Origin of the sequence: Micromonospora sp. WMMD735, assembly GCF_049178995.1 — a bacterium.
Classification (GTDB): Bacteria; Actinomycetota; Actinomycetes; order Mycobacteriales; family Micromonosporaceae; genus Micromonospora; species Micromonospora wenchangensis.
Genome location: NZ_JBMHMJ010000002.1, coordinates 355,687 through 412,630, shown reverse-complemented (window position 1 = coordinate 412,630; position 56,944 = coordinate 355,687). Strand labels below are relative to the sequence as shown.

At 71.4% G+C, this 56,944-nt stretch carries 50 protein-coding genes (2 of these 50 running past the window's edge); 25 read left to right on the top strand and 25 right to left on the bottom strand.

Features of this window, described 5'->3' with window-relative positions; genetic code table 11:
• A protein-coding gene (locus tag ACN268_RS01980; protein WP_421481423.1) for a hypothetical protein crosses the window boundary here: on the top strand, positions 1-1,253 show its 3' portion. The gene continues 250 nt to the left of window position 1, outside the view; only the last 1,253 of its 1,503 coding nucleotides appear in the window; its start codon lies beyond the left edge, outside the window; it ends in the stop codon at positions 1,251-1,253.
• Positions 1,254-1,691: 438 nt separating this feature from the next.
• Here ACN268_RS01980 and ACN268_RS01975 read toward each other — a convergent pair whose 3' ends face one another.
• A complete protein-coding gene (locus ACN268_RS01975) occupies positions 1,692-2,312 on the bottom strand; it encodes a TetR/AcrR family transcriptional regulator (RefSeq protein ID WP_421481422.1) in 621 nt (206 codons plus the stop codon).
• A 119-nt stretch (positions 2,313-2,431) separates the two neighbouring features.
• Here ACN268_RS01975 and ACN268_RS01970 point away from each other — a divergent pair, with 119 nt between their 5' ends.
• From ACN268_RS01970 to ACN268_RS01955, 4 genes are all read left to right on the top strand, one after another.
• Positions 2,432-3,217, top strand: a complete 786-nt coding sequence (locus ACN268_RS01970) for a glucose 1-dehydrogenase (RefSeq protein ID WP_421481421.1) — start codon at positions 2,432-2,434, stop codon at positions 3,215-3,217.
• Positions 3,218-3,331: 114 nt separating this feature from the next.
• Positions 3,332-3,766 carry a MarR family winged helix-turn-helix transcriptional regulator gene (locus ACN268_RS01965; RefSeq protein ID WP_421481420.1) on the top strand — a complete coding sequence of 145 codons (435 nt, stop codon included), beginning with the start codon at positions 3,332-3,334 and terminating at the stop codon, positions 3,764-3,766.
• A gap of 83 nt (positions 3,767-3,849) precedes the next feature.
• Positions 3,850-4,740 (top strand): NmrA/HSCARG family protein, encoded by an 891-nt coding sequence (locus ACN268_RS01960; RefSeq protein ID WP_421481419.1) that lies wholly within the window; start codon positions 3,850-3,852, stop codon positions 4,738-4,740.
• Between the two features lie 162 nt (positions 4,741-4,902).
• Positions 4,903-5,430: a DUF6244 family protein gene (locus ACN268_RS01955; protein ID WP_421481418.1), complete on the top strand. Its 528-nt coding sequence runs from the start codon at positions 4,903-4,905 to the stop codon at positions 5,428-5,430.
• A 32-nt stretch (positions 5,431-5,462) separates the two neighbouring features.
• Here ACN268_RS01955 and ACN268_RS01950 read toward each other — a convergent pair whose 3' ends face one another.
• A complete protein-coding gene (locus ACN268_RS01950) occupies positions 5,463-6,113 on the bottom strand; it encodes a TetR/AcrR family transcriptional regulator (protein WP_421481417.1) in 651 nt (216 codons plus the stop codon).
• Positions 6,114-6,209: 96 nt separating this feature from the next.
• Between ACN268_RS01950 and ACN268_RS01945 the strand changes: the two genes are divergently transcribed.
• Together ACN268_RS01945 and ACN268_RS01940 are read left to right on the top strand one after the other, a co-directional pair.
• Positions 6,210-6,578 (top strand): hypothetical protein, encoded by a 369-nt coding sequence (locus tag ACN268_RS01945; RefSeq protein ID WP_421481416.1) that lies wholly within the window; start codon positions 6,210-6,212, stop codon positions 6,576-6,578.
• Positions 6,575-7,480, top strand: coding sequence for a virginiamycin B lyase family protein (locus tag ACN268_RS01940; RefSeq protein WP_421481415.1), 906 nt, complete (start codon positions 6,575-6,577; stop codon positions 7,478-7,480). The genes ACN268_RS01945 and ACN268_RS01940 overlap by 4 nt, the downstream gene beginning before the upstream one ends.
• Before the next feature lie 19 nt (positions 7,481-7,499).
• Here the strand turns inward: ACN268_RS01940 and ACN268_RS01935 are convergent, their stop codons facing one another.
• A complete protein-coding gene (locus ACN268_RS01935) occupies positions 7,500-8,294 on the bottom strand; it encodes an NAD(P)H-dependent oxidoreductase (protein ID WP_421481414.1) in 795 nt (264 codons plus the stop codon).
• A gap of 145 nt (positions 8,295-8,439) precedes the next feature.
• Here ACN268_RS01935 and ACN268_RS01930 point away from each other — a divergent pair, with 145 nt between their 5' ends.
• Positions 8,440-9,288 carry a helix-turn-helix transcriptional regulator gene (locus tag ACN268_RS01930; RefSeq protein ID WP_421481413.1) on the top strand — a complete coding sequence of 283 codons (849 nt, stop codon included), beginning with the start codon at positions 8,440-8,442 and terminating at the stop codon, positions 9,286-9,288.
• A 376-nt stretch (positions 9,289-9,664) separates the two neighbouring features.
• Here the strand turns inward: ACN268_RS01930 and ACN268_RS01925 are convergent, their stop codons facing one another.
• Positions 9,665-9,919: a hypothetical protein gene (locus ACN268_RS01925; protein ID WP_421481412.1), complete on the bottom strand. Its 255-nt coding sequence runs from the start codon at positions 9,917-9,919 to the stop codon at positions 9,665-9,667.
• Between the two features lie 220 nt (positions 9,920-10,139).
• Complete coding sequence (locus tag ACN268_RS01920; RefSeq protein ID WP_421481411.1) at positions 10,140-11,063, bottom strand: AEC family transporter; 924 nt, start codon at positions 11,061-11,063, stop codon at positions 10,140-10,142.
• Between the two features lie 405 nt (positions 11,064-11,468).
• On the opposite strand from ACN268_RS01920, the gene ACN268_RS01915 reads away from it, so the two are divergent.
• Positions 11,469-12,026, top strand: coding sequence for a dihydrofolate reductase family protein (locus ACN268_RS01915; RefSeq protein WP_421481410.1), 558 nt, complete (start codon positions 11,469-11,471; stop codon positions 12,024-12,026).
• Between the two features lie 49 nt (positions 12,027-12,075).
• On the opposite strand, the gene ACN268_RS01910 is transcribed toward ACN268_RS01915, so the two are convergent.
• From ACN268_RS01910 to ACN268_RS01895, 4 genes are all read right to left on the bottom strand, one after another.
• Entirely contained in the window at positions 12,076-12,774 is a 699-nt protein-coding gene (locus tag ACN268_RS01910; protein ID WP_421481409.1) for an alpha/beta fold hydrolase, read from the bottom strand.
• Positions 12,775-12,846: 72 nt separating this feature from the next.
• Positions 12,847-13,284 (bottom strand): hypothetical protein, encoded by a 438-nt coding sequence (locus tag ACN268_RS01905; protein ID WP_421481408.1) that lies wholly within the window; start codon positions 13,282-13,284, stop codon positions 12,847-12,849.
• Between the two features lie 63 nt (positions 13,285-13,347).
• Positions 13,348-14,505, bottom strand: a complete 1,158-nt coding sequence (locus ACN268_RS01900; RefSeq protein WP_421481407.1) for a Cmx/CmrA family chloramphenicol efflux MFS transporter — start codon at positions 14,503-14,505, stop codon at positions 13,348-13,350.
• A 425-nt stretch (positions 14,506-14,930) separates the two neighbouring features.
• Entirely contained in the window at positions 14,931-15,869 is a 939-nt protein-coding gene (locus tag ACN268_RS01895; protein ID WP_421481406.1) for an alpha/beta fold hydrolase, read from the bottom strand.
• 63 nt (positions 15,870-15,932) lie between these two features.
• Between ACN268_RS01895 and ACN268_RS01890 the strand changes: the two genes are divergently transcribed.
• Together ACN268_RS01890 and xylB are read left to right on the top strand one after the other, a co-directional pair.
• Positions 15,933-16,913, top strand: a complete 981-nt coding sequence (locus ACN268_RS01890; protein ID WP_421481405.1) for a helix-turn-helix transcriptional regulator — start codon at positions 15,933-15,935, stop codon at positions 16,911-16,913.
• 123 nt (positions 16,914-17,036) lie between these two features.
• On the top strand, positions 17,037-18,434 hold the full coding sequence (xylB, locus tag ACN268_RS01885; protein WP_421481404.1) for a xylulokinase: 1,398 nt from the start codon (positions 17,037-17,039) through the stop codon (positions 18,432-18,434).
• 124 nt (positions 18,435-18,558) lie between these two features.
• Here the strand turns inward: xylB and ACN268_RS01880 are convergent, their stop codons facing one another.
• Both ACN268_RS01880 and ACN268_RS01875 read right to left on the bottom strand, forming a co-directional pair.
• A complete protein-coding gene (locus tag ACN268_RS01880; RefSeq protein ID WP_421481403.1) occupies positions 18,559-19,758 on the bottom strand; it encodes a pectate lyase in 1,200 nt (399 codons plus the stop codon).
• Positions 19,759-20,476: 718 nt separating this feature from the next.
• Positions 20,477-21,445, bottom strand: coding sequence for a hypothetical protein (locus ACN268_RS01875; RefSeq protein WP_421481402.1), 969 nt, complete (start codon positions 21,443-21,445; stop codon positions 20,477-20,479).
• Positions 21,446-21,587: 142 nt separating this feature from the next.
• Between ACN268_RS01875 and ACN268_RS01870 the strand changes: the two genes are divergently transcribed.
• A complete protein-coding gene (locus ACN268_RS01870) occupies positions 21,588-24,725 on the top strand; it encodes a BTAD domain-containing putative transcriptional regulator (protein WP_421481401.1) in 3,138 nt (1,045 codons plus the stop codon).
• Between the two features lie 102 nt (positions 24,726-24,827).
• Positions 24,828-27,518, top strand: coding sequence for an ATP-binding protein (locus tag ACN268_RS01865; protein WP_421481400.1), 2,691 nt, complete (start codon positions 24,828-24,830; stop codon positions 27,516-27,518).
• 226 nt (positions 27,519-27,744) lie between these two features.
• Here the strand turns inward: ACN268_RS01865 and ACN268_RS01860 are convergent, their stop codons facing one another.
• The gene (locus ACN268_RS01860; RefSeq protein ID WP_421481399.1) at positions 27,745-28,683 is read right to left on the bottom strand and encodes an NmrA family NAD(P)-binding protein; all 939 of its coding nucleotides are present in this window, start codon (positions 28,681-28,683) and stop codon (positions 27,745-27,747) included.
• A 62-nt stretch (positions 28,684-28,745) separates the two neighbouring features.
• On the opposite strand from ACN268_RS01860, the gene ACN268_RS01855 reads away from it, so the two are divergent.
• Positions 28,746-29,360: a TetR/AcrR family transcriptional regulator gene (locus ACN268_RS01855; protein ID WP_421481398.1), complete on the top strand. Its 615-nt coding sequence runs from the start codon at positions 28,746-28,748 to the stop codon at positions 29,358-29,360.
• Between the two features lie 16 nt (positions 29,361-29,376).
• Here the strand turns inward: ACN268_RS01855 and ACN268_RS01850 are convergent, their stop codons facing one another.
• The 3 genes from ACN268_RS01850 to ACN268_RS01840 all read right to left on the bottom strand — a co-directional run bounded on the left by ACN268_RS01850 (position 29,377) and on the right by ACN268_RS01840 (position 32,828).
• Positions 29,377-30,870, bottom strand: a complete 1,494-nt coding sequence (locus ACN268_RS01850; protein WP_421481397.1) for a serine hydrolase domain-containing protein — start codon at positions 30,868-30,870, stop codon at positions 29,377-29,379.
• A 78-nt stretch (positions 30,871-30,948) separates the two neighbouring features.
• On the bottom strand, positions 30,949-31,611 hold the full coding sequence (locus tag ACN268_RS01845; protein WP_421481396.1) for a response regulator: 663 nt from the start codon (positions 31,609-31,611) through the stop codon (positions 30,949-30,951).
• Positions 31,608-32,828 carry a sensor histidine kinase gene (locus ACN268_RS01840; protein WP_421481395.1) on the bottom strand — a complete coding sequence of 407 codons (1,221 nt, stop codon included), beginning with the start codon at positions 32,826-32,828 and terminating at the stop codon, positions 31,608-31,610. Before ACN268_RS01840 ends, ACN268_RS01845 begins: the two co-directional genes overlap by 4 nt.
• 331 nt (positions 32,829-33,159) lie before the next feature.
• Between ACN268_RS01840 and ACN268_RS01835 the strand changes: the two genes are divergently transcribed.
• Positions 33,160-36,021, top strand: coding sequence for a S8 family serine peptidase (locus ACN268_RS01835; protein WP_421481394.1), 2,862 nt, complete (start codon positions 33,160-33,162; stop codon positions 36,019-36,021).
• A 63-nt stretch (positions 36,022-36,084) separates the two neighbouring features.
• Entirely contained in the window at positions 36,085-36,537 is a 453-nt protein-coding gene (locus ACN268_RS01830; RefSeq protein ID WP_421481393.1) for a hypothetical protein, read from the top strand.
• 146 nt (positions 36,538-36,683) lie between these two features.
• On the opposite strand, the gene ACN268_RS01825 is transcribed toward ACN268_RS01830, so the two are convergent.
• From ACN268_RS01825 to ACN268_RS01815, 3 genes are all read right to left on the bottom strand, one after another.
• Positions 36,684-37,604, bottom strand: a complete 921-nt coding sequence (locus ACN268_RS01825; RefSeq protein ID WP_421481392.1) for a MerR family transcriptional regulator — start codon at positions 37,602-37,604, stop codon at positions 36,684-36,686.
• A 234-nt stretch (positions 37,605-37,838) separates the two neighbouring features.
• Positions 37,839-39,626, bottom strand: coding sequence for an ABC transporter ATP-binding protein (locus ACN268_RS01820; RefSeq protein WP_302742559.1), 1,788 nt, complete (start codon positions 39,624-39,626; stop codon positions 37,839-37,841).
• Positions 39,623-41,548 (bottom strand): ABC transporter ATP-binding protein, encoded by a 1,926-nt coding sequence (locus tag ACN268_RS01815; RefSeq protein ID WP_421481391.1) that lies wholly within the window; start codon positions 41,546-41,548, stop codon positions 39,623-39,625. The genes ACN268_RS01820 and ACN268_RS01815 overlap by 4 nt, the downstream gene beginning before the upstream one ends.
• 628 nt (positions 41,549-42,176) lie before the next feature.
• Between ACN268_RS01815 and ACN268_RS01810 the strand changes: the two genes are divergently transcribed.
• The 8 genes from ACN268_RS01810 (at position 42,177) to ACN268_RS01775 (ending at position 49,583) form a co-directional block, all read left to right on the top strand.
• Positions 42,177-43,586, top strand: coding sequence for a condensation domain-containing protein (locus tag ACN268_RS01810; protein WP_302742557.1), 1,410 nt, complete (start codon positions 42,177-42,179; stop codon positions 43,584-43,586).
• Positions 43,583-44,467, top strand: a complete 885-nt coding sequence (locus ACN268_RS01805) for a diiron oxygenase (RefSeq protein WP_302742555.1) — start codon at positions 43,583-43,585, stop codon at positions 44,465-44,467. Before ACN268_RS01810 ends, ACN268_RS01805 begins: the two co-directional genes overlap by 4 nt.
• A 50-nt stretch (positions 44,468-44,517) precedes the next feature.
• On the top strand, positions 44,518-45,375 hold the full coding sequence (locus ACN268_RS01800) for an aminoacyl--tRNA ligase-related protein (protein WP_421481390.1): 858 nt from the start codon (positions 44,518-44,520) through the stop codon (positions 45,373-45,375).
• A complete protein-coding gene (locus ACN268_RS01795; RefSeq protein ID WP_368052532.1) occupies positions 45,359-46,426 on the top strand; it encodes an NAD(P)H-dependent flavin oxidoreductase in 1,068 nt (355 codons plus the stop codon). Before ACN268_RS01800 ends, ACN268_RS01795 begins: the two co-directional genes overlap by 17 nt.
• 368 nt (positions 46,427-46,794) lie before the next feature.
• Positions 46,795-47,037 (top strand): hypothetical protein, encoded by a 243-nt coding sequence (locus ACN268_RS01790; protein WP_421481389.1) that lies wholly within the window; start codon positions 46,795-46,797, stop codon positions 47,035-47,037.
• 125 nt (positions 47,038-47,162) lie between these two features.
• Positions 47,163-48,221: a hypothetical protein gene (locus ACN268_RS01785; RefSeq protein ID WP_421481388.1), complete on the top strand. Its 1,059-nt coding sequence runs from the start codon at positions 47,163-47,165 to the stop codon at positions 48,219-48,221.
• A gap of 50 nt (positions 48,222-48,271) precedes the next feature.
• Positions 48,272-49,012, top strand: a complete 741-nt coding sequence (locus ACN268_RS01780; RefSeq protein WP_302742548.1) for a class I SAM-dependent methyltransferase — start codon at positions 48,272-48,274, stop codon at positions 49,010-49,012.
• Positions 49,013-49,226: 214 nt separating this feature from the next.
• Positions 49,227-49,583, top strand: coding sequence for a hypothetical protein (locus tag ACN268_RS01775; protein ID WP_421481387.1), 357 nt, complete (start codon positions 49,227-49,229; stop codon positions 49,581-49,583).
• A 39-nt stretch (positions 49,584-49,622) separates the two neighbouring features.
• Here the strand turns inward: ACN268_RS01775 and ACN268_RS01770 are convergent, their stop codons facing one another.
• The gene (locus ACN268_RS01770) at positions 49,623-50,531 is read right to left on the bottom strand and encodes a hydroxymethylglutaryl-CoA lyase (protein WP_302742545.1); all 909 of its coding nucleotides are present in this window, start codon (positions 50,529-50,531) and stop codon (positions 49,623-49,625) included.
• A 75-nt stretch (positions 50,532-50,606) separates the two neighbouring features.
• On the opposite strand from ACN268_RS01770, the gene ACN268_RS01765 reads away from it, so the two are divergent.
• Entirely contained in the window at positions 50,607-51,263 is a 657-nt protein-coding gene (locus ACN268_RS01765) for a GntR family transcriptional regulator (RefSeq protein WP_145919069.1), read from the top strand.
• Between the two features lie 33 nt (positions 51,264-51,296).
• Here ACN268_RS01765 and ACN268_RS01760 read toward each other — a convergent pair whose 3' ends face one another.
• The 6 genes in view from ACN268_RS01760 to ACN268_RS01735 are tightly spaced (at most 11 nt apart) and all read right to left on the bottom strand, a layout consistent with a single transcriptional unit that may run on beyond the window.
• Positions 51,297-52,256, bottom strand: a complete 960-nt coding sequence (locus tag ACN268_RS01760; RefSeq protein ID WP_302742544.1) for an ABC transporter ATP-binding protein — start codon at positions 52,254-52,256, stop codon at positions 51,297-51,299.
• Positions 52,253-53,293 carry an ABC transporter ATP-binding protein gene (locus ACN268_RS01755; RefSeq protein WP_302742543.1) on the bottom strand — a complete coding sequence of 347 codons (1,041 nt, stop codon included), beginning with the start codon at positions 53,291-53,293 and terminating at the stop codon, positions 52,253-52,255. Before ACN268_RS01755 ends, ACN268_RS01760 begins: the two co-directional genes overlap by 4 nt.
• Entirely contained in the window at positions 53,290-54,156 is an 867-nt protein-coding gene (locus ACN268_RS01750; RefSeq protein WP_302742542.1) for an ABC transporter permease, read from the bottom strand. The genes ACN268_RS01755 and ACN268_RS01750 overlap by 4 nt, the downstream gene beginning before the upstream one ends.
• Positions 54,149-55,162: an ABC transporter permease gene (locus ACN268_RS01745; RefSeq protein WP_302742540.1), complete on the bottom strand. Its 1,014-nt coding sequence runs from the start codon at positions 55,160-55,162 to the stop codon at positions 54,149-54,151. Before ACN268_RS01745 ends, ACN268_RS01750 begins: the two co-directional genes overlap by 8 nt.
• On the bottom strand, positions 55,162-55,800 hold the full coding sequence (locus ACN268_RS01740) for an isochorismatase family protein (protein ID WP_302742538.1): 639 nt from the start codon (positions 55,798-55,800) through the stop codon (positions 55,162-55,164). Before ACN268_RS01740 ends, ACN268_RS01745 begins: the two co-directional genes overlap by 1 nt.
• A gap of 11 nt (positions 55,801-55,811) precedes the next feature.
• A protein-coding gene (locus ACN268_RS01735) for a CaiB/BaiF CoA transferase family protein (protein WP_302742537.1) crosses the window boundary here: on the bottom strand, positions 55,812-56,944 show its 3' portion. Its footprint extends 40 nt past the window's final position; the window shows 1,133 of its 1,173 coding nt (coding positions 41-1,173); its start codon lies beyond the right edge, outside the window; the stop codon is at positions 55,812-55,814.

Here is a 56,944-nt window from a genome sequence, read left to right as displayed (position 1 = left end):
GTGGCCGGTTGTCGGTGGTCGGCCTGATGAGCGGTCCCGCGGAGAACCTCGACGACGTCGCCGTGCCGCGCGGGCTGATCCGCGTACGGGTGCACGCCCGCCGCCGCCTGCACGAGGGGGTACGCACCGACGACGACCCTCCCGAGCAACACGAGCTGCACGTGTGGGCGGTGAGCGAGCAGACGCCGTACCGCACGGTACTGGCCGACCCGACGGCACGCCGTTGGGAGCAGAAGCCGGCGAGGGCGGCCGAGTGGGCGATGCTGTCCCTGGTGCCGCGCCCGTCCACGCGGCCGGCGGGGATGCCGCCACGTCCACCCGACCCGGACGAGGACGACACCGGACTCGCCCGGGTGACGGTGGTCCGTCACCGGCCCGCACCGGTGACCCTGCCGGTGGGCGTGCTGCCCGTCGGTGACCTGGAGGTGCGCCTGGACCGGGTCGACGCGGAAACCCTCCGCTGGTCGTGGGCGACCGCCGAGTCACCGATCTTCCCCGACCCGCTGACCACCCTGCCGGACGACGAGCCCAGCACGGTACGGCTGACCACCGGGCCCGACGGCGTCACGCTGCGCCATGAGGGGGTACGGGGGCGGCACGCCGTCGCCCTCGGCCTGATCTGGGACCACCTGCTCGACGGCACCGCGCCCCTCCCGTGGACGGAGACCCTGCGCGGACAGGCCGCCGAGGCGACCGCGCAGGCCGAGAAGCTCCGGCGGCTCCGGGCCGAGCGGGAGGCCGAACGCTGGGGAGGCACTCCCCCGTCGGATCGTGTCCGCAGGCTCCTCGGACACGCGCAGTCCCTGGCCCGGATCGACCGCCGGTTGCTCGACCGGATCGAGGCGCTGCCCGCCGATCGCCAGCGGGAGGTCGCCTGCTGGGCGGCCCGCCGCGCGATGCGGGTGGCCGGGCTGGAGCAGATCGGCTGGATCGCCGATGCTCTCGCTGCCGCCGAGGCCGGTCGTCCGCTGCCCCGCGCCTTCACCGAGCAGCACGGTGCCGCCGCGTCCCGCCGCCTGTTGTCGGACCCCGAGGTGCCCCGTACCGTCATTCCCCTCGCGCCGAACCCGGCGGCGTACGGCACACTGCGCGTCACCGGGATGCTCCAACAGGCTGTCGCATTCCCCGCCCTGGTCGCGTTGGCCGAGCACGACCCGCTGGCCGCCGCGATCGACGCCGTCCGCGACGCGGCGCTCGCCCACGGCGGCGACCTCGACCGCTTCCTCACCGAGGCCCACGCCGCGCTGTCCTGAAGCGGAACGACATGACGAACGATCGGGAATCCACCGCGCCCACCAGGTTGGGCGGATGCTGACGGCGGGAATCGATCTCGCAGCGGAGGACACCGATACCACCGTGGCCCGGGCGCCGCACCCGGAGTCGACCCGGGCCGAACGGGTCGTTGCGAGCGACCTGCGCGGCCGAGGCCCAGCCCGGCCCTGTTCCGTCACTGGCGGGCGAGCACCTACGGCGTCGGCGCCGCTGCGCCACTCCCCCTAAAGCATCCTAGGATATTGCGTTCACGGCAGCGCTTCCGACCTCGGCCGGGTTGAGGGTTCCGCCCCCCTACCGGTGGGCTGCACGCGAGCGGTGACCGCTGGGCGCTGACGGCAGCGGGGTGCTCTCGGTGCGGCCGTCGCGGGGCGAGGAGTTGCGTCGTGGATGACCAGGTGGGATGAGGCCCGGCCCGGTCAGGTCCGATACCGGGCGCACATGGTGTTGACCGCTTCCCGCACCGCGTGCTCGATCGCGGTCCGCTGCGGCGCCCAGTCGGTGAGCAGGAGCGTGGGCCAGAAGACGAAGTTGGAGATCATCCCCAGGAACTGGGTCGCGGCGAGATCAGGGTCGTCGACCTTCGCGGAGCCGGCGCTGTCGGCGGCGGCGAGGTAGCGGCTGACCGACTCGAAGTAGGGCATCTTTCCGCGACTGAACTGCGCCTCGCCGAGTTCGGGGAAGCGCGGCAGCTCCGCGATGACGATGCGGAACAGCGCGGTCATCCCCGGGCGGGTGAGCAGTTCGACGTACCGGTGACCGATCGTGGTCAGGCCGACCGTCAGGTCCTCGGCCGACGGCTCCGGTGCGTCGGCGTCCTCGACCTGCCAGGACTCGGCCACGATCGCATCGAAAAGCGTCGCTTTCGTGGGGAACTGCTTGAAGAGCGTGGCCTTGGAGACCCCGGCCACCTCCGCGATCTTGGCGAGGGAGGTTCCGTCATAGCCGGAGGCCAGAAACAGGCAGGTGGCGGCCGTGAGGATGGCCGCGCGCTTCTCCTCGGCGACGCGCCTGTGGTACGCCGACGGCTCGGTGCTCATGGAGCCCAGTATGCCCGACGGCGAGGTGAGTCACTTGACTCACCTGTTCGCCGGGCCGTAGTGTCGGGCGGCGAGGCGAGCCGGTCAGCTCACCAACATCACCCCTCGAAGGACACGCCATGTCACGTTTCACCAACCAGACCGCACTGGTCACCGGCGGCACCGGAGGACTCGGCGAGAGCCACGTCCGGACCTACCACGCCGAGGGCGCGAACGTCGTCATCGGCAGCACGGCCGCAAGCCTGGGCAGGGCCACGAAACTCGCCGCGGAACTGGGCGAACGGGCCCTCGCGGTCCACCTGGACGTCGCCCGTGAAGACGACTGGACAACCGCCGTCGCGGTGGCCGAGCGCACCTTCGGGACGCTGACGATCCTGGTGAACAACGCGGGCATCCAGAACGCCGCCACCACGATCGAGTCCACCGACCGCGCCCGCTGGGACCGCACCTTCGCGATCAACGTGACCGGGCAGTACCTCGGCATCAAGGCCGTCACCCCGGCGATGCGACGAGCCGGCGGCGGCGTGATCGTGAACATCGGCTCGACGATGGCGTACGGCGGCACCGCCCGCTACGCCTCCTACGTCGCGAGCAAGTGGGCGGTCCGGGGCCTGACCATGAGCGCCGCACTCGAACTGGGTCGGGACAACATCCGGGTGAACGTCATCCACCCCGGAGTCGTCTCGACCAACCTCATCCACGAACCAGCCGCGCCCGGCGAACGGCCGATCTCCGACTTCTACGACCCGGGGCCCTTCGCGATCCCCCGCCTCGGCGACCCCGCCGACGTCAGCGCAGCGCTGCTCTACCTCACCTCACCGGACGCGTCGTTCGCGACCGGGACCGAACTGGTACTCGACGGCGGCCTGCTGCTGGGTCCCGCCCTCCCGATCGACGTGGCCTGACCACGAACATCACCCAGTGGCTGCGGAGCGCCTGGTTCATCTCCTGGTGAGCGGCGTGGCCTGCCGGCCCGCGACAGGTACGCTGATCGTTCGTCATCGGACGGGGAGGCCGGCATGGGCTACGGCGACAAGCTCTTCTGGCTCTCGGTGGTGATTCAACGCAAGTACGCGCAGATCTGCGCCGAGTTCGACCTGACCCCCTCGCAGGCCACGCTGCTCTGCGCAGTCAGGAACGAGCCGCGCCAGATGGCCGACCTCGCCGCGTCGTTGGGGATGACCAAGAACGCGTTGAGTCAGCTGGTCGATCGCACCGCGCGGCGCGAGCTGGTCGGCCGGGCAGGCTCGGCGCAGGACCGACGGGTCGTCATGCTCAGTGCGACGCCCACGGGGAAGGTGCTCGCCGAGGCCTTCTACGCCGAGGTCACCAAGCGCCTGCCCGAGATCGCGAAGAACCTCGACGCCGCCGACCAGCACGACTTCGAGCGGGTGGCCACCGCCATCGTGGACACCTCGGACCTCTCGTCGCCCACCCCGCCCGCCACACCGTGAGGTCCCGCCACACCCACCCCTTGACGACGTTCATGCCGTGAACTAGTTTCGTTCACGACATGAACTAGTGAGGGGCGGCAGCGATGAGCACACCGACGACCGGCACCATCGCCATTTTCGGCGCGACGGGACAACAGGGCGGGGCGGTGGTCGACGCGCTGCTGGACCACCGGGCGCGGGTGCGGGCGCTGGTCCGCAACCCGGAGTCCGACCGGGCCCGGGCGCTGGCCGCCCGCGGTGTCGAACTGGCGGCCGTCCGGGCCGACGACCCGGCGTCGCTGGTCGCCGCGCTGGCGAGGGTCGAGGGGTTCTCCTTCATGACCCCGGAGTCGAACAGCCTCGAAGAGGTCGAGGCGGAGGTCCGCATCGGTGAGGTGCTCGTTGACGCGGCGGTCGAGGCGGGCGTCCCGCACGTCGTGTTCAACTCGGTCTTCGGAGCGGACCGGGAGTCGGGCGTGCCGCACCACGACTCGAAGCACCGGATCGAGGAGCACCTGAGGACGTCCGGACTGCGGGCCTCGATGGTTCGCCCGACGGCCTTCATGGAGAACTTCGCGAGCGTGATGGCACCGACCCTGGAGCAAGGGGAGATCGTGCTGAGACTGCCGCTGCCGGAGGACGTCGCCCTGAAGATGATCGCGATCAGGGACATCGGCCGGGTCGCCGCCGCGCTCCTGCTCGACAGGGCGCAGGCGTCCGGCGGAGCCGTCGAGCTCGTCGGCGACGAGCTGACGGGCCCCCAGATCGCCGCGGCGTTCGGCGGGTGTGCCGGGCTCCCGGCACGGTACGAGGCCCTCCCGTTGAGTGTGCTTCCCAACGAACTCGACCGGGCGATGTTCCGCCAGTTCGCGGAGGCGGCGGAACACGCCTCGGATCTCGCGGTGGTGCGCTCGATCGAGCCGACCACCCTGGACCTGGCCGGGTGGATCCGAGCCACCGGCTGGACCGTACCCACGAACGTGGCGGGTTCCTGAGTCTCCGGCCGCGACGAGCGTCCCGCGATCGCGCCCACGGTCCCGGCGCTGGGGGCACGGCAGCACGGGTCGGGCTCCTGCTGCCGTCTCTGGTGGCCGCGCAGTGCCTTCGGTAGCGTCGGGTGCACCCGTTCGCCGTTCTCGATTGGGGATGCCGCTTCGATGTCAGCCGTTGAGAAGATCACTGGTGAGCTGCGGGCCCTGATGGCCGGCGTCGAGCGGGCTCAGGGACTGACCGCCGCCGCCGACCGGCAGGCGCAGGAGGTGGCGCTGCGTGCCGCAGGTGCCGGCTTCCTCGCCGTCGCCGCAGGAGTGGCCCGGGTACGAAGCGCCCTCACCGATGTCCAGGGCGGTCTGGGGAGGATCGGGGATTCGATCGGTGAGGCGACGAAGGCCGTCGCCGCCGTACCCGAGCAGGCCACCCCGCAGGAGACGATCGCCGCGCTGACGCCCGTGCAGAGCGCCGTCGGCACCGCCCGCGACGCAGCCGGCGGTGCCCTCACCCGGACCGGTGAGACCCAGCAGCTCGTCACCATGGTCCTGCAGGGCGGCCAACCCGGACCGCTGCTGCAGGCCCTGGACGGCATCAGGCAGGTCCTGATGCAGGTCGTCGCCCGCACCAGCGGCGCACGGCAGGCCGTCGAGGAGGCGATCGCCGAGGCGCAACGGGTGGGATCAGCGGGTAACTGATCGCCCCGGCACCGGCCGGCATGGTCGAACCACTACGGCGTGGTCGACCTCTTCGGGCTGCTGAAGGCACCCGCGCGGGCGGCGGTGGCCGCGCTGCGGGCGACGCGGTCGGGAAGGTCCGCGTCCGTCGTCGCCCGCAGGAGCAGAAGCTCGTGGTACAGCGGGGCGGTGGTGGCGATGAGCAGCTGGCGTGCATCGGTGTCCGGCGGAATCTCACCCCGTTCGACGGCGCGGCGGGTGATGCCGGCGCAGCGGTCGTACCGGCCGGCCCAGAAGGTGCTCAGGGCCCGGGCGGCCCGCTCGGACCGGAACGACGCGGCGATCAACGCGACGGTCACCGGGTCGGTGGTCAGTGCGGTGTGGACCTCGTGGTTGACCGCGACCAGGTCACCGTCGAGCGATCCCGTGTCGGGCGGACGCCAGGCGTCGGCACCCGCCTCGTCGAGGACGTCGGCCAGCAGGCCACCGACGTCCCGCCAGCGCCGGTAGACCGTCGTGCGATGGACACCGGAGCGTTCGGCGACCACCTCGATGCTCAGGGAGTCGTAGCCGTGCTGCACCAACTGGGCGAGCGCGGCGTCGAGGACGCGGCGACGGACCGCCGCGCTGCGCCCGCCGGGTCGACGCGTGGGGGCGGTCACCGTCTCGTCGGGATGATCGCTTGTCGGTGGGGGCGACGCCATGCCACGATGCTATCGCTACATCCGTAGCCTTAACGAGCGAGGTTCCCCGTGACGCCTGACCCGACGGCCCTGCACCCCGTGGCGGCACATCCCCGTGTGGTGTTCCCCAAGCCGCTGGTCACCTCCCCCGGGATCGCCGTCGGGGACTACACCCACTACGACGATCCCGACGATCCGACCGGCTTCGAGCAGCGCAACGTGCTCTACCACCACGGGCCGGAACAGCTGGTCATCGGCAGGTTCTGCGCGATCGCGGCGGGGACCCGGTTCCTGATGGCCGGCGGCGACCACCCGGTCGTCGGCGGGAATCCGGCACGACCGATCCGGCGACGCTTCAGCGACGACGACGTCCACCGGCTGCGGCCCGCCGACCTGATCACCCGGCACTGCCGCACCCTGATGACCGGCACGCCCGCCGAGATCGAACGCACCGCCATCGGGTACGGACTGGAGCGGACCCCGTGACCCGCGTCGTCATCGAGGAACATCCCGTGACCGACGCCGGCAGCGGCCTGTACGGCGTCACCACCGGACCCGACGGCGCCCTGTGGTTCACCCTCGCCCACAGCGGCCGGATCGGACGGATGGTCCCGGGCGAGCCGGCAACCACCTACCTCGTCGATCCCGCCGGGCAGCCCACGATCATCGTCACCGGGCCCGACGGCGCGCTGTGGTTCACCGAGTCGCGGGCCCACCGGATCAGCCGGATCACCACCGACGGCGAGACCACCAGGTTCCCCGCGCCCAGCCGTGACGGCGGACCGTACGGGATCGCCCCCGGGCCCGACGGTGCCCTGTGGTTCACCGAGATGAACGCCGACCGCATCGGCCGGATCACCACCGACGGCGCGGCCAGCGAGTTCCCGCTCCCGGTCACCGGCGCCTACCCGTCGGCCATCACGGCCGGCGCCGACGGCGGCATGTGGTTCACGATGAACCGGGCGAACGCGATCGGCCGGATCGACACGGCCGGCACCGTCACCGTGCATCCACTGCCCACCGACGCCGCCGCCCCGGTGGGGATCACCGCCGGCCCGGACGGAGCCGTCTGGTTCGTCGAGATCGCTGCCGGCCAGATCGGCCGGATCACCCCCGACGGCACGATCGTCGAGTTCCCGCTACCGGACCGCACCGCCCGCCCCCACGCCATCACCACCGGCGGCAGCGGCGACCTGTGGTTCACCGAGTGGGCGGGCAACCGGGTCGGCTCCATCACCACCGGCGGGACGATCGAAGTCCACGATCTGCCCACCCCGCGCTCCGAACCGCACGGCATCGCCCTCGGGCCCGACGGGGCCCTGTGGACGGCCCTGGAGAACGGCACCCTGGCCCGGATCGGCCCCGCAGGTCGTTCCCGCGCGGGGTGACGTCATCGACGGTTACTGCTCATCGACCCGGTGGCTGGTCGCGCACATGCAGGCTGAAACCGCTGCGGCCAGCCGCCTCCAGGCCCTCCTTCAACCGCAGTGACGGGACCTCGTAGTCACCGGAGTTCTGCCGCCGGAACGCGATGGGTGCGGTGGTCTCCAGCGTCAGCAGTCGTTCCCTCCACCGTGTCGCGGCGTCCGCGAACGTGTCGTCGGACATCCTGTCGGCGCGGTACAGCACGAACGGCGGCAGCACCTCCAGGCCGGGGTAGTAGAGGATCCCGTGGTGGATCGGGAACAACAGGTCCTCGATCGGGCCGTTGATCCCGCGATCGGTGTAGTGCGACTCCGGGCCGCCGATGGTCACCGAGAGGATCGCCCGCCGACCGGCCAGCGTCCCCTCACCGTAACGTTCGCCGTGGCGGGTCTCGTCGTGCACGCCCACGCCGTAGGCGAAGTGGAAGGAGAACACCCGGTCCACCCAGCCCTTGAGGATGGCCGGCATCGTGTACCACCACAGCGGGAACTGGAAGATCACCGTGTCGGCCCAGAGCAGTTTCTCCTGCTCGGCCAGCACGTCGGGGGTGAGCGCGCCGGCGTCGTACGCCCCACCCGAACTCGGCACCACCCGCAGCGGGCTGGTGGCGTACCCGCCGAAGTCGGCCGCGTCCACGACGGCCTTCCAGTTCATCGCGTACAGGTCACTCACCCGCACCTCGTGACCGGCGGCCGCGAGGGTGGACACCGCGACATCCTTCAGCGCACCGTTCAGCGAACGCGGCTCCGGATGGGCGTACACGACGAGGGTCTTCACAGCTGGTCCTTTCGACGACCGGGTGTCGCCACCCATGCTCGACGGCCGGACCCGCGCCGTTCAGGGACGCGTGTTCCGTCGGACCGGACTTCCTGGTACTGGCAGGACCACCCGCACGCCCGTCGCCGCAGCGATACTGGAGGTCATGGACGATCTCGCGGGCTTCCTGCGTACCCGGCGCTCCCGGGTCGACCCGTCGGTCGCCGGCATCCCGACCGACGGCCGACGCCGCGTCGAGGGGTTGCGTCGCGAAGAGGTCGCCCACCTGTCCGGGGTGAGCGTCGACTACTACGTACGTCTGGAGCAGGGCCGCGCCACCCAACCGTCGGAACAGGTCCTCGACGCGCTCGCCCGGGTCCTCGGACTCGACGAGACCGAACGCGACCACCTGCACCGGCTGGCCCGGCAACGCCGCCGCCGCGACAGGTCACCCAGCGGTCGCCCCCGGGCGGAGCTGCTGCGGGTACTCGACCTGATCATCGACGCGCCGGCCCTGATCATGGATCACCGGATGGACGTGGTGGCCGGTAACCGCCTCGCCGGACTTCTCTACGGTCGCACCCCGACGGGCCTGAACACCGCCCGGCACATCTTCCTCGAGGAAGCCGAGCGCGGCCTCTACGCGGACTGGGAGACGTGCACCCTCGACGTGGTCGGGCACCTTCGGCTGGCCGCCGGCAAGCACCCCGACGATCCTCGCCTGGCCTCGCTCATCGGCGAACTGTCCATGGGCAGCGAACGCTTCCGCCGGCTCTGGGCCCGTGCGGACGTGCGCGCCCGCAGCCATGGACGCAAGGCCTTCCGGCACCCGCTGGTCGGACTGCTGGAGCTGCACCAGGAGAACTTCGCCCTGCCGGACGGATCGGGCACGGAACTGATAGTCCTGTCGGCGCCGCCGGAAAGCCCTGCCGAGGACGGGCTGCGCCTGCTGGCCGCACTCAACGACGGCGGAGACCCCCGGGGGAAGGGACTGCGGGTCACCAACCCGACGTGAACCGCGCGCCCCTCTGCCGCCGCGGACCGCTCGTCGGGCAGATGTCGCCCGAGCCTCGACAACCAGAGTCGCACCCGTTGCACTGCGGGCTCAGCCCAGACGGTGTCGGCGGTACCGCGGGAAAGGACCGCCCTCCTCAATCCCGTTCTCGTCCAGCGCGTTGTAGACCGTCAGCCAGCCGCTCCCGAATCGCAGGCCCAACGCCACGGCACCGTCCGCCAGGTCACCCCCGGCCCACCGGCCCGGCTCGCACTCGGGTATCCGGCTCTGCCGCATGTCGCACGCCGCCGAAGGTCCCCGCCTTCTCCGCTGCACCCAGCGGCCGACGTCGTCTGCGCTTGAAGACCAGGACCACGGTGCATCCCCGACAGGGGCGTCAGTCGTCGGCGACGTGCCCGGTGCCGGGGTCGACCATGCCCAGGAAGCCACGGATGTTCCTGACGTGTTCGTCGGGCGACAGGTCAGCCGTCGGGCTCACACCGAAGCCGTAGCCGGGATCCGGCCCGCTGAGCCAGGTGTAGTCGGTGCCGCCGAACCCGTTGGCGCGGAGGGCGAAGGTCTCCCCGTCGACCTCGACCGTGCGGGACGTGCCGTCGGCGGAACCTTCGGTTCCGGGGTGCAGACCGGGCACGGCCGCAGGGTCCGCCGCTCGACCGCCGTCATCGTCAGGGTAGATCGCCTTCACACCGTCATCATGGCGGGTCCACTGCCCCGACGTACGCATTCACGCCGCAAAGCCGCGCCCCGACCGGGCTGCGGGACCGCCCGCCCGGGGATGCTCGGCAGGTCCGGCCGTCGACACACGGTCGGGGGTGACTCACCACGGTTTGCGGGTTTCTGCGCAGGTTGACCTATCCGAGCACGGCCGCCGCCGCTGCCAGGGTGACCAGCGACAGGGTCGTGGTCAGCAACACCGCCCGGCTGGTCACCGCCTCGCCGACGCCGTACTCCTGGCCGAAGATGAACGTGTTCTGCGCCGTGGGCAGGCCCGCGCACACCACCACGGCGAGCAGCTGCGGCGCGGGCAGGTGCAGGGCCAGTCCCGCGACGTACGCGACGACCGGCTGCCCGACGAGCTTCAGCGCGGCGATCACGGCCAGCTCGGCCGGCGCGGCCCGCTCGTCCCGCGACGGCGTACGGCGGTGTAACGACGCGCCGAGCGCGACCAGAGCGGCCGGAGCTGCGGCGCCCGACAGCAGGGTGAGCGTCGCGTCGGCCGTCGCCGGCAGCCGCAGGCCGGCAGCCGAGCAGGCGACACCGAGCAGGGACGCCAGGATCACCGGGTTACGTACCGGCAGGGAGGCGATCCGGTGCATCCGTACCCGCCCGGCGGGGTCGCGGTGCCGGTCCAGGGCGACCAGGATCACGGGTGCCACCACCAGCACCTGCAGCAGCACCACCTGCGCCAGGAACGCCACGTCACCGAGCACCTGGGTGGCGATGGGGATGCCGAGGTTCGCCGAGTTGACGTACCCGGCGGCCATGCCCCAGACGGGTCGTTCCCCGGGCGCGCGACCGAACAGCCGGCTCGCACCGAACCACCCGAACCCGACCACGGCAGCCGTGCTCACCGCGAAGGCGAGCAGGGGGCGGCCGGCGAACCCGGACAGCGGCATCCGGGACAGTGCCAGAAACAGGGCGGCCGGCATCGCCAGCTGGAACACGAACCGGCCGAGTACCGCCGCCCCGGCCTCGCCCAACAGGCCCCACCGACAGGCCGCGTAGCCGACCACGGTGAGGATCCAGATCGGCACGAACGCCGATACCAGACTCATCCGGGTGTCACCGACGGCCGGACGAGGGGGCACCGCGCCCGGTGGCCGGCGTCCCCGGGTACCCCGTCATCAGTATCGCCTCGATCCGCGTCACCCCGGGACGATCACCCCGGCGGCCCTGCCACCGGCCGGCTTGCGTCTCGTCTCCCGCTACCGTACGGACGTGGCGCGGGTACTGGTGACCGGCATGTCGGGCGCGGGAAAGACGACGGTCCTCGACGAGCCTCACCGGCGGGGTTTGCGCACTGTCGACACGGACCACGGCGGCTGGGAACTGACGTGGAGCCACCGTCGCACTCGACCGACCTGGCGGACACCATCGAAGTGCTGCTCGGGGAGGAGCGCTGATCGTCGACTGCATGTCGTGCTCGGGCCGTGGCCCCACCGGTACTAGACTCGCCGGCCATGGGCCTGCTCACCTTCAGCCTCAACGTCACCCTGGACGGTTGCGTCGACCACCAGGAGGGGATCGTCGACGACGACACGCACGCTTTCTTCACCCGGCTCATGGACGAGAGCGGGGCGATGCTGTGGGGTCGCGTCACCTACGAGATGATGGAGAGTGCCTGGCCGGCCGTCGCTTGCGGCGACCAGGAGGCACCGCCTGCCATGCGGGAATGGGCGGCCAAGCTGGAAGCCAAGCCCAAGTACGTGGTGTCGACGACGCGCACGGACTTCCCGTGGACCAACAGCCACCACATCGCCGGTGACCTGCGCGAGGGTGTACAGAAGCTCAAGGACGCGACCCCGGCCGGGGTCCTGCTCGGCAGCGGCAACCTCGCGACCGAGCTGGACCGGCTGGACCTGATCGACGAGTACCGGATGCTCCTGCACCCCCGGATCGCCGGTCACGGCCCGACCCTGCACCAGGGTGGGCTGCCCAGCACCCGCCGACTCGAACTGGTCTCGGCGAAGCCGTTCCGCAACGGCGCGCTGGCCCTGCACTACCGCCGCGCCGACTGATCACCGGAGTCCGACGTGGAGCTCCCGGAGTCCGGCCGCCGCGCGCGGATCACGGACCGGTGCAGGCGTTGGTGATGGTCGAGGTCCACACCTCGGGGTGGGTGAACCAGAAGTCGTGCGGTACGTCCGCAACGGTGGAGAACCGTCCGTGTGGCACGAGTGCGGCGAGCTGCGCCAGGGGCCAGGACGGGCGGATGTCGTCGCCGGCGGCGATGAAGTGCATCGGTACGCCGCAGGTGGCGAGCCCGCGCCACAGGTCGGCCCGGTGGGTCCATTCGGTGAACGAGTCGCCGAGTGCCGCGTGGACCTCGGGTACGTGGTCGATGTCTACCACCGGCTGGGTCGCCCTGCCGGCCTTGTACGCCTCGGTCCAGGTCTGGTCGCGTTGCGGTCCCCTACCGGCGATGCTGACCACCGCGGCCACCGCCTCCGGATGGTCGACGGCGTAGCGCACCGCGAGATCGCCACCCCAGGAGTGACCGGCGACGATCCAGGTGACGACACCGACTGCGGCCCGGATGGCTTCGAGGTCGGCGACGGCTTGTTCCATGGTGTGCGGGCCACCGGTCGAGCGGCCGACGCCGCGCGGCTCGGGGTACCAGGCACGGTGGCCCCGTGGCGCGAGTTCGTCGTGTTCCAGGTACTGCACGCATCCCGGGCCGCCACTCAGGACGACGACGTCGGGCCCTTGACCGGTGACTCCCACGTGCAGGGTGGCGGTTCCCACCTGAACCGTCCGGGATTCCATGTCCGGGGAAGCTATCAGCCGAGTTCGTAGCGAGCAGCGGGATGCCGCCGGCCGGCCGTGGTCACCCTGTTCTCACAGCTCGACCAGGGCCAGCGTCCACTGGCCGTGAGCGTCCTCCCAGAGGGTGACGATCTCGCCGACCGGGACCGAGTTGTACTCGTGCCGCTCGTCTTCCTCGTAGTAGTCGCCGTCCTCCTCGGCCGCCGCGACGATACGCAGGGCGTCCTCGCGGGTGCCGTCGGTGGCTGCGCGGATGCGGGAGACCCGCCACGGCACACCGCTGAGGTCGCGGCCGACGAGCGCACTGCCGGGCACGAGGTTCTTGTCGTCGTCATCGATCGCGAAGAGGGTGCCGGGTCCGTCGACCAGCAGCGTGTCGGTGTCGCCGATCATCAGGCCGTCGTCGACGACCTGTCGTTCGCCGCGGAGCACCGCCGGGTCGAGCCAGGCCGGCCGCCGGTCGAGTCCGACCTCCCTGATGAAGTTTCCCCAGGCGTAGAGCGCATACATGCGCGCATGCTATCGAGCGGCAGGATCCTCGCCTGTTCGGGAGGAGCAGCACCCCGGTGGGCCTCATGCCTGCCGGTGCGCAGCTCGACAGGTCGACCAGACGGCGACGGCGAGAGCCACCAGCACGGCGCTGACGATGACCGGGCCGTGCACGCCGAGGGCCTCGATGGCGAGACCGCCGACGACGGGTCCGGTGACGGCACCGATGTTCAACGCGACGGTCGCGAAGGAGCCACCCATCGTGGGTGCGTCGCGCACGGTGGCGATGATCCGGGCGATGAGCATGCTGCCCAAGGCGAAGGACAACCCGCCCTGGGTCAGGGCGAGGATCCACAGCGCCACGGGGCTGGCGACGGTGAACGCCAGCAGCACCCAGCCCGCCGTGAGCAGCGGCCCGGTGACAGTGATCAGCGGTCGCCAGTGCCGGTCACCGAACCGTCCGGCCACGGTGACACCGAGGAACGCGCCGGTGCCGAAGACGGCGAGCAGCAACGGCACGGTGCGTTCGGTGATCCCGGCCGGCCCGGTGGCGATCGCCGAAAGGTAGGTGAAGGTGGCGAACGTCGCGGCGTTGACCAGCACGGCCAGCACGATGTTCCCCTGTGCCGGACGCCGACGCAGACTCGCCAACTCACGGCCGATGGCGCTCCCGGCGTCCGCTGCGGCGCTCTGCCGGGGGTGGGTCGGCGTGGCCGCCAGAACCGCGACCAGCGCGGGCAGGCAGAGCAACGCGATCGCCCACAGGGTGGCGCGCCAGCCCAGCACGTCGCCGATGAGGGCACCGGCGGGCACTCCGACGATCAGCGCCAGCGTGGTGCCGCCGAGGATGACTGCCAGCGCGCGGGTGTGCCGCTCGGCCGGCACGATGCGCGTCACGGTCGACAGTGCGACGGCGAGGAACCCGGCGTTCGCCAACGCGGCCCCGATCCGTGAGGCCAGCAGGATGGCGAAGCTGTCGGTGACCGCGCCGATGACGTGCGCGGCGATGAACAGGGTCAGGAAGCCGGCCAGGGTCCAGCGGGGTGGGAGCCGGCGGGCAGCGGCGGCCATCGCCGGCGCGCCGATGACCATTCCCAGGGCGAAGCCGGCGGTGAGTAGCCCGGCCCGGCCGAGCGGAACCGCCAGGTCGGTGGCGATGCCGGGAAGGATGCCGGCGAGGACGAACTCCGAGGTTCCCTGGGCGAACACCGCGACGGCGAGCAGATAGAGGAGGACGGGCATGCGTGAGCCTTCCGAAGCAGGGACGTGATGGGTGGCAGGCGGGTGGCACTGCCGGTGCTCCGGACGCGCAGGAACTCACGCGACGTCGCCGCCGACCGGGTCGGCGCGGCTCGTCAGCGCAGGGGCGGGGGCATCTGGGGCTACCGGGAGGCCGGCAGCCCTGACCGGTCCGCTTGGGGAGAACTCACCTCGCGAGGCTACCAAACGGGCCCGTTGTCGCTGGTGGGCGCGCGACGACGACGCTCGCGGGTCGTCTCGACCCGGTGGGCGTGGTGGCGGGGCTGACCCGGGCGACAGGTCAGAGCTTCGGCCGACAGCAGCAGGGTGGGTTGGTGGCGAGGCCACCAACCCACCGCGCCGGGGACACGACCAGCAGCGAGCACCGGCGATCCCCCGGATCGGGAAACGCCTGTCCGGCGGAGGTGCTAGGCGGTTCCGCGCCGGCCCAGCCACGTCAGGATCGCCCCGGTCGTCTCCTGCGGCTTCTCCTGCTGGATCCAGTGACCGCAGTCCAGACTGACCACCTCCACGTTCGGCACGAATGCCGTCAGCCGTTCCGCCTTCGCGACCGGGTCGCGGTCGCCGTAGATCATGAGGGCGGGCTGTCGGATGATCGGGTCCACGTCGGCCAGCAGACGCCAGTTGCGGTCCAGGTTCCGGTACCAGTTGATGCCGCCCGTGAACCCTGCCGACTCGAAGGCGGAGACGAAGACGGCCAGGTCGCTGTCACTCATGACGGGCTCCCCGGGCGGGGTTTGCGCCCTGGCGAGGTTGATCAGCGCATTGCCCGGCTGGGGCGCTGCGGGGGGTACGTTCCTGCGGTACAGGTTCCGCAGGAACCGGGACGTGTCCTGCTCGAACACGGCGTCCGCGACGCCCGGCTGCCGGTTGAAGTGCACGAAGTAGAAGTCGTCGCCGAGGGCGGCCGCCATGGCCTCGATCCAGGGCGTCTCGCCGCGCTCCTGGTAGGGCACGCTCAGCGCCACCACGCCGTTGACCCGGTCCGGGTGCAGCAGGGTCAGGCCCCAGACGACGAACGCGCCCCAGTCGTGGCCGACGAAGGTGGCGTCGGCGTAGCCGTAGTGGTCGAGGAGGGCGACGAGGTCGCCCGACAGGTGTGCGATGTCGTACTCCGTCACGTCGGTGGGCCGGGACGAGGTGCCGTAACCCCGCTGGTTCGGGACGATGACGTGGTAGCCCGCCGCAGCGAGGGCCGGCACCTGGTAGCGCCAGGAGTACGCGTGCTCCGGCCAGCCGTGGCAGAGCACGACGGGGTTGCCCACGTTCTGCCGGCCGGCTTCGAAGACTTCGAGGTGCACGCCGTTGACCGGAATGTGGGTGGGCTCGGGAAAGTCGATGGTCATGCCGGCATCCTGCGGACCGATACCGGTCACCTCCTGACCGGTTTTCGTGGCAGTGTCGTCCGGGTGCGAGCCGACCGGTTGATGGCCCTGCTCCTGCTGCTGCAACAGCGCGGCCAGGTGACCGCGGCGGAGGTCGCCCGGGAGTTGGAGGTCTCCGAGCGCACCGCCCGCCGCGACCTCGACGCCCTGGGCATGGCCGGCGTGCCGGTGTACTCCGTGCAGGGCCGGGGCGGCGGCTGGCGCCTCGTGGGCGGTGCCCGTACCGACCTGTCCGGGTTGACCGCGGGTGAGGCCCGCGCCCTGTTCCTGGTCGCCGGCCCGGCCTCGTCCGTCACGCCCGTCGCGAAAGCGGCGCTGCGCAAGCTCGTCCGTGCGCTACCGGAGCCGTTCCGGGAGCAGGCCGAATCGGCGGCGACGGCGCTCGTCACGGACCCGCGAGGCTGGGGGGCGAGCCAGGTCGAACGCCGACCGCCGCGGTTCGTCGACGAACTCCAGGACGCGGTGATCCGCGGCGTCCAGGTCCGGCTCGGGTACGTCGACCGCGACGGCACCGCTACCGGGCGGACGGTCCACCCGCTGGGCATCGTCACCAAAGGCCCGGCGTGGTATCTCGTCGCGGGCACCGAGGCCGGCCGGCGGACCTTCCGGATCGACCGGGTGTCGTCCGTCGATCCGACCGCCGATCCCGTGCACCGGCCGGAGGACTTCGACCTGGCCGGGAGCTGGCGCGAGATCGCCGACGAGGTCGAACGCAGGCGAACGCCCGTCGAGGCGCACGCGATGTGCGCGCCCCACGGGATCGGCGTGCTCCGGATGGGGTTCGGTGCCCGCCTCGACGTGGGAGGTGTCACGGTTGACGGCCGTGTCGAGGTCGTGATCCGGGGCAACCACGAACGCAAGCTCGCCGGTGAGCTTGCCGGACTGGTCGACTACCTGGAGGTGACCGGCCCCACGGGGGTGCTGGACCATCTGGCCGCGATCGGCACCGTGCTCGTCGATCGATACGGCCCACAGCGGCAGGGAGCCCTTACGGCAGAACGGTGATCGAGGTCGGCGCTGGCGCTGCACGGTCGGGGCCGCTACCGCGACGGCAATTTTGTCAAGCCATTGAACTAATCCGGTTGCCGGACGTAGGGTCGGGTCCCGCCGAGCTACGGAGGAACCGCCATGGGTGGCGCGAGGACTCTCGTCGCCGGGGTCGACTCGTCGACCCAGTCGACCAAGGTCGTGGTCTGCGACGCCGAGACCGGCGAGGTGCTCCGGGCGGGCCGCGCCCCGCACCCCGACGGCACCGAGGTCGACCCGAGGGCCTGGTGGGCCGCGTACGAGCAGGCCAGCGCCGGCCTGCTGGACGGTGTGGCCGCGATCGGCGTGGCCGGACAGCAGCAGGGCATGATCTGCCTCGACGAGGCCGGCGAGGTGCTGCGTCCCGCCATCCTCTGGAACGACACCCGCTCGGCGCGCGCCGCCGCCGACCTGACCGCCGAGTTCGGCGGCCCGACGGCGTGGGCCGACGCCGTCGGGCTGGTGCCGGTGGCCAGCTTCACCGTCACCAAGCTGCGCTGGTTCTCCCGCGCCGAGCCCGAACTCGCGGACCGCACCAGCACGGTGCTGCTGCCGCACGACTGGCTCACCCACCGGCTGCGCGCGGACGGCGGCGAGCCGACGACCGACCGGGGCGAGGCGTCCGGCACCGGATACTGGTCACCGGTGGCCGGCGCGTACCGGCAGGATCTGGTGCGGCTCGCCTTCGGCCGGGACGTGGCACTCCCCCGGGTCGCCGGGCCGGCCGAGGTGGTCGGGGAGACCGCCTCCGGCGCGCTGCTGTCGGCCGGCACCGGTGACACGATGGGCGGGGCACTCGGCGTCGGCCTGCGACCGGGTGACGTGGTGGTCTCGCTGGGTACCTCGGGGTGCGTCTACGGGCTCAGCGACGGGCCGACCGCCGACGCGAGCGGCCTGGTGGCCGGGTACGCCGACGCGACCGGCCGGTTCCTGCCGCTGGTGTGCACGCTCAACGCGGCCCGGGTGCTCGTCGCGGTCGCCGACCTGCTCGGCCGGTCACTGGCCGAGTTGGACGACCTGGCGCTCGCGGCACGACCCGGCGCGGGCGGGTTGACGCTGCTGCCGTACCTGGACGGGGAACGCACCCCCGATCTGCCCGACGCGCGCGGTCTGCTCGCCGGCCTGACCCGGGCGAACGCGTCGGCGGCGAACCTGGCGCGGGCCGCGGTGGAGGGCATGCTCGGCGGCATCGCCGACGCCCTGCACGCGCTGCGCGCCCAGCACGTCCCGGTCGACCGGGTGTTGCTGATCGGCGGTGCGGCCCGGTCCCGCGCGGTGCGGGCGGTCGCGCCGGCGTTGTTCGGCGCACCGGTGAGTGTGCCGCGCCCGGTGGAGTACGTGGCGCTCGGCGCGGCGCGGCAGGCGGCCTGGGCGCTGTCCGGAAACCCCGGGCCACCGCCGTGGCCGGTGGAGACCGAGGAGGTCACCGCCGCCGGCACCCCCGAGGTGTACGAGCGCTACGTCGACGTCCGCCAGCGGGCGTTACCGCTGCTGACGTGACACCGGCAGCGTCCGGGGTCCTCCTGTTCGGTCCTGCTGGTGGCGTCGGAGGGGTTGCGTCTCGCCCGGTGCGGCGCAGTGGGGCACCCGCCCGGTGGCGGGTGCCCCACTCGTCCGGGGTGGGCTACCGGAAGGTGACGTCGCTCCTGTTGACCTTGCAGTTGGCGTCGTTCCAGCCCTCACCGAGGTAGCTGGGTTCGCTGCCCTTGGGCACACCCTTGTACTTGCCGCAGATGGTGGCCGAGCCGATCACGACCACGCGGGTGATCGTCGCGGTGTCGTTCCAGTTGCTGTTGATGCCGGCGAGCATGTCGATGTCGTCGACCAGGACGTTGTCGATGCGCACGTGCCGGGTGTACGAGGTGGTGCAGTTGCCGCAGCCGCGGTACAGCTTGCCGGACCCCTTCAGGTAGAAGCCGGAGATGTTGACCGTGCCGTTGCCGTTGTGCTGGAAGGTCTTGTCGCTGCCGCTGCGCGCGCCGCCACCGATGACGTACGAGGTGCCGCCGTTGGTCTGCTTGAAGGTGGCGGCGTCCTCACCGATGTCGTTCCACCACACGTTGCGCAGGGTGCAGGTACCTTCGCAGTGCACGCCGTCGCCGGCGGGCGAACCGAGGATGACGTTCTGCAGGGTGCCCCCGTTGGCGATCTTGAACATCGGGTCCTGCGACTCGCTCTGCCCGCCGTCACCGATGCAGCAGTAGGTCTTCATGCCGCCGTCGAAGGTGCCGGAGACGTTGACCGTGCCGGAGATGCCGACCGAGCCGGCCGACGACGGCCACGCGCCGGTCGGCGTGCCCGGGTTGCTGGTCGGGCCGGACGTCGGACCGCTGGTGGGGCCGGCGGTCGGGGTGGACCCGCCGCCGGAGTACGTCTCGAACTCGGCGATCCGCGGGGTGCCGGACGCGCTGGTGATGACGAAGGAGATCTTCTTCAGCGACGTCGAGGAGAAGGTGATGGTGCTCGGGGCACTGCTGCCGCTGGCCAGGACCGCGCTCGTGTCGTTGTTCCTGAGCTGCCAGCCGCTGATCGACCCGCCACCCGGGGCCTGCACGATGACGGCCGAGGACACCGTGGTGGCACTGCCCCACTTGACCGAGATCGTGCCGGTCGAGCCGCTCGGCGACCAGTAGGTGCCGGTGTTGCCGTCGACGACGTTGCCGTAGCTGGTGCCGCTGGCCTTGCTGGAGCCGTCGGCACCGGCGCCGAGGCTCAGGTTCGTGGCGGCGGAGGCGCTGGGAATCTGCAGTGCCAGCGCGACGACGGCACCTGCGACCACAGTGACACCGCCGGCCAGCCACCGCGAGGTGACGTTGCGTCTCATCTGGATCCAACCTTTCGAGCATGAGCGCCGGGACGGGAAAGCGCTTTCCATCCAACGATAGGGATCGGTCGATGATGAGGCAAGGGTCACACCGTGTTCATCTGCCGAGACGCCGGCGCTGCTGCGCGCAGGAGCGGTGAGCACACCTGTCGGTCTGCTCGGACCACCTCCGGTCGACCTGCCGGGCGCCCCGGGGATCGCCGGTCGGGCGGACCCGCTCGACAGGCTGATCGGGCTGCGGTCGCACTGCCGGGGGTCCTTCGACGACCAGCTCCACAGCGTTCCGGGCGGGAAGGGCCCGGCTCGTTCTGCATTCCCTGCGGATCGCCGCCGACCAGATCAGAGCGCTTCATCTCACCCCGGCACACTTCCGCCCGACATCGAGGTGGGTGACGTCTATCGATGCAGTGCGCGAGCGCCGTACGCCTGGATCATGGCCGCACCGCGGCCCTCTCCCTCCGGCCCGTCCGACGCCCGGCGTTCACCGGCCGGGGCGACCGCCCGGCTCGCGCCGGCCGGGGCCGGTCGTCCCGGCTCAGGACCGGCGGGCCCGCAGCGCTGCCGTCCCCGCAGGCGAGTCCCCGGGTGGCGCACCGCCTTCCGACGGTCGTTCCACCACCGACGGCGGAACCAGGGAGAAGACCGGTGGCGAAAGGGGGCGCGGCCACCGCCCGACAACGGTGGTTGCCGAGCGATGACCGCGGGGACGGGTGCGGGATCAGGCCGCGATGGTCTGCAGGTAGACGGTCCCTCCACAGGAGAGCGTGCTGAGGTTCTTGAACCACATCGCGAGCTGACGCTGCGATGATCCGTCACTGTTGATGCGCTGGACGTAGACCACGCGCGTGACCTCGAACTGGCAGTAGGTGGGGAAACTGCCCTGGGGTGACGGGCCGATCACGTAGGCCGAGGTGACGGGATTCGCGTTGTTCCAGGTCGTGGACCAGGTGCTGCCGGGGCCGACGGTTGCCATGGAGAACTGCGATCCGATGGTGGTGGAGCCGAGCCGGATGTCGGTCTGGCAGGTGATGGTCCCCACGTTCTTGACCTCCACCCAGATCTGCCGGAGGGAGCTGCCCGGCTGCACGGTCCAGATGCGGGTCACCTGGAACTGGCAGGCCGCCGAGCTCGTGGCCCCGTTCGGGTTGAGACCGGCCACCCAGATGGTGTTCCAGGGGACGTTCCACAGGTGCGTCTGGGTGCCACCGGGGCTGACGCCGCCGGTCGACACCAGGGACGTGCTGGTCACCGCCGTGAGTTGCACCGTCGCACCACAGGCGATCGAGCCGACGTTCTTGACGGTGAACTGGTACTGCCGCTCCCCACTGGGCAGTTGGACGTACCGGCTGTTGATCGTCTCGAACTGGCAGGTGGCCGAGGTGGTGGCACCGGCCGGGTTGTAGCCGACCACGTAGGCGGCGTCGGCCGGGGCATTGGTCCAGGTCCAGCCCTGGGTGCCGCCGGCCGAGACGGTGCCGGTGAACCACGCCGCGGCGGTGCCGATCCCGCCCTTCGCGGCCGGGCCCAGTCCGTTCGACGCCGCTGCGGCGGCCCGCGCGTCGCGCAGCGACGACGGCGATGGCTGCGGCGGCTGCGGAGACGCGCCGGCCTGCGCGACCCCGGACGATGCGACGACCATGCTGAGCGCCGTCACCGCGAGGAGAACCGCGCGGATTCTTCGTCCCATTGAAGCTCCCTTATCTCGGATTCCGGGCCGTCCGCCCGGCTCCATCAGGCTGCGCGGTGCCGCTTGCCATCGGCTAGCCATCCGATAGCCGCCCTGGCAGCTACGCATAGAATCGTCATCGATACATCGACGTGGGGGCTGGATGACATGGCGCTTGCTCGGCCCGGTCGAGGCCGTGGTGCGGGGCGAGCGAGTGCCGCTGGGGCGACCCCAACAACGCGCGGTGCTGGCGTATCTGTTGCTCAATCCCAACGTGGTGGTGTCGGCGGAACAGTTGGCCGAGGCGCTGTGGGGCGGTGCTCTCCCCACCCGTGCACGGGCACAGGTCCAGGTCTGCGTCTCCCGCTTGCGGCAACTGACCCGGGCGGCCGGTATACCCGAGACGATCCATTCGGATTCCGGCGGATACCGCCTCGAGTTGGCCGGCGACGACCTGGATGTGGCGGTCTTCTCCGGGCTGACCGACGCCGCACGCCGGCACGCCGACTCCGGCCGGCACGAGCGGGCCGCGACCCTGTTGCGGCAGGCGTTGGCGTTGTGGCGGGGACCGGCACTCGCCGGCGCGTCCGCCGCGTTCGTACCGGCGGCCGCCGCCGGCCTGCACGACAAGCGGCTCGCCGCGTCCGAGGACCTGTCCGACGCCGAGTTCGCGCTCGGCCGACACGCCGCCGCGGTGGCGCCGTTGCGCGAGCTGGTCACCGCCAACCCGTGGCACGAGGGACTCGCCGCGCGGCTGATGACGGCGTTGGCCGGATCGGGGCACCAGGCCGAGGCGCTGCGGGTGTTCGAGCGGATCCGCCGCCTCCTGGCCGACGAGCTGGGCATCGAGCCGGGCCCGCGCCTCGCGGAGGCCCACGTGCGGGTGCTGCGGCAACAGTTCCCGCCGGGCGGGCCCGCGCCGTCGGTCCCACAGACCGGTCTGCGTCCCGCCCAACTGCCCGCCGGGCTGGCCACCTTCACCGGCCGCGGTGACGCACTCGCCGCGTTGGACACGATGCTGAGCCGGGCGCGGGAGAACGGCGCGCTGGCGGTCGTCGCGATCGTCGGGACGGCCGGGGTGGGCAAGACGGCGCTGGCGATCCGTTGGGCCCACCGGGTACGGCCACTGTTCGACGACGGGCAGCTGTTCCTGGACCTGCGCGGTTACTCCCCCGGCGCGGCGACAGCGCCACTGGACGCGTTGTCGCGCTGCCTGCGCGCGCTCGGTGTGCCGCCCACCCGGGTGCCGGACGACGTCGACGAGGCGACGGACCTCTACCGCAGCGTGCTCGCCGACCGGCGGGTGCTGATCCTGCTCGACAACGCCCGCGACACCGCGCACGTACGGCCGCTGTTGCCCGGCGGCGCCGGCTGCCTGGTGATCGTGACCAGCCGGGACGGCCTCGGTGGGCTGGCCGCCGGGCACGACGCGCAGCGGCTGTCGTTGGACGTGCTCGCGTCGCAGGAGGCCACCGAGCTGTTGACCCGCGTCATCGGCGCGCAACGGGTCGCCGGGCAGCGGGAGGTTCTCGCGGAACTGGCCCGTGACTGCGCGCACCTGCCGCTGGCCCTGCGGATCGCCGCGGCGGACCTGCACGGCCGGCCGCGCGAGACGGTCGGTGCGTATCTGGCGCGGCTTCGGGCGGGCGACCCGCTGACCGTGCTGACCGTCCGTGACGACGAACAGGTCGCGGTGCGTACGGCGTTCGCCGCTTCGTACCAGACCCTGCCACCGCGACTCCAGCGGCTCTTCCGGCTGTTCGGCCTGGTGCCCGGCTGCGACGTGACGGCGGAGTCGGCCGCCGCGATGCTCCGCTGCGACGCCGGCGAGGCGGCGGACATGCTCGCCCGGATCGCCGACGCGCACCTGGCCCAGGAGCGGACGCCTGGTCATTTCGGCACCCACGACCTGCTCGGCCGGTACGTGACCGAACTGGCGGCGGTGGAGGACAACCGGGAGACACTCGTCGATCTGCTGTCGTGGTACCTCCACAGCGTGTACGCCGCAGCCGACCGGCTGTATCCACAGGTGCTGCGCGTGCCCACGCGGCCACCCGCGCCCGCCGGGCCACCGATGCGGTTCGCCGCCCACGTCGACGCCCTCGCCTGGCTCGACGCGAACCGGCACAACCTCGTCGCCGTGACCCGCCACGCGGCGCACCAGGAACTGCACGCCTTCGCCTGGTCGCTGGCGGATGCGCTACGCGGATACCTGTGGCTGGGAATGCACACCACGCAGTGGTCCGAGGTCGCGGGGATCGGTCTCGCCGCGGCCCTGGCCGACCGGCACGGGCAGGCCGAGGCGGCGGCCCGGCTGAGTCTCGCCGCACTGCACTGGCGGCTGGAACGGTTCCCGGAGGCGATCGAGGACTATCAGCTGGCGTTGCGCTGCGCGAACCGCTCGGGATGGCACGACGGCGAGGCGGCCGCGCTGGGCAACCTGGGTCCGGTGTTCCGGATGACCGGCCAGCCGGGTGAGGCCCTGCGGGTCATGGAGCAGGCGCTGGAGTTCAACACGCGCAACGGCCGGACCGCGGGCGTCGCCGTCAACCACAACAATCTCGGACTGGTCTGCGCCGACCTCGGGCGGCTCCGGGACGCCGCGGACCATCACCACGCGGCGCTGACCCTGGCGCACCAGGGCGGGGCGACCTCCAGCCGGGCGCTGATCCTGAGCAACCTGGGGGTCGTCCACCACCTTCTCGGCCGGTCCGACGATGCGTTACGGACGCTGAGCGAGGCGCTGGAACTGCATGAACAGACGGGCAGCCGGGGTCGTGCCACGACGCTGTGTGCGCTGGCCCGGGTCCACGGCGACCGGGGCGACCACCAGCAGGCGGCCCGCCTGGCCCGGCAGGCGCTCGACATGGCGCGCGCGCCGGTCGAGCCCCGGGTCGAAGCACTCGCTCTGCACGTCCTGGGCGTCGTCGAGGGCAGGACCGGCACCCTGTTGGACGCCCTGCGGACCGCGCGCTCGACCGCCGACCGGTACCTCGAGGCCGATGTCACCGTCAGCCTCGCCGAGATCGACGAGCCTGCGGCTCCGTCCTGGTGTCATGCGGCGCTGTCCATCACCCGGCAGTGCGGCTACCTGCTGCTCGAAGGCCGGGCGCTCGCCGCCCGCGCCGCGGCCGAGTACCGGGCCGGTGACGTGGCCGCCGCCCGGCGCAGCGCGCGACTGGCGGCCCGGTCGCACGCCCTGACCGGCCACCAGCCGGGCACGGAACGGATCGAGAAGCTACTCGCCCTCCTCGCCGCGGAGTCCTCGCCGGACACCGCCTGCGGGCTCGGTCAGCAGTGAGACGAGTCCGTCGGCGACGAGGGTCGGCCCGCGTCGGGCACGTCGAGGACGAACGCGGCCTCGGGCGGCCGGGGTCCGGGCCCGCACGGCTAACCTGCCTGGGTGCGAACCACAGCTGCGCCTCGCGGCCCGCTGGTCGGCAGGGAGAACGAACTCGGGCTCCTCGACGAGCTGACCGACGCCGCACGGTCGGGCCGGGGCGGGGCGCTGGTGCTGCGCGGCGAACCGGGCATCGGCAAGAGCGCGCTACTGGATCACGCCCGGGGGGCGGCGTCGGAGTGGCGGGTGCTCCTGGCGTCCGGGGCGGAGTTCGAGCGGGAGTTGCCCTTCGCCGCCCTGCACCAGCTGTGCGTGCCGGTGCTGGGCCATCTCGCCGACCTGCCCGTCCGGCACGCCGACGCCCTGCGGACCGCCTTCGGGCTGACCGCGGGCACACCGGACCTGTTCCGCATCGGTCTGGCGACCCTGGAGATGCTGGCTTCCGCGGCCCGGGACCGCCCATTGCTGTGTGTGGTCGACGATGCCCACTGGCTGGATGCGGCGTCGGCGTCGGCGCTGAGCTTCGTGGGCCGGCGGGTGTCCGCCGAGCCCGTCGCCATGCTGTTCGCGCTCCGGACGCCGACCCCGGGCGGACTCGACGAACTGCCGGTCCTCGATGTCGGCGGGCTGAGTGACGTCGACGCGCGGGCGCTGCTCGCGGCGCAGAGCCACCTGCTGATCGACGAGCAGGTGCTCGGCCGGCTCGTCGCCGAGGCGCGGGGGAACCCGTTGGCGTTGCTCGAACTGCCGAGGTCGGGTGGCTACGGCCCACCGGACACGTCGTCGGTGCCCGCCCGGATCGAGCGCGGGTTCCAGGCCCGGCTGGCGCACCTGTCCGACGAGGTCCGTCTCCTGCTGACTGTCGCGAGCGCCGATCCGACGGGCGACCCCGGCCTGTTGTGGCCCGCCGCAGGGAGGCTGGGCGTCGACGTGCCCACGGCCAGCGTGGCCGCGGCCGCCACGGGACTGATCGAGTTCTCCACCCGCATCCGCTTCTGCCATCCGCTGGCCCGGTCGGCGGTCTACCGGGCCGCGCGGGCCGGCGAGCGGTACACGGCCCACCGCGTGCTGGCCGAGGTCACCAGCGCGGTCTCGGACCCGGACCGGCGCGCGTGGCACCGCGCCCAGGCCACCGCCGGTCCCGACGACGACGTGGCCGCCGAACTCGCCCGCTCGGCCCAGCGTGCCCGGGCGCGGGGCGGCGTGGTCGCCGCAGCGGCCTTCCTCGAACGTGCGGGAGAGCTGTCGCAGGACGCCACCGGACGGGTCCAGCGGACGCTCGAGGCGGCACAGGCCAGGCTCGGCGCGGGTGACCCCCGGCGGGCCGCCGCGCTGCTCGGCGCCGTCGAGAACGCGGTGCTCGACGAGTCGCAGCACGCGTACGCCGATCTGCTGCGGGGGCAGGTGGCCTTCCAGAGCCACCACGACCACAACGGACCGGCGTTCATGATCCGTGCCGCGCGCCGTCTCGCGGACCTGGACCCGGACCGGTCCCGCAGGTGCCTCCTCGACGCACTCGAGATGAGCCTGCTCGTCGGCCGGGCCAGCGGCGTGATGGAGACGGTCCTGGCCGCGGCCCGGTCCTCGGTGTCGACGCCGCGCCCACCCGATGCCCTGGATCTGCTGATCCTGCTGAAGGAGGAGGGGCACCGGGTCGCCGTTCCGCTGATCCGGCAGGTCCTCGACGGACCCGACAATCCGCTGTGGATCGAACGACCCGCGCTCGCCCTCATGCTCGCGGGTGAGATGTGGGACCCGCACCTGCACGCGACGATCACCGGGTGGCTGACGAGGACCGGCCGCGAGTCCGGCTCGCCGCTGCTTCTGCGACTCGGTCTCGCCCACACCGGCTCGCACGGCGTGTTCGCCGGCGACCTCGGCTCGGCGATGGTGGCGATCGCCGAGGAGGAGGCGATCGCCGAGGTGATCGGCGGCCCACCGCTGCCGTTCCACCGGATTCAGATGGCCGCGATGCGCGGCCGCCGGAAGGAGGCCCTGCAACTCTTCGAGAGTTCCATGATCGCGGCGACGGCGAAGGGCAGCGGCCTCCTGGTCGCCAACATCCACTGGGCGGCGGCGGTACTGCACAACGGCCTCGCCGACCACCCGGCCGCCCTGGACGCCGCCCGGCAGGCCGTCGCCGCAGGCGACCTCTTCCTGGCCAGCTTCGCACTGCCCGAACTGGTGGAGGCCGCGGTCCGTTGCGGCGAGACCGACGTCGCCGCAACCGCCCTGCAATCGCTGACCGAACGCGCCGAAGCCAGCGGCACCGCCACGGGCCTGGGCGTCGCGGCGCTGGCCCGGGGGCTGGTGACCGGGTCCGAGGAGCAGTACCGCAACGCCGTCGAACATCTCCAGCGGAGCCCGCTGCTGCCCTACCGGGCCAGAGCCCATCTGCTGTACGGACAGTGGCTGCGGCGCGAGGGCCGCAGGCGGGAGTGCCGCCCGTACCTGCGCACCGCGCACGGCCTGCTGTCCGGGGCGGGGCTCGAAGCCTTCGCCCAGCGGGCCGCCGACGAGTTGCGGGCCACCGGCGAGCGGCCGCGCAGCCGGTCCGGTCACACGTACGACCAGCTCACCATGCAGGAGGTGCACATCGCGCGGCTGGTCGCCGCCGGTGCCACGTCGAACGAGGTCGCCGCCCGGCTGTTCATCAGCCCCCGCACCGTCGACGCCCACCTACGCAGTGTCTTCCGTAAGCTCGGCGTCACCTCCCGCCGGCAGCTCAGGGATCAGCCCGGCCTGGGGGCGTGACCCGTCCGCCGAGCGGTTCCACCGCCTCAGGCCCGGCCGTGTCGCTTCCCGCCCTGACGCTGTCGGGGAGCGGCGGGTCGGGAGCCCGGCACGGTGGACGGACCGGTGTTGTCCTAAACCCGTTGTTCGCGGCGACCTGGGGTCCGGCAGAACCGCACTCCGGTTCCGCGAACTGTGGACGGGCCCGACGCCCGCGGCACACTGCGCCTGTTGGCCTCCATCGGTGTCATGGACCGGACGTAGGGTCCACGGTGAACGCCGCGGCGTGGTCGGTGACCCACTGTCGGAACGTTCGTGGGGGCGTTCCGAGGATGTCGGCCACTGCGGAGGTGCGGTACGCCGGCTGTCCCAGCGCGGCGTTCCACGCGTTCAGGAGCATGTCCACCGCCGGTCGTGCGGCCTGCGGGGTCCCGCGCCGGAACTCGTCGGGTGACAGTTCCTCGAACGCGACCGGGCGGCCGAGGACGTCACCGATGATGCCCACCTGCTCGGCCTGGCTGAGGGACTCGGGGCCGGTCAGGACGTGGTCGCCACCGACGTGTCCCTCCTCGATGAGCATTCGCGCGACGACCGCCGCCACGTCGCGGTCGTCGACGGGTGCCGTCTCGGCCGCCCCGTACGGCCACCGGACCGGGCTGCCCGCGCGGATCGCGGTGGCCCACCAGAGCAGGGCGTTCGACGCGAACATTCCCGGTCGGACGACCGTCAGGCCGAGTCCGGTGCCGGTGATGAGCCGCTCGATCTCGGCGTGCAGCGCCGCCATCGGGTTCGGTTGCTGGAAGAACGGGTGCGGGGTGCGGTGCGGCGCGGACAGGTGGACGATCCGCTGTGCGCTGGCGGCCAGCCGGTCGACGACGGCCGCCGCGCTCTGCGGTGGGGCGGTCCAGACCAGGAAGACCGTGCTGACGGCGTGCAGCGCGGTGTCGAGGGATGCGGGCGCGGTGAGGTCGCCGGTGACGACCTCGACGGTGGCGGGCAGCGTCGCCGCCGACTCGGAGCGGCGCACGAGGGCACGGACCGGCACGCCCGCGTCGGTCAGCAGGTCGATCACGCATCGTCCGACCCGGCCGGTCGCCCCGGTGACGAGCACCGGCGGCCTGTCGCCGGGTGCATTGGCGACCACGCCGTCGGCGGTGGGGGTGCGGGGGTTGTCTGCCTGCCTCATGACCCCATCGAAACGTTACCGAGTTAAAAATGCAACCCGGTAACGAATGTTACCCTGACCGCATGATCGAACGGACCGGGCTGCGGGCACGCAAGAAGGCACGGACCCGGGACGCGATCGCCGACGTGGCGATCTCGCTGTTCCTGACGCACGGTTTCGACCGGGTGTCGGTGTCCGACATCGCCGCGACGGCCGAGGTGTCGAAGCCGACCCTGTTCCGCTACTTCGCGACGAAGGAAGACCTGATCCTGCACCGGTTCGCCGACCACCAGGGCGAGGCCGCACGGGTGGTCCGCGACCGGCGGCCCGACGTGACGCCGATGGCGGCGTTGCACCGGCACTTCCGGGCCGGCCTCGACCGCTTCGAGCCGGTCACCGGCCTCAACGACCAACCCGAGGTGGTGGCGTTCCACCGGCTGGTGTTCAGCACACCGAGCCTGGCGGGACGACTCGTGCAGTACACGCTCGACGACGAGGACGCGCTGGCCGACGTCCTCGACCGGGGCATCGAGGGCCGACTCCAGGCCGCCCAGGTGATCGCGGTCCACCGCGTACTGGCCCGGACCAACTGGCGCAAGATCGCCGATGGGCGGACCGCACGCGACGTCCAACCCGAGGCGGTGGCCGACGCGGACCGGGCCTTCAGTCAACTGCGCCACGGAACGGACGACCCATAGCCCCCGCTCGGGGCCGTCACGCCGTCGTCCGCCCGGCCGCCGCAGGACTGTCCCCGGCGGGGACCGCCTGACCTGCGTGGCGCAGGCACCAGAGCCGACGGGCGAGCGCGACCGCCCCCAGCACACAGCTGACGAGGGACAGCAGTGGCAGCAGTGGCAGCAGCCAGGCGAAGACGATCCAGTACCCGAGGTCGAAGGTCGCGCCGAAGAGCAGGATCGGCAGCACCGCGGGCAGCGTCGCACCCAGCACCGTCGCCAGGGTCAGGGGCACGAGCCGCAGGATCGACAGCGGTCGTCGCGTCGTACGGCGTCGGACGGCCCAGCGGCGCGCCCGGACGGCCGCGGTGACCAGCAGCGCCGCCAGCACCACCGTGAGCCCGAGCAGGACCGCGTTCACGGTGTCGAGCGGATTGCTCATCGGCCGTGTCGGGGTCCCGAGCCGTTCCGCGAGCAGGTTGGCCGACAGCTCGCCGGGCGCGCCGACACTGTTGGTCAGGACGACGGCGGCCCTGCCCGTCGTGGGCGAGAAGACCATGTCCCCGGTCCACGTCGCCAGGGTCCCGCCGTGGCCGATCATCGGCGGGGCACCGGCGGCGGCCGGGCGGGCCTGCCAGCCCAGGGCGTAGTCGCCGGCCTTGGGCTGCACGGTGTGCAGCTCGGTCCGGGCGGCGGCGCTGAGCAGGCCGGCGCCGGGGCCGCCCTGGTTGAACCGCAGCCACCGCACCATGTCGTCCAGGGTCGAGATCACCCCGCCGTTGCCGGCGCACGTCCCCGGCATCTCCGGCACCGCGACGGCGAACCCGAGCACGACCCCGTACCCGGACGGCAGACCTTCGGCGCGATCGGAACACCCAGGCGTCGAGCGGGTGTGGGTCATCCCCAGCGGGGTGAACAGCTCGGCACGCAGGAACTCGTCGAAGGGCTGACCCGACACCACCTCGACGATCCTCGCGGCGATCGTGAAGTTGGTGTTGTGGTAGACCGGTCGGCTGCCCGGTTCGGCGGCCAGGGTCTCGTCGGCCAGCCGGGCCACGGCCTGCCGCGCGTCGCGCGGAGGCGGAAACACGTACTCGTCGTTCGTGCTGGCCGACAGGCCCGAGGTGTGGCTGAGGAGGTGCCGCACGGTGATCGCGGTGAAGCGCGGATCGGCCATCCGGAAGTCGGGAAGGACCGTGACGACCGGGTCGTCCAGCGCGACACGGCCCCGGTCGACCAGCAGCATGACCGCTGTCGCCGTCATCGACTTGCTCATCGAGGCGATCCGGAACGGCGTCCCCGCCGTCACCGCGTCGCCGTCACCGTCCCGGCCGCGGACGGTCGTCTCGACCGACGAGCCGTCGATCACGGCCGCCGCGACCCCCGGCGTCGCGTAGGCGGAACGGTAGTCGTCGACCAGCCCCCTGCCGGTGGCGTGGGCCGGCGTCGCCGAGGCGAGCGGTACGGCGACGAGCACAGCGGCGACGGCGGACAGGGAGGTCATCCGGGAAGAACGCAGACGGTGGAGAGGCACGACGTCGAACCTAGGCAGGCCGTCACCGACGGTCATCACACCACGGGGTGAGCCGGCACCACCCGGCAGAGTGAAATCTCAGCCGGGCAGATCGTGCCGGCCGACCAGCCCGTTCTCGTACGCGTGGATCACCACGTGTACGCGGTCGCGCAGGTCCAGCTTCTGCAGCACGGCCCGGACATGCGACTTCACCGTGTTCTCGCTCAGCACCAGGTCCGCGCAGATCTCGCCGTTGGACCTGCCCCGGGCGAGCAGCCCGTAGATCTCGACCTCGCGCGGGGTGAGCCCGTCCAGCGCCCCCGTCCGGCGCGTCGGCACCTGCCGGACGAGATCGAGGACCGTCGCCGCCACCCCCGGGGCCAGCGCCGACGTCCCGCAGGCCACGTCACACACGGCCTGCGCCAGGACGGCGGGCCGGACGTCCTTGGTCAGGTAGCCGCTCGCGCCGGCCCGGATGGCGGCCACGACCAGGTCGTCGTCATCGAACGTCGTCAGCATGAGCACCCGGGTCGCCGGTGCGATCCGGACGATCTCCGCCGTGGCGGCCACCCCGTCCATGCGCGGCATGCGGATGTCCATCAGCACCACGTCGAGACGGTGCCGCCGGACGACCTCGACCGCGTCCCGGCCGTTCGCGACGTCGTGGGTGACCTCGATGCGTTCGTCGGCCGACAGGACCGTACGCAACGAGGTCCGCAACAGTTCCTGATCGTCGACGAGCATCACCCGGATCCTGGTCATGCCCCCTCCTTCGTGGGCAGCAGCGCTCGCAGCACCCATCCGTCGTCCCCCTCCGTCACCGACAGGGTGCCCCCGGCGGCGCGCACACGTTCCCCGACGCCCAACAGGCCGGTGCCACGGCCGCCGACGGCACGGCGCGCCGAGCTGCCGGGGGCGCGGAGCGCCGAGCTGCCGGGGGCGCGGAGCGCCGAGCCTCCGTCGTCGCGTACCTCCACCTCCAGCTCGGCCGGACCCCACCGGAGCTGAACGGTCACCTCGACCGGCGGTTCGAGGTGACGCAGCGCGTTGGTGACGCCCTCCTGCACGGTACGGAACGCCGCCACCTCGGCGCTCAGGCTCAGCGGCCGCCGCGGGCCCACCTCCGCGAACGTCACCGCGTGCAGCGGGCTGGCCGCCGAGGCCACCATGTCGGCGAGGGCGTCCAGCGAGATCGGCACCTGGTCGCGCCGGGCACCGGCGCGCGGTGCCGTGGTGGTCGGCCCCAGGGTGGCCAGCATCGCCCGCAGACCCTGGTGGGCGTCCCGGCCCGCCTCGGCGATGTCGCCGAGTTCGCGGCGGGTCGCCGGATCCGTCGTCGTCACCGCGGCGGCCTCGATCCGCGCGACCATGACGGTGACCGTGTGGGCGATCACGTCGTGCAGGTCACGACGGATGCTGGCCCGCTCGTCCGCGACGGCCGCAGCCAGCCGTCCGCTCTCGGCCCGCCGGCCCGCCTCGCGCCGCCGACGCACCAGCAGGGCGGCAGCCCACACCCCGCCGACCACGAGCGTCAGCAGCCCACCCTCGACCAGGAGGGTCCATCCGGGGATCCCGGGGGGCAGCCGGTCCCAGGCCACCAGCTCGGCGAGGACGATCCCGAGCACGGCAACCGCCAGCGCGACCACCGAGGACCTGACCGGGACGAGGCCCGTCAGCCACCACAACGTGACGGGGAACCACAGGGCCGACGGCAGCAGGATCGCCGACCAGCTCGGAAAGGAGATCGTCGCCAGGACGAGCATGCCCAGCGCGGCGGTCGCGTACCCCGGCCACGGCCGGCGGCGGGACACCACGGCGGCCCCGTGGAGCAGGACGGCGGCACCTGCCGCGGCGGCGACCTGCCACCCGTCCGCGCCGTAGTACCGGTTGCCCACCAGGGTGAGCACCGTCAGCACCGCCAGGACCCCGTGCGCCGTCACCGTCGCCGGCCGGGCGTCCTGGCGTGGGGTGGCTGTCACGGTGGTCGCCTTCTGGTGGGTTCCTGGTACGAGCCGAGCCCGTCACGACGTGCCACAGGATAGCCAGGCAGGTGGTGCCCCGCGCCGGTTCCCGCACACTCGTGGCACCCGACGAGCCGACCTCGGCGGCGGAGCATCGACCCCCGGGGATGCCGCCCGACAGCTCGCCCGGGGCCACCGGACGCCGGTGACAGCGGGAAGGAGGCTCACCGGTCGTCGAGTGATCCGGGCGACACCATTGCGCCGCACCCGCAGCGGACCGTCCTAACAGGAATCTGAAGAGTGCTGCGGATCCTTCTCGTACGTCCTGATGGTCTGATCTGGAGGTTCGATGAGGAGACTCACACGGATCGGTGCGGCCGCACTGGCCGCCGCCGTGGTGCTGGGGTGGGGACAACCCGTCTGGCCCGCGCCGAACGCCGCGCCCGACGGTGGCGCAACCGGCCGGGGTGGCGGGGTGCCGCCGGTGGGGGTCGGCGCCCAGCCGGCGACGGTCACGCTGATCACGGGCGACCGGATCACCGTCGACCGCGGCGGTCGGGTGACGATCCGCCCGGCGAAGGACCGGGCGGGCATCCGCTTCCGGTCCCACCAGATCGACGGTGAGCTGCACGTGGTACCCGCCGACGCGGTGCCGCTGATCGCGTCCGGTGTGCTGGACCGTCGCCTGTTCAACGTCACCAGGCTGATCGGGTACGGCTACCACGACGCGGCCCGCGACCGGCTGCCGATGATCGTGGCGTACGCGGACCGGGCGACCGCCCGACGGGCTGGCTCGCCGCTGCCCGGTGGCGAACTACGGGTCGACCGGCCGCTACCGGCGATCGAGGGGGCCGCGGTCAGCGCGGACAAGGCCGACCTGGTCGACGTCTGGACGACGCTGACCGGGGCCGCGCCGAGGGCCGCCGGCCGCGTCGCCGGCATCGAACGGATCTGGCTCGACGGGAAACGTCGACTGGCGGTGGACCGGGGGGTACGGCAGATCGGGGCGCCCGCGGCGTACCAGGCCGGCTTCACCGGCGCCGGGGTGACCGTGGCGGTCATCGACAGCGGCGTCGACCTGACCCATCCCGACCTGGCCGGCGCGGTGACCGAGGCGGTCACCTTCCTGCCGGACACCGACCCGGTCGACCGGTTCGGGCACGGCACCCACGTGGCCTCGATCATCGCCGGCCGGGGCACCGCCTCGGACGAGAAGTACCGGGGGGTGGCCCCGGGTGCCTCCCTGGTCTCCGCGAAGGTCTGCGAGCGGTGGTGCGACGACTCGGCGATCCTCGCCGCGATGCACTGGGCGGCGGTGGACAAGAAGGCAGCGGTCATCAACATGAGCCTCGGTGACCGCGACGGGCCCGAGGTCGACCCGTTCGAGGAGGCGGTGAACACGCTGACCGCGCAGACCGGGGCCCTCTTCGTGGTCTCCGCCGGCAACGAGGGCCCGGCCGGGCGGACGGTCGGCTCGCCCGGTAGCGCGGACGCCGCGCTGACCGTCGGCGCGGTCGACCGCGACGGGTCCCTCGCGCCCTTCTCCAGTCGGGGCGCGCGGGTCGGCGACGACGCCGTGAAACCGGACATCACCGCGCCGGGCGTCGGCATCGTCGCCGCCCGGGCCGCCGAGGGCGAGATGGGCGTACCGGTCGACAAGTACCACGTCGCCGAGTCCGGGACCTCGATGGCCGCACCGCACGTGGCGGGCGCGGCGGCGCTGCTCGCCCAGCAGCACCCCGGCTGGCAGGCGACCCGCCTCAAGGCCACCCTGATGGGTTCGGCCAACCCGCACCCGGGTGACACCGCGTACCAGCAGGGCGCGGGCCTGGTCGACGTGGCGCGGGCCATCGGGCAGTCGGTGACCGCCGAACCGCAGAGCGTGTCGTACGGTCGCACGCGGTGGCCCCACCGCGACGACGACCCGATCACCCGGACGGTCACCTTCCGCAACGACGGTACGGAGGCGCTCACCCTCGACCTGGCCTGGCAGATCACCGGGCCCGACGGCAAACCGGCCCCGGCCGGCATGTTCCGCACCGCGTCGCCGCAGGTCACCGTGCCGGCGGGCGGCACCGCCCAGGTGGCGGCCACCGTGGACACCAGCGTCGACGGCGCGGACGGCTACTACAGCGGGCACCTGGTCGCCAGCACCGGGAAACTCCGCACCGTCGTTCCGGTCGGCGTGCACCGCGAGGTGGAGAGCTACGACCTGACGGTCCAGCACCTCGACTCGACGGGCGTGGCGGCGGACACCTACTGGAGTCTGGTCAGCGGGATCGACGTACCGGCGATCGAACCGCTCGACAGGATCTCCGGGGGCCCCGTCACCGTCCGGATGCCCACCGGCCGCTACGCGGTGACCGGCGTCGTCGAGGAGTCCGGTGCGCGGGAGCGCAGCAGCCTGCTGATCCGACCCGAGATCACGCTGACCCGGGACACGACTGTCACCCTGGACGCGCGGCAGGCGAAGCCGATCACGGCGAGCGTGCCGGAGCGCACCGCCCGCCCGGTGCTGGTGCAGACCGGGGTGCTGGTGGACCTGTTCGGCAGCTCCCCGGCGATCATCGACATCGGGGCCACCGGGTTCGCCGGCCTCTACTCGGCCCAACTCGGTGACCGGGCCAGCCACGGGCACGTCGCCGGCTACGTCGCGCACCAGTGGGCCCGGCCGGACGGCGACGGCGGTTTCGCCGGGAGCCCGTACATCTACCACCTGGGTGAGGGCTTCCCCGGCCGGCTGCCCACCGGGTACCGCAGGGACGTGCGGCGCTCGGAGCTGGCCACCATGCGCCACGAACTGCGCGGCGAGCGGCTCGGCGACCAGGTCGAACGGAACATGTCGGCGGAGTTCGACGGCGTGTACGGCTGGACCCTGAGCGCGGGGGTGCCGGTCGGCGACACCTGGACCGAGTACTACAGCACGAAGGCCGTCGCCTGGTCGGGCGGCATCACCATCGGGCAGAGCGTCGACGGGGACACGGAGTTCCGCACGTCGCTCTACAGCCCGCTGCGGCGCTACCGGGCCGGTCGCAGCTACCAGGAGGTGTGGAACACCTCACCTGTCGGACCGACCCTGATCGCGACCGGGAGCCCGTTCAGCAGCGCCGGGCGGATCGAGGACGTGATCCGGGTCGACATCCCGCTGCACGGGGACGCGGCCGGGCACGGCGGTTGGTCCGCCGGTGACACCGGTCGCACGGCGCTCTAACGGGGCGACGAGCTGGTCGCGGAGTACACCGAACCCGCCGACGCCGGTTTCGGCTTCTTCGAGGTGCCGGCGGAGGCGGCCGCGTACCGGCTGGAGGCCTCCTCCCGGCGCAGCTTCACCGAGCTGTCCACCGAGGTCGCCCTGACCTGGCGTTTCCGTTCCGCCCGGCCGGCCTCCGCGGACTGGGCCCGGCTGCCGGTCATGGTGGTGCGGTACGACCCGCCGCTCGACCGCAACGCGTCGGCACCGGCCGGAAAGCGTTTCGAGGTCCCGCTGCGGATCCTCGGCAACGAGGGGGTCACGGTGGCCCCGAAGCAGGTCACCGTGCAGGTCTCCTACGACGACGGCAGGACCTGGCAGCCGGCCACGGTCCGGGCCGCCGGCGCGAACTGGACCGCGACCCTCCAGCACCCCCGCACCGGCGGGTACGTGTCGCTGCGCACCTCGGTCACCGACCGGCAGGGCGACAGCGTCGACCAGACGGTCATCCGGGCGTACCGGCTGCGCAACCGGTGACCCTCGGCTGACCTCGCACAACCGGGAACAGGCCCGAGCCGCGTCTCCGCGGCTCGGGCCTGTTCCGGTGCCGTCCACGCCGTCGACCCGGACCGCCGGGAGGCACGCCGACCTCGTGCCGCTCCGGGGCCGGGCCGCACACCTGGTCAGGGCAGCGCGGCGACGGCCGCGTACAGCCAGGTGGACGCCGGGGCCCGCACGACGGGCTGCGGTGTGCCGTTGATGGTGGCGGTCAGCGCGTGGTACCTGCCGAGCAGCGCGACATGCCGGGCCACCTGCGGCCCGGGGTCGGCGGCGACGATCTGCCGCCGCACCTCGGTCAGATCCCGCTCACCGCAGCGGCTGGCGGTCAGCGCCACCCACCGCGTCGCCAACTGCCGGGCCGCGCGGGAGTCGACAGGTACGCCGGCCTCGGACGCGGCCCTGGCCTGCGCGAGGATCTCGACCTGTTCCGCGGTCTCCGCCCCCGCCGACGGGTCGTCCCGCCCGTGGTCCGCCGCGGCGGCGAAGGTTTCACCGAAGTACTCGCGGACCGCCCGCCGGAACCCGGCGTCACGCACCATGTCGGCCAACTCGATCCACGCGTCGAGCTGCTCGCCGGTGGGGTCCTCCGGCAGCCGGGGCCGCCACGGGCGCAGGTGGTCGACGAACTCCCCCACGTCGAGGCCCTCGGTGACCTCTCTCCAGAACTCCTGCACGAGTTGCTCACGGTCGTCGTCGGACATCGACGCCAGCCGGTGCACGAGACTCACCTGCCCGGCCTCGCTGTCCTGCCGCACCACCGCCCGCAGCACGGCACGCCGGGTACGCAACTGCCCCATCTGCCGCTCGACGAGCGCCAGATGAGCGGTCGCGAGGTCCCGCACTGTGATCTCCTCGGTCAGCAACCGGCGGATCTCGTCCAGCCCCGCGCCCAGGTCCCGCAGCGTACGCACCAGTTCGAGAGCCGCCACGCCCCGCGCGTCGTAGCACCGGTACCCGGCCCCGGTGTACCCGGCCGGCGCGACGACGCCCTCGTCGGCGTAGAACCGGATGGCGCTGACACTCAGACCCGTACGCCGGGCCACCTCCCCGATCGACAACCAGTCGTCAACAGCGGATCCGACCAACCAACGGCCTCGACGACGGCCTGCCGCGTCGACCATGGCGTCTCACTGCCCCTGTCGGCCAGCCGCCGCAGGTCGTCGACGTTCTCGCGGTCCCATGATCGCTCGAACGTCGGCGTGCACTGTGCCGGACCGACCGCGATAGGGACCGTCACCTCCGGTCCCCGCGCGATCGACCACCCGGAAGGACCGAGGTCACGCGTAGGCACGAGCTTGGAGGTGGTACAGCTCCGCGTAGAGGCCACCACTCGCGATGAGGTCCGCATGGGTGCCGACCTCCGAGACGCTGCCCTGTTCCAGGACCACGATCAGGTCGGCCATCCGCACGGTGGAGAAGCGGTGCGAAACCAGTACGGTGATCGCGCCGGTGTCCGCACGGGTTTCCGTGACGAGGTCGGCGAAGCGCTCGAAGAGCGCTTGCTCGGCGGTCGCGTCCAGGGCGGAGGCGGGTTCGTCCAGGGCGACGAGAAGCGGACCTCGGCGCAGCAGCGTGCGGGCCAGCCCGAGCTTCTGCCACTGGCCGCCTGAGAGTTCGGTGCCGTCGCCGTACCCCCGGCCGAGCAGGCCGTCCAGACCGTCGGGGACGAGCGCCCGGACGGGGCCCGCCTCGGCCCTGTCGATCGCCCGCTGCAGGGCCTGGTCGTCGTCGATTCGGTCGAGGTCGCCGATGCCGGTGTTGTCCCGCAGCCGCAGCTCCAGCCGGGCGAAGTCCTGGAAGAGGGTCGACACCCGGCGCTGCCACCCGGCGGGGGCGGCGGACGCGAGGTCGACGTCATCCACCAGAATTCTTCCCGAGGTCGGCCGGTACAGCCCGCACAGCAGTTTGACCAGGGTGCTCTTACCCGCCCCGTTCTCGCCCACCACGGCAAGCGCCGTGCCTGCCGGGATGTCGAGGGTGACGTCGTCGAGGACCTTCCGGTCGCTGTTCGGGTAGTGGAAGCTGACGTGGTCGAGACGGATGCCGCGAGTGAGGACTGCGGGCAGTTTCCCCGACCCGGGTACGGCAGATTCGGGCGACGCGGCGGCGACACTGCGTAGTGTCCGGATCCGCTCCATCGTGCACCCCGCCGCCTGGACAATCGTCAGCAGGCCGAGTCCATTGGACACCTGGAAGGAAATCTGAGCGGCCAGAGCGATCACCAGAATCACGTCGCCCAGCCCCGAGCCGCCCTGCAACGCCTGCCGAACCACCAGATAGATCGCACCGCCGTAGGCGGCGGCGAAGGTGAGCTGCCCCGCTGCACGCAGCAGGGCAGCTCGAGTCTGGGCCCTGCGTAGCGCGGTAGAGGTGGTAGCCCAGTCGCGCTGGTGGCGTTCGATCAGCATGGCCTCGGCACCCGACAGGCGGATCTCCTTGACCGACGCGAGCATGGTGGTGGTCTCCAGCAGGTGCCGGCCGAGACGCGTCAGCGCAGCGGTGTCCTCCTTCGCACGATCCACCAGACGCTGAGCCCGATTGCCTGCCAGGACGGGGATTGCTCCGGCGACGGGAAGAAGGAGCAGCCACGCGTTGAGCGAGCCGAGCAGGACCGCCGTCAGGCCCATCTGCAGGACCAGGCCCCCGAGCTGTAGAACGGCCTCCAGGGAGGCGCGGGTGCGTGGAAGTTCCTCGCGGACCAACGCCAGGGTGTCAGCGTAGGCCGGAGTGTCCAGTTGTTCGAGGTTGCCGACGCCGTGGGCGAGCGTGATCAGCTCGTTCTGGAGTTCGACCTCGCTGAGGTCGCCCAGTTCGAAGTAGGAAAGGTGGGCGAAGTGGTTCATCATGAGCTCAAAGACCAGCAGTGCTGCCGTTATCAGCGCCAGCCGAGCGGCGGTGCCCGAGTCATGATTGACCGCCGCGGTGGTGAGCGACTTGAGGCATAGCGCGATCAACGGGGTGGACAGGAATCCGGCGGCCAGCATCGCTGAGGCACGCGCGAGACGCCCTGGATCACAGCGGAAGGCGAGCCACAGAAGGTGTCGGACCGCAAGGACCGTGGTCATCGGGCCGCTCCGTCGATCCTCGGCAGGAAGCGTTCAGTCGTCGACGGGTCGGCGGCTTCGTCCGCGGTGAAGCGTTCCGCCTGAATCCTGAAGAGCTCGGCGTAACTTCCGTTGAGTTCCATCAACTGTTCGTGCGTGCCGGATTCGGCCACCCTGCCGTCGGCGAGCACGACGATGCGGTCGGCCTGGCGCACGCTGGAGAAGCGATGCGAGACGATAACACTGGTCACACCCTTGGTCATGTCCAGAAAGCGCTCGAAGAACGCGGCTTCCGCACGGACGTCGAGTTGGGCGGTGGGCTCGTCGAGCACCAGGAGGGACGCCCCGCACTCCAGTGCCAGCAAGGCTCTGGCCAGAGCGATCCGCTGCCACTGGCCGCCTGACAGGTCGGTGCCACCTTCGTACTCGGCGCTGAGGACCGTGTCCACGCCGTGCGGGAGGCCGTCGATGATCTCCTGTGCGCCCGCGCGCCGGGCCGCGGTGAGGAGCGCGTTGCGGTCACCGAGGAGGTCCGGTCGGCCCAGCCAGATGTTCTCGGCCGCGGTGAGATGTAACCGGGTGAAGTCCTGGAAGATCACGGCGATGCGCCGGTGCCAGGCCGACGGCGAGATACCGGCGATGTCGGTCCCGCCAGCGGTGATCCGGCCACTGGTGGGTTCGTGCAATTTGGTCAGGAGCTTCACCAGCGTCGTCTTCCCCGCGCCGTTGAGGCCGACGATCGCCGTCGACGTCCCCGGTGCGAGTTCGAGGTCGAGCCCGTCGAGCACGGCGGGAGCACCGTCGTGGTAGCGGAAACCGACGCCCTCGAAGCGAACGGCCCCGGCCTGATCAAGGACGTGACCGGGGTCGTACTGCCGACCGTGGCCGCCCCCATCCGCCGCGACCTGCTCCAGGCGGGTCAGTGCGTCGTGGGCGGCCAACCCGTAGAGCGTCTGCATGTCACTCTCGGGGAAGAAGACGCCGAAGCGCATGGGAATCAGCACGGCCTGAAGGGCAACAGACAGTTGGAGCAGCGTCAGCGAACCGTTCGTGCCGTCCTCGGCCAGGGCCGACAGCGCCGCGCCGCCACCGAGCAGGCCGAACCCTGCCAGCGCGACGAAAGGCCAGAACAGCAGCCTGCGGCGGGTCGCCCACAACGGCTCCAGGTAGCCGCGTGCCTCCGTGCCATGGCGTTGCCGGAGCCAGGGGACCAGGCCGAGCACCCGTGCCTCCTTGGCCAGCCCGGTTCCGGTCGCCGTGCGCCGCAGGTAGGACAGTCTCCGCCGCGGACCGGCCAGGGTCGCCCGTACCGCGCCGAAGCGGCTCAGCGAGCCGCGTTGGCCGAACCTGATCACGATCGCCGTTGCGGCCACAAGCACACCGATGCCAGGTCCCAGTACCACGGACACCATGACCGCAGCCCCGACAAGTTGGGTGTAGCGGGCGATCAGAGCCAGGGTTCCGGCAGCGGCATCGCCCGGGGTGGGGACCACCCGCTCGAAGCCGTTACGGGCGTCCGAGAGCACATCGAGCACCTCCTGCCGTTCCAGGTCCGCGACCGGGAGATCACGCAACGCACACGCCATCAGTCGGACGGTGCACGCGCCGTCGACCTGACGGATCACCAGTTCAGCCAGCACCGACTGGAACGGGACGAGAATCTGTTGCAGCACGAAAGCGGCGACGGCCAGCATCAGCGCGAGACCGATCCGACCTATGCCACCATGGCCACCAAAATCTGACATGGCATCAGGGATTCTCGATATCAGGGTACTCGTCGCGAGGATGAAGGCGATCGGGAGCAGGCCGACCGCAACGTGGAGCGCACCCGCGCCGGCGATCAGTCCCGGGTGTGCGTAGCGCAGCAGCCGTACAGTGGCGAGCCATCGAACGGCGCGTCGTCGAAGCGGTCCGGCGCCCGGGTCGGGCGTCGTGGAAGGCATCAGGAACTCCCCCGAGTACGTCAGGGCACGCAGGACGAGCAAACGGCACAGGTGAAGGGCATCTCGCCGGGATCCGATTGCGATCGGAGGAGGGAGACAGCGGACTCCCGCGAGCCCGGGAACGCCACTGTCGCCGGGGAAGCTCGCGGTCCAGAGTCTGGCTCAGACCTCGTGTGACGTCAAGAATTTCATTGATGGTCATCTAGTTCGTCTGCACAACGGAACGGATCCCTGATCCGCCACAGGGATCGGTCTAGACAGACCTGCATCGATGTGGTTACCGTTGCACTCCGTGTTCGTCCGGCTCCGCGTGTCCAGTCCGGGCCGCTTCGCACCCTTCGCGTTATCGGAGGCGATGCGCCGCGATACCGGGCTTGTTCGCTGACGTTTCCGCCCTACCCGGAGACAGTTCGTGCGCGAGCCCAGGGCCGCTCCGAACCGGGCCTCAGTGTCGAGGCGCCCCTCCCCCCTTACCAGCGCTTTCCCGTCAGCGCCTGACCGGTATGCCAGATTCTCCGCGTTCCGTGCGGCGCTGACCACCCGGCCGTCGTCGCGGCATCGTTCTTCCATCGTCCTGGCACCTTCACCCGCGTCGCCCTGGGCGATGCCTGACCTGAGGAACCTGGCAATGCAGTACCCCGGCGCCCATTCGTTGACGTTCCAAGGAAAACGATCCGAAACCGCCCCTATGACGTGGGGTCAACGCGCCATCTGGAAGGCCATTCGCTGGCTCGGTGACGATGCTCACTACTTCAACATCCGCCGTATCGCGAAGATCCCGGCCGGTATCTCCACCGAACAGGTCGAGACTGTGCTCAGCGCATTCGTCTCACGTCACGAAGTGCTGCGTACCCGATTTCACGACGAGGGCGACGGGCCCGTCCAGGAGGTCTGGGCCGAGGGCGCGCTGTCCCTGAAGGTGACGGACGCAGCATCCGGCTCCGCCGATGACGTTGCGGTCGAGCTGGCACGGGAGTTGGTGGGCCTGACCTTTCGCCACGCCGAGGAATGGCCCTTCCGATGCGCGCTCGTCCTACAAGACGGACGTCCAGCCGTCGCCGTCCTGGTGTTCTCGCACCTGGCTGTCGATTTCTGGGGCGTACGCGAGCTGGAGCGCGATCTGCAGCAGCTGCTCGACGGCAGCGGGCCGCCGGAACCGCAGTGGCAGCCGCTCGACCAGGCACGCTTTGAGGCGGAGGGTCCTGGTGCCGCCCGCGGTGCGGCCGCAGCGGAGTACTGGCGTCGAACGCTGCACACCGTGCCACCGACGCTGTTTCGTACGGCCACCGGCGAGAGTGGACCCGAGCGCTTCGTCCGGCTGGCGATGGACTCCCCCGCCGTCGCGGTCGCCACGACCGTGCTTGCCGAACGATGCCAGGTCAGCACCGGCACCGTGCTGTTGGCCGCCACGGCGGCCGTACTCGGTGCCTACACCGGGCACGACACCGTGGCGCTGCAGCTCATCGCGGTCAACCGGCATGACGAGCGCAGCCGTCGGCTCGTGGCACCCATGGTGGAGAACGCGCTGTTCGCAATGAACGTCGACGACGACACCTTTGAACAGACGGTACGCCGGACCTTCCTGACCGGAATGAACGCCTACCGTCATGCCCAGTACGACCCGTCGGCCGTCGACGAGATTCTCGACGAGGCGCGCGAACGCAGCCACGGCGCACTCAACCTTGGTTGCTTTTTCAACGACAAACGTATGCACGACCGTTGGGAAAACCTACCGCACACCGATGAGGGCCCGGACGGACTGCGTGCGCTCCTCTGCCGCACCACGGTCACCTTCGTGGGTTCGTGGGAGCGCCAGGACGCCACCTTCTTCCTGCACACCGGATACGCGCCCGACACCTGCCTGCTCTATCTGATGGCCGACACCGAACTGATCCCGCGCCACGACATCGACCTCCTGCTGCGCGCCTTCGAGATTCTCCTGGTCGACAGCGCCACCGGCACTCTCGACCTGGCGGGCTTCCGCTCGACGCGTGCGACGACCAGTACCGAGAAGAAGCTTGGAGAGATCGCCCGATGACCACTAACGCCACCATCTGGGACGACGAGGTCGCCCTCGCCGTCACGCGGCTCACCGCAGCGGCCGAGGACGAGTACTACAACCCCTACCAGACTTTCGAGTGGCCCGAGAGCATCCCCGAGAGCGCGCTGTGGATGAGCGAGGATCTGGTGACGGTGTACGGCACCGCAGCCGCCGCGGAGTTGGACCGCGAGCAGTATCTCGCCCTGTCGAAGTGGGAGAGCATCAACTTCTACAGCCTCAACGTGCATGGGATCCGCGAGCTGATGCAAGAGGTGGTACAGCGGATCCACACCCCCGGTTTCGAAATTCCCACCCCGTTCTTCCATCACTTCCTGGGCGAAGAAAACGAGCACATGTGGTTCTTCGCCGAGTTCTGCCTCCGCTACGGCGGAAAGCTGTTCACCAACCGGTCCATGGCTTTCCCCCAGGAGCAGCACTCCGCTCTGCTGGACAACTTCATCGTGTTCAGCCGGATCCTGATCTTCGAACAGATCGTCGATCACTTCAACAGCAGGATGGCTGCCGACGCCGCCCTCCCGGAGACCATTCGCGCCATCAACCGGGTGCACCACCAGGACGAGTCCCGGCACATCGCCTTCGGTGCTCAACTGGTACGTGCCTTGTGGGTGCGACTGCGTGCGGACGGCGACAACAAGGAGATCGCCGTGGCCCGTCAGTACGTGGGGAAGTACATCGCGAGTTCGCTGCAACAGCTCTACAGCGTGGACGCCTACCGCAACGCGGGAATCCCCGATCCGTTCGCCTTCCGCAGCCGTGTCCTCGCCGACCCTTCCCGCAGCGCCGCCCACGACGCAGTCACGGCCCGTACCGACGCGTTTTACCGTCGGATCGGCCTGTTCGACCAGGCCGCAGCCTGAGCGACTCCGCCGCTCCCTGTCCCGCCCACCTCAACAGGAGCAGGTCACCCATGGCACCGCGCACACCACCCGCCGCCCCGGCCGGAGAACTCACCCTCCTGAACCCCGGCCCCGGCCTGGTCGTCCTCGAACCACAGCGAGCCGCACTCCTGCTCGAACTCGACGCCCTGTTCACCGACATGGCCGACGAACTCGGCGCCTCCCCAGTGGTCGGGCCGCCACTTCTGCCCGCGGAGGGCCTGGCCCGGCTCGACTACTTCCGCAACTTCCCGCACCTCGGCGTGACCGCCGCCCGCTTTCCGGACGGTGCGGTCGAGGCACTGGCGTCCGGGGGCCCGGTGGCGGAGCAGCCGGTTCGACCCACCGGCTACCTGCTGCCGTCGGCCACCTGCTACGGCCTGCTGCTCTCGTTGCAAAGCCAGGACGTCGGCCCGGGACTGAGGCTGACCTCGATCGGCCGCTGCTTCCGCAACGAGGACCACTACGACGGTCTGCGCCGCCTCTGGGGCTTCCATATGCGCGAGATCGTCTACTTCGGCACCGCCGAGGGAGCCCGCGAACACCTGGCCCGCTCGAAGGAACTGCTGGAGACTCTGGCCGGCCGACTCGGCATCGAACTGTCGTACCAGCCCGCGAGCGACCCGTTCTACGACAGGAGCGGCTCGCGGGCCAAACTGATGGCCCTCGACCCCGTCAAGTATGAGTTCGTCGCCTCCGACGGCACCGCCATCGCGTCGGTGAACAGGCACCGCAACTTCTTCGGCGAACGGCTCGGTATCACCAGCGCCGGCGCTGTCGCACACAGCAGCTGCACTGCTTTCGGTGTCGAACGCTGGATGCACGCGATGTTGCAGGCGCACGGCACGCCACAGAAGGCGCTACGGCAGGTCCATGATGTTCGTGGCTGACCTTCCCGATGTTCCGGCTGCGAGGGTGACGGCGGCGGCGGAGCGGGGGGCGCGAGCCCTCGGAGTCGAATTTCCACTCATCCAGGCAGGCATGGGCGGCATCGCCGGACCGGCGCTCGCGGCAGCGGTCAGCGACAGCGGCGCGCTCGGCACCGTCGCCCTCTACAAGAGCAACCCGGAGCAGAGCGCCGCGCTCGTGGTCGACACTGCCGCGCGCACGAGACACACCTTCGCGGTGAACGTGATCCCCGAGGTCGCCGGACGGCTGCTCACCGATCAGGTGGGCGCGCTGCTCGCCAATGCGGACCGGCCACTTCTTCTGAACAGCTACGGCCTGCTCCCCGAGCCGGAGGCGGCACGGGTGCTGGCCGCCGGACACCGCCTGCTGATCCAGGTGGGCACCGCCGCCGACGCCTCGGTCGCGGCCGGACTGGGCGCACACGGCGTGGTGCTCCAGGGCATCGAGGCCGGCGGCCACCACCTCGGGACACTGGGCACACGCGAACTGCTCGCCCAGTACGACCAGGAGCCCGCGGCGTTCGTCGCCGGCGCGATAACCACCGGCACCGACCTGCTCGGTGCCCTCCGGGCCGGTGCGTCCGGCGCGCTGTGCGGCACCGCGTTCGTGGTCACTGCCGAGTCGGCCGCGCACCCCTCCTACAAGGCGGCACTCCTGCAGGCCGGCCCCGAGGACACCGTCGTTACCGACCGCTTCTCGATCGGCTGGCCGGGACGTGCGCACCGGGTGCTGCGCAGCCCCGTCACCGACGCGCCGCAGCCGCTGCCCGCGACGCTGATCGCCTGGACCAGCGTGATGGGTGAACGCCGACCAGTCCCGCGAGGTTCCGCCGCCGCACCCACGGAGGAGGCCGAGGGCCACGTCGAGCAGCTGGCCCGGTACGCGGGCCTCGGGTGCGCCGCACTCCGGACGGTACAGCCGGCCGCAGCCTACGTCGCCGGTTTCCGCGCGGAGTTCACCGCGGCCCTCGCCGCCCTACGCGGAGACGGGACGGCCGCGGCTGTCCCGGTCCCGACCGGGAGGTCGCGATGACCGGATCGCCGCTGCACGCGGCGCTGGAGCAGCCCACCGGCGCACGCCGCGAGTCCTTTCCCGGCCGTGCCGGGACGTCGACCGGGTCCCCATCCCGTGCGTGCGACAACCCGCCGCACCGCACGGCCCACGCGGGCTGGCCAACCATCGCAGCGAACCGGAACAGAGCGCACTGACCACCGTCCGCGGCGGCGCTGCGCCCCGAAGCGGCGTGCCGACGGCCAGCCCTGCGGAGAAGGTCCAGCGGCGTCGACCAGTGGCCACTGACCATCACCCCGGCCCGGGGAAGTGAGCCGCCGCCGCTGGTGACCGAACTCCGGCTCCTCGGATCCGTCATCCCACCGTTCGACAAACAACATGGAGCAGTCGTGAAGCGGATCGCCGAATGGATCCAGACCAAGAACCCCGAACTCGACCGCGAGCCCAGCCCGACGGAGGACCTGATCGAGGCCCGGCTCATCGACTCCCTGGACTTCCTGGAGTTCATCTACCTGCTCGAAGACCTCTCCGGAAGGCCCATCGACCTGCAAGAGGTGAGCGTCGACGATTTCCGCACCCTGGAACGTATCGAGCACCGCTTCCTGCGTCCCGATGCCGGACCCACGTCGTGACTGTCGCCCCGGCGGACCCGGTCGTCAGGTTCGGCAGTTGCGACGCGGAGCACCGGTGGCGGCCGACCGGGTTGGCGCGGCTGCCAGCCCTCCGCGATCCACACGCCGAGCGATTGCTGCGGGGCATGGATGAGCTACAGGCCGTCCTCTGCCGCCCCGATGACGTGCTACTCACTCACTACCAGCCGCCCGCGGCCTTCGGCGAGGTGATGCGCGCCGCAGGTTTCGGTGCACGGCACCTGCCGGTTCCCGGCGATCTGGCGCTCCCCGTCGAGGAGCGCCTGGCTGTCGTCGGCCTGCCGGGATTCACCGGCGCGAGACCCGAACCGTATGCGGTGCTGCCGGGGACGGCCGCTGCGGTCAGAAGCCTCGGACTGGACGCGGCGCTGCCCGACCTGGACGCCGTCCGGCGGGTCAACTCCAAGACCTGGTCGACGCGGCTGGGGTTACCAGGCTCCGGACTGGTTGTCACCTCGCTACAGGAACTGCGCGAGGCGGCGGTCTTGCCGTGCGTGGTCAAAGACCCCTACGGAGTGTCCGGGCAGGGCAATGTCATCCTCGACTCACCCGCGAGACTCGCGTTGGTCGAACGCAGCCTGCGTCGGCGACCTGCGGACATGATCGAGTTGGTGGTCCAGCCGCTGTACGAACGGTCCGACGACTTCGCCGCGCATCTGACGATCGACCCGGAAGGGGAACTGGTGTGGCACGGCGTCCGCCAGATCCTCAACGTCGGTCACTCCTACCGGGGTTCGTCGTCTCCGACGCCGCAGTTGATGCAGCGGCTCGACCGTGCGGAGTACCGCGCATGCGTGGAGGCGGTGGCCCGGGCCGCAGCGGCGGAGGGCTACCGCGGGCCGTTGTCCGTCGACTCGATGACCACCGCGTCGGGGGAGTTGGTCCCGGTGCTGGAGGTCAACGCCCGCCTCTCGCCCGGGATGATCGCCCAGCAGTTGGGCGTGCGGTTGCGTCTGGCGTTCGTCCGGATCGGCGGCGACGACTACTTCGAGCGACTGGTCCACCTGCTGGACGATGCGGGACGGCTCGCGACCAGTGGCCGTGACGGCATCCTTCCGCTGGCGGCCAGCACACTGGTTCCTCCTCGCGGTTGGCTCTTCTACGCTGTCTTCGGCGAGGCAGACGCGGAACTCGGGAAGATCACCGAGAGACTGTCCGGGCATTGAACGACACCTGTAGGCAGCACCTCGTTGTGGAGCGCAGAGAGCAGACGGGCATGGCTGAAACACGCTACGACAGCCAGGCAGCCGCCGACTATCAGGCGGCTCGGGAGGTCCCACGGGAGGGCCTGGAGGCATGGCGTTCCGCAGTGTCCGCAGCGGCGGGTCTCGCACCTGGCATGACGGTGCTCGACGTGGGTGCGGGGACCGGAGCGTTCGCGAGCACATTCCACGCCTGGTTTGGAGTCCGGGTGCTGGCCGTCGAGCCGGCCGCAGCGATGCGGGCGCTGATTCCTGCGTCTGAGGAGATCCGGGCGCTCGACGGAAGGGCGGAGTCGCTGCCGGTCCCGGACGGCTGCGCGGACGCGGCATGGCTCGGCTCCGTGATCCACCATCTGGACGATCTGGAGGCATCGGCCCGCGAACTACGCCGGGCACTCAAACCAGGCGCTCCGGTGCTCATTCGCAACTCCTTCCCCGGCCGCTGCGACCGGGACCTGCGGGTGCGGTTCTTCCCCGAGACAGCGGAGCTGGTCGACACCTACCCCACCGTCGACCGGGTCTGCGCGGCCTTCGCCACGGCAGGCTTCGCCCAGGTCTCGCTCCGCCCGCTGCCGCAACGCAGCGCACCCACCCTGACCGCCTACGCCGACGGGCTCCGCCGCGCTGCGGACTCCAAGCTCCGCGCCCTCCCCGACGACGTCTACGCCCGCGGCCTCGCCCGACTCCGTGCCGCCGCCGAGGCTGACCCCACCGAACCTGCCACCAGTTGGATGGACCTCCTCGTCCTGGCCTGACCTCGTCGCCGGCCGGGAGACCCACGCCGCCGGCTCGGTACTGCTGCAGGACGCGGCGACCTACGGCTGTGACGGGGTGCCTCCCGCGCCGTTCCTGTCGTGGACCCCCGACCGGCGACATCGGGCGGTGGGCGGAGAGTTCTGTGCGGGTCCAGAGACGTACGACGATCCTGTTCGACGGGACCACGGCCGGGTCGGCAGCGCGCCGGTCAGGATGCGCAATCGATGGCGGTGGGGGTCGCCCCGCAGCCCGGGTGGCCTGACCGACACCATGGACGGTCATCGACTCGCCGTGTCCCGGCTCCTGCCGCCAACCGGGCTGCCCCGCGCGATCGCGTACCAGATCGTCATGGTGGCCGTCGGCAGTGGCACGTTCCTCAGCGGCGGCGTCGTGTTCTTCACCGAGGTGCCCCGGCCTCACCTGGTGCAGATCGGGACCGGCCCCTCGATCGCCGGGGTGGTCACCTCGCTGCCGCTGGACATGGTGGCCGACCGGCCCGGCGGGCAGTGGTCCTGGGCGGTCGGCTCGCTGTGCGCCACGGTGACGCCTGCCGCCAACACCCGCCTGTGACGCCCTTCGCCCCAACGCCCTGGTCGGCGCTCACACCGGTCAGCTCTGCGGGGGCGGTCCCGGGAACCAGCCGGCCCGACCAAGCGCACCCGGCAGGCTGGTCTTGCCGAGCTGAGCACCGATCCATGCCGCCGTCTCGGTGACACCGCGGGGGTCGAGACCGGTCGAGTGCCCGGAGCGGTCCAGCGCGTAGAGCAGGTCCTCGGTCGCGACGTTGCCGGTCGCAGCGGGGGCGAACGGGCAGCCGCCGATGCCTCCGACGCTCGCGTCGAGCACGGTGACACCGGCCTCGACCGCCGCGAGGGCGTTGGCGATGCCGGTGTTGCGGGTGTCGTGGAAGTGGGCGCGCAGCGGCACGCCCGGAGCCGCCGTGATCGCCGCCGCGACCAGTTCCCGAACCTGCACGGGTACCCCCACCCCGATCGTGTCGGCCAACGCGATCTCGTCGGGTCCGCTGGCGGCGAGCCGGCGGACGAGGTCACCGATGGCTGCCGGGGCGACATCTCCCTCGAAGGGGCAGCCGAACGCGGCGGCCACCGTCACGCTGGCCCGTAGGCCGGCCGTGTGGGCGGCCTCGGCGATGTCGGACCAGGCCCGGACCATCGCGTCGACGGAGGTGCCCTGGTTGCGTCGGCTGAAGGTCTCCGTCGCCACGACGACGCAGTTGACCTCGTCGACCCCGGTTGCCAGCGCCCGGTCCAGCCCACGCCGGTTGAGCACCAGGCCGATGTACGACACGTCGCTGCGCCGGGGCACCCCGGCCATGACGGCTTCCGCGTCGGCCATCTGGGGTACCCGGTCCGGCCGGACGAACGACACCGCCTCGACACGTCGGGCGCCGGCGTCGACGCACCGCCGGATCAACTCGATCTTGCTCGACGTCGGCAGGATCTCGGACTCGTTCTGCAGGCCGTCCCGAGGGGACACCTCCACCACGTTCACCATCATGTGTATACAATCTCAGGCCGTCGGGGTAGGCGGCAAGGAGAACTGCCGCACACCGCTCACATCACGGAGGCACGAGTGACGAATGCCGCAGAGGATGCCTACGAGGCATTGCGGGGGGCGATTCTCAGTGGCGCGATCCGCCCTCGGGAACGGCTCGGCGAGGTGGAGTTGTCCCGGCAGTTCGGGGTGAGCAGGACCCCGATCCGTGAGGCCCTGCGCCGGCTCACCGCAGAGGGTCTCGTCGTCTTCCAGCCCAATCGGGGGGCCCGGGTCGCCGAGTGGTCGCTCAGCGACCTCCAGGAGACCTACGAGATCCGGGCCCGGCTGGAGAGCTACGGCGCCGCCCTCGCCGCCCAGCGCATCGACCCCGAGCACCTGCCACGGCTGAGCCTGCTCTGTGACCAGATGGAACAGCGGGCGCAACGGATGAGCCCGCAGGACCTGGACGAGATCGCCACCCTCAACTCCGAACTGCACGCCATCGTCATCGGCGCCGCCGCCAGCCAGCGGCTCACCTCGTTGCTGTCAGCGGTCGTGGAGGTGCCGCTGATCGTCCGGGCCTTCCGCCTCTACACCCCGGACGCGCTGGCCCGCAGCATGGCGCACCACCGCGACCTCGTCGCGGCGTTGAAGGCCCGCGACGCCGAGTGGGCGTCGAGCACGATGCGGGCCCACGTCCTGGCTGCGCGCCGGGTCCTGCTGGACGCCATGGTGAACAGTCCCGATCTCTGAGCGGGGCGACCGGCCCGCGCCGGGGAGCAACCGTCAGCTCCCCGGCGCGCCCGGCTTGATGCAGGCCACCTCGCGGCCGACGTCGATCGGGGTCAGCCTGACCTCAGTCTGTACACAACGGTCCTCACCTACCGGACACCGTCCGTACAGCACGCAGCCCTGCACGAGCTGGGTCGGGCTCAGCGGGTCACCGACCAGTCGGGCCGGCGGCAGCTCCTGGTCGGGGTCGACGGGCAGCGCCGCGGCCAGCAGCGCCCGGGTGTACGGGTGCTGGGGGTCGGCGAACACCCGCTCGGAGGGGCCGGTCTCCACGACCCGTCCCCGGTACATCACGGCGATCCGGTCGCTGACGTACCGGACCGTGTGGATGTCGTGGGAGATGAACAGGTAACCCATGCCCAGCTCCGCCTGCAGGTCGGCGAGGAGTTGCAGGATCTGGGCGCGCACCGAGAGGTCGAGCGAGGAGGTGGGCTCGTCCAGCACGATCAGGGACGGTTCGGTCACGATGGCCCGCGCGATGCCCACCCGCTGCTGCTGTCCACCGCTGAGTTCGCCGGGGTACCGCCGGGCCATGTCCGGCGAGAGGCCGACCTGTTCGATCACCCGGGCGACCCGGTCACGACGCTCCTGCACCGGGGTCCTGGGCCGGTGGATGGCGAGGGGCTCACCGACGATGTCGCCCACCCGCATGCGGGGGTTCAGCGACTCGAACGGCTCCTGGAAGATGATCTGGAGCCTCGCGCGCATCTTCCGCAGTTCGGCGGCGGGCAGCGCCAGCACGTCGGTGCCCTCGAAGTGGACCTGCCCCCGGGTCGGTTCGATCAGCCGCAGTGCCAGCCGGCCCAGCGTCGACTTGCCGGATCCGCTCTCCCCGATGATCGCGAGGGTCTCCCCGGCGTCCACCGTCAACGACACCTCGTCGAGCGCGTAGACCGTGGTGGCGCCGCCCAGATGGAACTCCTTGCTGACCTTCGCCAACTCCAGCAGGCTCACCGTACGGCCTCCTTCTCCTGCGGCAGGTGGCAGCGGTACGTGTGACCGGACGCCGTCGTGACCGGCTCGGGGACCACCCGGGTGCACGGCTCGAAGGCGTGCGGGCAGCGTGCCTGGAAGGGGCACCCGGCCGGGTAGTCGACCAGGTCCGGCAGCCGCCCGGTGAGGTGCACCAAGGGCTGGCCCGGTCGGGGAATGGCCCGGATCAGCGCCCGGGTGTACGGGTGGCCGGGCGTGCCCAGCACCTCCCGGACGGTGCCGTGCTCGATCACCTGGCCGGCGTACATCACCACCACCCGGTCGCAGTACTGGGCGACCACGCCGAGATCGTGGGTGACCAACAGCATGGAACGCTCGTGTTCCTTCACCATCGCGCGGATCAGGTCCAGGATCTGCCGCTGCACGGTCAGGTCGAGGCCGGTGGTCGGCTCGTCGGCGATGACGAAGGTCGGGTTGAGCAACATGGCCATGGCGATGACGACCCGCTGGGCCATGCCGCCGCTGAGCTGGTGGGCGTATCCGTCGAGCACCCGGTCCGGGCCGGCGATGCCGACGTCGGCCAGCGCGGCGCGGGCCCGGTCGTGGGCCTCGCCCTCGGACCTGACGCCGTGCGCCGCCATGATCTTGGCGAACTGCCGCCGGATCCGCATCACCGGGTTGAGGGCGCTGAACGGGTTCTGCGCGATGAAGCCGATCTCCTTGCCCCGCAGCCGGCGTAACTCGGCGCCGCTGAGTGCGAGCAGGTCGACGCCGTTGAAGCGGGCGGTGCCGTCGACCACCCGCCCCGGCGGGCGCACCAGTCCGAGGATCGACCGGATGGTCACCGACTTGCCGCACCCGCTCTCGCCCACCACACCGACGATCTCCGCCCGGTCGACGTGGAAGTCGACGCCGTTGACCGCGTGCACCAGGCCGGCCGGGGTGTCGAACCGGGTGGTCAGCCCGCTCACCTCCAGCAGGTGGCGACCCCCGGGGTGGTCGGGGTCCGGCGCGGCGGGCCGGGTACGCGACCGGCGCAGTGCGTGCAGGGCGCTCATCGTTGCCTCGCCCGGCCGAACGAGTCCTGCAACTCGTCGCTGATGGCGTTGAAGCACAGCACGGTCAGGAAGATGGCCAGTCCCGGGAACACCGAGACCCACCACTGGCCGGTGGTCATGTTCTGCGCTCCTGTCTGGATCATGGCACCCCAACTGGCGTCGGCAGCGTTGATGCCGATGCCCAGGAAGGAGAGCGAGGCGATCACCACGATCGAGTGCGCCACCGCCAGGGACGCCTGGGCGAGGATGATGCCGGTCATGTTCGGCAGGACGTGCCGGAACATGACCCGGGGCCCGCTCGCGCCGATGGCGTGCGCCGCCTCGATGTAGCGGCTCTCCCGGATGGTGAGGCCCTCGCTGCGGACCAGTCGGACGAACCGGGGGACGTTGATGATGGCGATGGCGACCACGACGTTCTCGATGTTGTTGCCCATCAGCGCGACCAGGGCGATGGCCAGGATCAGCAGCGGGAAGGCCTGGAACACGTCGAGCGCGCGGACGACGCGCTCACCCCAGGGGCCCCGGTGCAGGGCGGCCAGGCCGAGCAGGACGCCGATCACCAGGGAGATCAGCATGCCGGCGAGGGCCAGCGGGATGTCCACGCCCGCCGAGGCGACGAGCCGGCTGAACACGTCGAGGCCGAACTTGTCGGTGCCCATCCAGTGCTCGCCGTCGGGTGCCGCGAGGGTCTCGGGCACCGGCACGGCCGGGTCGTGGGGCAGCGGCGCGACGTAGGCGGCCGCCAGCATGGCGGTCAGGATGCCGGAGGGTATCCACAGCCGTAGTCGCCGGCCGCTCCTGCGCCGTCGCGCCGTCGCCGGTGCGACGACCGTGGTGGGGTCTGCGGTCAGGGTCTCAGTCATAACGCACCCTCGGATCGAGCGCCGCGACCAGGATGTCCAGTGCGGTGAAGGCCAGCAGGGTCCCGAGGCCGGCGGCCAGGATGAAGCCCTGCACGGCCGGCATGTCGAGCTGGAGGATGGAGTCGATCGCCCACTCCCCGAAGCCGCCCCACGAGAAGATGGTCTCGATGATGGCCGCGCCGCCGAGCAGCGCGGCGAGCAGGATGCCGCCGTAGGTCAGGATCGGGGTCCGCGCCTGGCGGAAGGCGTAGGCGAGGACGGTCCGCTCGGACAGGCCGCAGGCCCGCGCGAACTCGACCTGTTTGGACTCCAGCGCCGGCACCAGTGAGGCGTACGTGCTGCGGGCGAAGTACGCCGAGTAGTAGATCCCGAGTGTGAGCACCGGCAGCATCGAGTGCGCCAGCGCCGACCGGAAGATCGCCATGTCGCCGGCGAGCAGCGAGTCGAGCAGCAGGGCCCCGGTCACGGTCGGCGGTGGTTCGTCCATCAGGCCGAGCCGGCCCACCGGTGCCGGTGCCCACCCGGCCAGGTAGAAGCAGAGGTAGATGAGCAGCAGGGCCAGGAAGAAGTCGGGGATCGACTGGAACGTGGTGATGACGAACCGGGAGGTCCGGTCGGCCATGGTGCCCTTGTAGTAGGCGCCCAGCGTGCCGAGCCCCACGCCGAGGAGCGCGGCGACGGTCAGGGAGAGCAGGACCAGTTCGAGCGTGGCCGGGGCGAACCGCAGGATCTCCGAGAGGATCGGCCGGTCGGTGTAGTACGACGAACCGAGGTCGCCCCGGAGCAGGCCGCCGAGGTAGTCGACGAACCGCTCCCACATCGGCCGGTCCAGGCCGAGCCGCCGCTCGATCTCGGCCAGTTCCTCCGGTGAGGCGGCCGGCCCGGCGATGACCCCGACCGGATTGCCCGGCAGCGCGTTGACCAGTAGGAACGCCAGCGCGATGACGGAGAGCAGCCCCAGCGGCAGGAACAGCACCCGCCGTCGCGCGTAGCCGAGGACCCGCATCACACACCTCCGGGCGAGCCGAGCAGCAGCGTCGCCTCGTCGAGGTCGACGATGTCGGCGTACTTCGCGCCGAGGTCGAACAACGCGGCCTGGTGCGGGCGTGGGTCCCGGTCCAGGCACGCGTCGGCGACGACGAGCGGGACGAACCCGTGCTGCAACGCGTCCACCACGCTGGCCCGTACGCAGCCGCTGGTCGAGCAGCCGCCGATGAGCAGGGCGTCGACCCCGAGCACCCGCAGGGTGCTGGCCAGGCTGGTGCCGAAGAACGCGCTGGCGTACTGCTTGGTCACGACCGTCTCGCCGGTGGCCGGGGCCAGTCGGGGCGGCGCGGCGGCGAATGCGCCGCCGCGCTCGAAGACCCTCAGTGCGGGCACCTTCCGCACGAACAGGCCGCCGTCCTGACTGCCGGGGGCGAGTTCGACGCGGGTGTGGATCACGGGTACGCCGGTGCGCCGGGCGGTGTCCAGGAGGGTGGCGCAGGCCCGCAGGGCCGGCGGGTCCTGGTCGCCGGCGAACAGCGGCGACGCCGGGTCGAGGTAGGCCTGCACGAAGTCGACCAGGAGTAGTGCCCGGCGTAATCCGCGGCCGAGGTCCGCGCCGAAGCCGGCCCTGCGGTAGTCCACCTGAAGGTCATTCACCGTGTCCGCCTCTAGATCACGCCGCTGGTGCGCAGCTCGTCGATCTCCGCCGTCGTCAGGCCGACGACGGCGGCCAGGATCTCGTCGGTGTGCTCGCCGAGCTGCGGCCCGGTCCACTTGACCCGCCCCGGGGTGGTCGACAGCCGCGGTACGACGTTCTGCATGGGGAACTCGCCGAACTCGGGGTGCGCGACCCGGATGATCGCCTCGCGGGCGGCGAAGTGTTCGTCGCGTAGCATCTCCGGGGCCCGGTAGACCCGGCCCACCGGCACGTCGTGCGTCACCATCACCGCCATCAGCTGCTCGGTGTCGTGCTGCTCAGACCATTTCGCGATGATGCCGTCCAGCTCGGCCTGGTGGTGGCCCCGGGCGGCGTGGGTGGCGAAGCGCGGGTCGGTGCCCAGCTCCGTCATCTCCATGGCCGTCGCCAGCCGCCGGAACACGGTGTCCTGGTTGGCGGCGATGAGCACCAGCCCGTCGTCGCGGGTCGGATAGACGTTGGAGGGGGCGATGTTGGGCAGGATGGCACCGGTGCGCTCACGTACGTGACCGGCCAGGGCGTACTCGGGAAGCAGCGACTCCATCATCGCCAGCACCGCCTCGTAGATGGCGGAGTCGACGACCTGACCGTGGCCGGTCCGGTCACGCACCCGCAGCGCCAGCAGCGCGCCCAGCGCGGCGAAGGTGCCGGCCAGCGAGTCGCCGAGGCTGATGCCGACCCGGCTCGGTGGGGTGCGGGGGTCGCCGACGACGTACCGCAGGCCACCCATCGCCTCTCCGACCGAGCCGTAGCCGGGTCGCGCGGAGTAGGGGCCGTCCTGCCCGAAGCCGGAGACCTGGACCATGACCAGGCCGGGATTGTCCGCCGAGAGCTGCTCGTAGCCGAGTCCCCAGCGCTGCATCGTGCCGGGGCGGAAGTTCTCGACCACCACGTCGCACCGGGCGATCAACCGCCGGGCGACGGCCTGCCCCTCGGGTGTCCGCAGGTCGACGGTGACCGACTTCTTGTTGCGCGCCACGATCGGCCACCAGAGCGACTTGCCGTGCGGCTTCTCCTGACCCCAGTCGCGCATCGGGTCGCCCTGGCGCGGTGGCTCGCACTTGATCACTTCGGCACCGAAGTCGGCTAGCAGCTGGCCGCAGA

What these genes read in the sequence shown, in the direction of transcription:
- ACN268_RS01975 (WP_421481422.1), bottom strand. Translation starts at nt 2,312, where the DNA reads ATGAGCACCGAGCCGTCGGCGTACCACAGGCGCGTCGCCGAGGAGAAG.
- ACN268_RS01970 (WP_421481421.1), top strand. Translation starts at nt 2,432, where the DNA reads ATGTCACGTTTCACCAACCAGACCGCACTGGTCACCGGCGGCACCGGA.
- ACN268_RS01965 (WP_421481420.1), top strand. Translation starts at nt 3,332, where the DNA reads ATGGGCTACGGCGACAAGCTCTTCTGGCTCTCGGTGGTGATTCAACGC.
- ACN268_RS01960 (WP_421481419.1), top strand. Translation starts at nt 3,850, where the DNA reads ATGAGCACACCGACGACCGGCACCATCGCCATTTTCGGCGCGACGGGA.
- ACN268_RS01955 (WP_421481418.1), top strand. Translation starts at nt 4,903, where the DNA reads ATGTCAGCCGTTGAGAAGATCACTGGTGAGCTGCGGGCCCTGATGGCC.
- ACN268_RS01950 (WP_421481417.1), bottom strand. Translation starts at nt 6,113, where the DNA reads ATGGCGTCGCCCCCACCGACAAGCGATCATCCCGACGAGACGGTGACC.
- ACN268_RS01930 (WP_421481413.1), top strand. Translation starts at nt 8,440, where the DNA reads ATGGACGATCTCGCGGGCTTCCTGCGTACCCGGCGCTCCCGGGTCGAC.
- ACN268_RS01920 (WP_421481411.1), bottom strand. Translation starts at nt 11,063, where the DNA reads ATGAGTCTGGTATCGGCGTTCGTGCCGATCTGGATCCTCACCGTGGTC.
- ACN268_RS01915 (WP_421481410.1), top strand. Translation starts at nt 11,469, where the DNA reads ATGGGCCTGCTCACCTTCAGCCTCAACGTCACCCTGGACGGTTGCGTC.
- ACN268_RS01910 (WP_421481409.1), bottom strand. Translation starts at nt 12,774, where the DNA reads ATGGAATCCCGGACGGTTCAGGTGGGAACCGCCACCCTGCACGTGGGA.
- ACN268_RS01905 (WP_421481408.1), bottom strand. Translation starts at nt 13,284, where the DNA reads ATGTATGCGCTCTACGCCTGGGGAAACTTCATCAGGGAGGTCGGACTC.
- ACN268_RS01900 (WP_421481407.1), bottom strand. Translation starts at nt 14,505, where the DNA reads ATGCCCGTCCTCCTCTATCTGCTCGCCGTCGCGGTGTTCGCCCAGGGA.
- ACN268_RS01895 (WP_421481406.1), bottom strand. Translation starts at nt 15,869, where the DNA reads ATGACCATCGACTTTCCCGAGCCCACCCACATTCCGGTCAACGGCGTG.
- xylB (WP_421481404.1), top strand. Translation starts at nt 17,037, where the DNA reads ATGGGTGGCGCGAGGACTCTCGTCGCCGGGGTCGACTCGTCGACCCAG.
- ACN268_RS01880 (WP_421481403.1), bottom strand. Translation starts at nt 19,758, where the DNA reads ATGAGACGCAACGTCACCTCGCGGTGGCTGGCCGGCGGTGTCACTGTG.
- ACN268_RS01875 (WP_421481402.1), bottom strand. Translation starts at nt 21,445, where the DNA reads ATGGGACGAAGAATCCGCGCGGTTCTCCTCGCGGTGACGGCGCTCAGC.
- ACN268_RS01870 (WP_421481401.1), top strand. Translation starts at nt 21,588, where the DNA reads ATGACATGGCGCTTGCTCGGCCCGGTCGAGGCCGTGGTGCGGGGCGAG.
- ACN268_RS01860 (WP_421481399.1), bottom strand. Translation starts at nt 28,683, where the DNA reads ATGAGGCAGGCAGACAACCCCCGCACCCCCACCGCCGACGGCGTGGTC.
- ACN268_RS01855 (WP_421481398.1), top strand. Translation starts at nt 28,746, where the DNA reads ATGATCGAACGGACCGGGCTGCGGGCACGCAAGAAGGCACGGACCCGG.
- ACN268_RS01845 (WP_421481396.1), bottom strand. Translation starts at nt 31,611, where the DNA reads ATGACCAGGATCCGGGTGATGCTCGTCGACGATCAGGAACTGTTGCGG.
- ACN268_RS01835 (WP_421481394.1), top strand. Translation starts at nt 33,160, where the DNA reads ATGAGGAGACTCACACGGATCGGTGCGGCCGCACTGGCCGCCGCCGTG.
- ACN268_RS01820 (WP_302742559.1), bottom strand. Translation starts at nt 39,626, where the DNA reads ATGACCACGGTCCTTGCGGTCCGACACCTTCTGTGGCTCGCCTTCCGC.
- ACN268_RS01815 (WP_421481391.1), bottom strand. Translation starts at nt 41,548, where the DNA reads ATGCCTTCCACGACGCCCGACCCGGGCGCCGGACCGCTTCGACGACGC.
- ACN268_RS01810 (WP_302742557.1), top strand. Translation starts at nt 42,177, where the DNA reads ATGCAGTACCCCGGCGCCCATTCGTTGACGTTCCAAGGAAAACGATCC.
- ACN268_RS01805 (WP_302742555.1), top strand. Translation starts at nt 43,583, where the DNA reads ATGACCACTAACGCCACCATCTGGGACGACGAGGTCGCCCTCGCCGTC.
- ACN268_RS01800 (WP_421481390.1), top strand. Translation starts at nt 44,518, where the DNA reads ATGGCACCGCGCACACCACCCGCCGCCCCGGCCGGAGAACTCACCCTC.
- ACN268_RS01795 (WP_368052532.1), top strand. Translation starts at nt 45,359, where the DNA reads ATGATGTTCGTGGCTGACCTTCCCGATGTTCCGGCTGCGAGGGTGACG.
- ACN268_RS01785 (WP_421481388.1), top strand. Translation starts at nt 47,163, where the DNA reads ATGGATGAGCTACAGGCCGTCCTCTGCCGCCCCGATGACGTGCTACTC.
- ACN268_RS01780 (WP_302742548.1), top strand. Translation starts at nt 48,272, where the DNA reads ATGGCTGAAACACGCTACGACAGCCAGGCAGCCGCCGACTATCAGGCG.
- ACN268_RS01775 (WP_421481387.1), top strand. Translation starts at nt 49,227, where the DNA reads ATGCGCAATCGATGGCGGTGGGGGTCGCCCCGCAGCCCGGGTGGCCTG.
- ACN268_RS01770 (WP_302742545.1), bottom strand. Translation starts at nt 50,531, where the DNA reads ATGATGGTGAACGTGGTGGAGGTGTCCCCTCGGGACGGCCTGCAGAAC.
- ACN268_RS01755 (WP_302742543.1), bottom strand. Translation starts at nt 53,293, where the DNA reads ATGAGCGCCCTGCACGCACTGCGCCGGTCGCGTACCCGGCCCGCCGCG.
- ACN268_RS01750 (WP_302742542.1), bottom strand. Translation starts at nt 54,156, where the DNA reads ATGACTGAGACCCTGACCGCAGACCCCACCACGGTCGTCGCACCGGCG.
- ACN268_RS01745 (WP_302742540.1), bottom strand. Translation starts at nt 55,162, where the DNA reads ATGCGGGTCCTCGGCTACGCGCGACGGCGGGTGCTGTTCCTGCCGCTG.